Here is a 55,596-nt window from a genome sequence, read left to right as displayed (position 1 = left end):
ACCGCGCGCAACGCGATGATCTCCGAGCTCGACGACCGTACCAGTGAGGTCACCGAATACCTCCTGCAGCAGCAGGAAGCGTTCGGCGAGAATCTCGAGGACGTCCTCGTCGACATCTCCGGAGACGTGCAGATCGACATCATCCGGTCGCTGCAGCTCGTGAGCATGACGATCCTGGCCGACGAGCACGGGGGGACCGACCCGTTCGCCGTCCTCGAGTACGCCCTCGATGCCGACGCGACCGACGACGTGCTGCTCGTGCACCTGACGAGCGACGGTCAGGTGCAGTCGGTCACGAGCGCCGACTGACCGGGCGCAGGACGCGGAAGACGTCTACACCGCCTGCGCGAACTCGGTCTCCTTCGCGAGGTGCGACAGGTGCGCGGGGATCGGGCGCCCCTTCGAGAGCATCGACTGCGCCCAGAGGCGACCAGCCCGGTATGACGAGCGCACGAGAGGACCCGCGAGCACGCCGAGGAATCCAATGCGCTCCGCTTCCTCCTTGAACTCGACGAACTCCTGCGGCTTGACCCAGCGTGCCACGGGCAGGTGCCGCGGCGAGGGCCGCAGATACTGCGTGATGGTGATGATGTCGGTGCCGGCATCGTGCAGGTCGTGGAGCGCCTGTACGACCTCCTCCGGCTCCTCACCCATGCCGAGGATGAGGTTCGACTTCGTGATGAGCCCCGCCGCGCGCGCCTGCGTCAAGACATCGAGCGAGCGCTCGTAGCGGAACGCCGGGCGAATGCGTTTGAAGATGCGCGGCACCGTCTCGACGTTGTGCGCGAAGACTTCGGGGCGCGCGTCGAAGACCTCGTTCAAGAGGTGCGGTTCGCCGTTGAAGTCCGTCGCGAGAAGTTCGACGCCCGTGCCCGGGTTGACGGCGTGGATCTGACGGATCGTCTCCGCGTTCAGCCACGCTCCGCCGTCCGGGAGGTCATCGCGGGCGACGCACGTCACCGTCGCGTAGCGCAACTGCATGCGCCGCACGCTGTCGGCCACGCGGCGCGGCTCGTCCGTGTCGTAGTCGGCGGGTTTGCCGGTGTCGATCTGGCAGAAGTCGCAGCGACGCGTGCACTGCGACCCGCCGATGAGGAACGTCGCCTCGCGGTCCTCCCAGCACTCGTAGATGTTCGGGCAGCCGGCCTCCTGGCACACGGTGTGCAGCTGCTCGCCCTTCACGAGCGACTGGAGGGCCTGGTACTCGGGGCCCATCTTCGCCTTCGTGCGGATCCATTCGGGCTTGCGCTCGATCGGCGTCTGCGCGTTGCGGATCTCGAGCCGTAGCAGCTTCCGGCCCCCCGTGTCGACGGACGGACCCGAGGGAGCGCCAGCTCCGCAGGCGCTCATGCGGCGACCTCCGACGAGGCGAAGGATGCCTGGAACGCCGCGATCACGGCATCCACGACGTCTGCGGGACGCACATCGCGACCGAGCACCTCGCTCATCGTCGTGACACCCGCATCGGAGATGCCGCACGGGATGATCTGCGAGAAGGGCAGCAGCGAGTTGTCGCAGTTGAGAGCGAAGCCGTGCATCGTCACGCCGCGTTGAACACGGACGCCGATCGCCGCGATCTTGTCCTCGGAGAGCGGTCGGCGCACCCAGACGCCGCTGCGGCCCTCGACGCGGTACCCCTCGATGCCGAAGCCGGCGAGGACGTCGATCAGAATGCTCTCGAGGCGCCGCACGTGCGCCACGACATCGACCGGTTCGCGCAGGCGCACGATGGGATATCCGACGAGCTGACCGGGACCGTGCCATGTGATCTTGCCGCCACGGTCGACGTCGATCACGGGGGTGCCGTCGGTCGGCCGCTCGTGCCGCGCCGTGCGCGCGCCCGCCGTGAAGACGGGCTCGTGCTCGAGCAGCAGCAGCGTGTCGGGGCGCGTGCCGCTGACCACATCGGCGTGGATCTCACGCTGTCGTGCCCACGCGTCGGGGTAGGGGATGAAGGCAGGGGCGAGTCCCACCGTCTGGACGTCGAGCATGACGCTCCTTCGCATCGGTTTGTGTACCGCGTCCAACAATACGCCTTCGCTACAGTGACGGTATGAGCTCCGGACGACCGCGTGCCACGTCGCACGACGTCATCGCCGAAGCGGCGTGCGAGCTGTTCCTGGAGCGCGGCTTCGCGCAGACGACCGTCGCGGACATCACGCGGCGCGCGGGCGTGAGCAGATCGAGCTTCTTCAACTACTTCGGCTCGAAGTCGGACGTCCTCTGGGGCGGCTTCGACGCGCGTCTGGACGCCGCGATCACCGCCCTTGCGCAGGGCGCGGCGCCGCGCGCGGTCCTTCGGGAGGCGGTGGACGCCCTCACGCCCGACAGCCTTGCGCTCGCGATCACGAACGCGGACGCGATGGGTATCGCCGACGACCTCGATGTCGAGCGGGCGGTGCGCCAGGCGCGGCTCGCACGCGGCATCGCGGCCCGGATGCGCGCCGACGGCGAGCCCTCGCTCGTCGCCGAGGTCCAGGCCGCCGCGCTTTCCGGCGCTCTTTTCGCCGCCGTCTGGCAGTGGGCCCGATCCGCGCCCGCCCGACAGACCCTTCCCGCGACGCTCGCCGACGCTCTCGCTGTGCTGCCCGGGCATGGACGCGTGCGCCAACTGCGGCTCGTCGTGCGTGCGGACGACTTCGACGAGGCGCTCGCGTTCTATCGCGACGTCGTGGGCATGCCGCAGTCTGCGGCGTACGAGGCCGACGGAGGAGCGCGCGTCGCGATCCTCGAGGCCGGGCGGGCGACCCTCGAGCTCGCGAACCCCGCGCAGGTCGCCTTCATCGACGGCGTGGAGACCGACGGCGACGCTCCGAGCGATCCGCTTCGGGCGGCCCTGGAGGTGGGGGACGCCGCCGCCGTCGTCGACGTACTCGCGGATGCCGGGGCTGGCGTCGAGGCATCCGCGCGCATCACGCCGTGGAACTCCCTGAACGCTCGGCTGCGCGGGCGTGCCGGGCTACAGCTGACGATCTTCCAGGAGCTCGAGCGCTGATCCGGCCCCGGTCCGTCCTCCCGTAGAATCGAGCCATCATGGCGACTTTCGGCACTCTCTCCGACCGGCTCACAGAGACCTTCCGCAACCTCCGCACGAAGGGCAAGCTGACGCCCGCGGATGTCGACGGGACGGTGCGCGAGATCCGCCGGGCACTGCTGGATGCCGACGTCGCGCTGGTCGTGGTCAAGGACTTCACGGCGAAGGTGCGCGAGCGTGCGCTCGGTGACGAGGTCAACCGCGCTCTGAATCCTGCGCAGCAGGTCGTCCAGATCGTCAATGAAGAGCTCATCGCGATCCTCGGCGGCGAACAGCGCCGCCTGCAGTTCGCCAAGACCGCCCCCACCGTCATCATGCTCGCGGGCCTCCAGGGTTCGGGCAAGACGACGTTCGCGGGCAAGCTCGCCCGCCAGCTCGAGAAGGACGGTCATACCCCGCTCCTCGTCGCCGCCGACCTCCAGCGTCCGAACGCCGTCAATCAGCTCCAGGTCGTCGCGCAGCAGGCGGGCGCCGCGATCTATGCTCCCGAACCGGGGAACGGTGTCGGGAACCCCGTCCAGGTCGCCCGCGACGGCGTCGAGACGGCGCGTCGCCAGCAGCACGACGTCGTCATCATCGACACCGCAGGACGCCTCGGGGTCGACGCGGAGCTCATGAAGCAGGCCGCCGACATCCGCAAGGCTACGGACCCCGACGAAGTTCTCTTCGTCATCGACGCCATGATCGGTCAGGACGCCGTGAACACGGCGAAGGCCTTCCAGGACGGCGTCGATTTCACCGGCGTCGTGCTCTCCAAGCTCGACGGCGACGCGCGCGGCGGCGCGGCGCTCTCCGTGGCATCCGTCACGGGCCGCCCCATCATTTTCGCTTCCACGGGCGAGGGCCTCGACGACCTCGAAGCCTTCCACCCCGACCGCATGGCGAGTCGTATCCTCGACCTCGGTGACATCCTCACTCTCATCGAACAGGCGCAGCAGGCGTTCGATGAGGAGGAGGCGCGGAAGGTCGCCGAGAAGCTCGCGACCGAGCAGTTCACGCTCGAAGACTTCCTCGACCAGCTGCAGCAGGTCAAGAAGATGGGCTCGATGAAGAAGATGCTCGGGATGCTCCCCGGCATGGGCCAGATGAAGCAGCAGCTCGATCAGTTCGACGACCGCGAGATCGACCGCACCGAGGCCATCATCCGATCGATGACACCGGGGGAGCGCCGCAATCCCAAGGTGCTCAACGGCTCGCGGCGCCTACGCATCGCGCGGGGCTCGGGCATGACGGTCACCGACGTCAATCAGCTCGTGCAGCGCTTCGAGCAGGCGGCGAAGATGATGAAGACCGTCGCGCGCGGCGGGGTGCCCTCCATTCCGGGCATGGGCTCGCTGGGCGGCAAGCCGGGAGCATCGAGCAAGCGGGGCAACAAGCAGAAGAGCAAGGCGGGTTCGCGATCGGGCAATCCCGCAAAGCGCGCTGCCGAGAACGCCGGCATCGCGGCTGCCCCCGCAGCGCCCACCGGCTCCGGATTCGGGCTCGGCGGCGCGAACGCGCAGCCGAGCGAAGCGGACCTCGCCGAGATCCAGAAGCTCTTCGGCAAGGGCTGAGCCTCAGCCGGACAAGCGGCGGTCAGAGAGTGACGCCGGCGTCGTCGAGCGCTCGCGCGACGGCGTCGCTGAGGACTCGTTGGCCCTGCTCGTTGGGGTGTTCGCCGTCCCACTGGAGGAGCTGGGGGTGATCGCGCAGCGGCTGGCCGATCGAGACGAAAACACCCCCGACGGCCTCGACCGCCTCTTGCAGAGCCGTGGACGACCAGGTGATCCCGTCCGGCTCATCGGCGTCGAGGTGCCAGAGAGTGCCGATTCCGATGATCTCCGCGTCCGGTAGCGCCTCGTGGAGGCGATCGATGGCGGATGACGTCGCGTCGGCGATCTCGTCCTCCGGGGCATCCAGGTCGTTGTCCGACGACTGCACGATGACGAGATCGGGGGAGAAGGTGACGGCCTCGTCAACGAGACCGTCGAAGTCGGTGCCGCAGTCGCCGACAGCGAGGAAGCCGGCTCCACTGCAGCCGAGGTTGACGATGTCGGCGCCGGTGGACGATGCCAGCAGCTCAGGCCAGGCGTCGTCGGGGTCGACGCCGAGCCCCGCCATGATCGAGTCTCCGATCGTGACGACGAGTCCCGATCGGGCTGCGCCCACCGTCGTGTTCGCGGCCGCAGCGACTCCGTCGCCGTCCGCGCGCAGACTCGGCGGTGCGGGTGGAGGTGGCGAGGAGCTGTCGGACGAGCCGGGGGAGGTGCACGCCGTGAGAGCGAGAGCGGCGGCGAGGAACGCGGTCGCGACGGGGGCTGCTCGCATCGACACGGATGCCACGCTAGAGGACGCATCCGTGCGATTCCTCTGAGCGGGATGTGCCCTCGTCAGAGTCCCGCCAGCTCGTCGTGGCGACGAGGTCCTGCTCGGAACTCGCGAATGAGGTGCGCGACGACCTCGCGCAGGTCGCCGTCCGCGGCATCCGCGACCAGAAGCTGGCGAGCCGAGCTCCCACCCTGGTCGAGGATGCGCTCGACGAAGGCGAACTCGCGGGCGCAGTGCAGCTCTTCCGCGACCGGCGCGAGCTGCGCGAGCGTCTCGCGCAGGTGCTCGGCGACCGGCCGCTGCGTGCCCTGCGCATCGACGATGACGCGGGCCTCGGTGCCGTAGCGGGCGGCGCGCCATTTGTTCTCACGCACGAACCACGGCTGCAGAACTGGCAGCTCACGCCCGGCATCCAGCTCGCGCGAGAAGTGCTCCACGAGCACCTGGACGAGAGCGGCGACGGCGGCGAGCTCCGGCAGGGTCGACATGCCGTCGCACGCACGCACTTCGATCGTGCCCCAGCGAGGCGCCGGGCGGATGTCCCAGCGCACCTCGGTGGCATCCTCCATAACGCCGGTGCGCGCCATGTCGTCGAGGTACGCCTCGTACTGCGACCACTCGGTCAGCGGCCACGGGAGGCCCGCCGTCGGCAGCTGCTGGAAGACCAGGGCGCGATTCGAGGCATAGCCGGTCCTCTCGCCCGCCCAGAACGGGCTGGAGGCCGAGAGCGCCTGCAGGTGCGGGAGGTAGGTCGCGAGCGCGCCGATGATCGGAAAGACCTTCGTCACGTCCTCGACGCCGACGTGGACGTGGATGCCCCAGATCATCATGTTGCGTCCCCACCACTGCGTGCGCTCGATGAGCTTGTGGTAGCGGGTCTTGTCGGTGACCTCTTGGTCGTACCACTGCGCGAACGGGTGGCTACCGGCGCAGAGGAGCTCGATGCCGAGCGGGTCGGTGACGGTGCGGATCTGCGCGATCGCGTCGGCGATATCGTCGATCACGGCGGCCACCGTGTCGCCGATCCCGCTCGTCACCTCGATCGTGTTCGTGAGCAGCTCGCCCGTGATCGTGTGCCGTTCGTGATCGGCTCCCGAGCCGATCGCAGCGAGTACGTCGGGCGCGCGGGGGACGAGATCACCCGTTCGGCCGTCGGCGAGCATGAGCTCCCATTCCACGCCCACGGACGAGCGGGCGGAGGTCGCGAAGGGCACCGTCATGGCGTCAGTCTGACACGCTGCGCGGCGCGCGGGCGCCGTGGTTCGCGGGTGGCGTCACAATCTGGCAAAATGGACGGTTGGACCGCCTGCTCGACCCTCTATCCAGCGGCGCCGGTCCACCGCAGAGCTTCCGCCGGGTGTGCACCCCACGCTCCAGGCGACGTTCATCACCTCACAACACCACTCAGGAGAATTGTGGCTGTCAAGATCCGTCTCAAGCGCCTCGGCAAGATCCGCGCGCCCTACTACCGCATCGTCGTCGCCGACTCGCGCACCAAGCGCGACGGTCGCGTCATCGAGGAGATCGGCCAGTACCACCCGACCGAGGAGCCCTCGATCATCAAGGTCGACTCCGAGCGTGCGCAGTACTGGCTCTCCGTCGGCGCTCAGCCGACCGAGCAGGTCGCCGCGCTGCTGAAGCTGACCGGCGACTGGGGCAAGTTCAAGGGCGACAAGAACGCCGTCTCGACCGTGAAGGTCGCGGGCGAGAAGGAGGAGTTCGTCGCCGACACGGCGAAGAAGTCCGTCATCAAGCCCAAGGCCGAGAAGAAGGTCGAGGAGCCCGCTGCTGAGGCTCCCGCGGCCGATGACGCCGAGGCCCCCGCGGCCGACGACGCCGAGTAACGCGTTGCTGTCCGCCGCGCTCGAGCACATCGTCAAGGGGATCGTCGATCACCCGGACGATGTCGTCATCCGTTCCTCCACGTCGCCCCGCGGCGACGTCCTCGAGGTGCGCGTGCACCCCGACGATCGAGGTCGGGTGATCGGGCGCGGCGGTCGCACCGCGAAGGCGCTGCGCACCCTCATCTCCGCCCTCGCCGACGGCGCCCGCGTGCGCGTCGACGTCGCGGACGACTGAGATGGCCGCCGCCGAACCCGCACGCACCCAGTTGCGCGTCGGGCGCCTCGTGAAAGCCCACGGGCTCAAGGGCGCCCTCAAGCTGGAGCTCTACACCGACGATCCGGACGGACGGTTCGTCCCGGGCGCCGTCTTCACGCTGCAGGTGCCGGAGGCATCGCCGTGGCACGGCACGTCGCTCACGGTGCGCGAGTTCCGCTGGATGAACTCCCACCCCGTCGTCTTCTTCGACGGTGTGGACGATCGCTCTGCCGCCGAGTCGCTCGTGCGTGCGATCCTCTGGATCGACCAGGACCAGAGCGCCGCCGTCGAAGACGACGCGTGGTACGACCACCAGCTCACCGGCCTCGACGTCGTCCGAGACGGCGACGTGGTCGGACGCGTCATCCGCGTCGATCACTTTCCCGCCCAGGACCTGCTCGTCGTGCGTCCCGTACACGGCGAGGAGGAGATCCTCGTCCCGTTCGTCTCCGCGATCGTGCCGGTGGTCGATATCGCCGGCGGCCGTGTCGAGGTCACGCCCCCCGCCGGGCTCTTCGAAGCGCTGCCGGATGAGGAGCAGGGCGATAAGCCGGTAGGCGACGAGACGCCATCCGGGTCCGACGCCACCGAGGACTGACGTGCGCATCGACGTCGTCACGATCTTCCCGACGTTCTTCGACGTGCTCGAAGTGTCGCTGCTCGGCAAAGCCCGCGAGAAGGGCCTGCTCGACGTGCGCGTCCACGACCTGCGCGATGCGACCACCGATCGGCACCGCACCGTGGACGACACGCCCTACGGCGGCGGCGCGGGGATGGTCATGAAGCCGGAGCCATGGGGTCACGTCCTCGACGGCATCGCGGACGCCTCGGATGCCGCCGAGACGGATCCCGTCTTCGTCTTCCCCTCGCCCGCGGGCGAGCGCTTCACGCAAGCGACGGCGCGGGAGATGGCGCAGGAGCAGCACGTGATCTTCGGGTGCGGGCGGTACGAGGGCATCGACGAACGCGTCTTCGCCTATGCCGCGACGCGCGGGCGGGTGCGCCTCGTGAGCCTCGGCGACTACGTCCTCAACGGGGGAGAGGTCGCCGCGATGGCGATGATCGAAGCGATCGGGCGCCTCGTGCCCGGCGTGGTGGGGAACCCCGCGAGCCTCGTCGAGGAGTCGCACGAGGACGGCCTGCTCGAGTACCCCTCGTACACGAAGCCGGCCTCGTGGCGTGGGTACGATGTGCCGGAAGTGCTCCTCAGCGGCAATCACGGACGAATCGCGCAGTGGCGGCACGATCAGCAGGTCGAGCGCACACGCGAGCGGCGCCCCGACCTCCTGGCCGACTGACCGATCCGCCGCGCGCCCCTCCCGTCCCCGAGACGGCATGCAGCGCGGCTCACGTGGGTGCGTGACACGCGCTGCATGCCTTCTCGCAGAGAACGGGCGGATGGTGCGGGCAGAGCCAGAGTCAGTTGACGCCCAGGAAGGACCGATCGGTGAGGACGATCGGCCCGTCGGCCGTGATCGCCACCGTGTGTTCCGCGTGCGCGCCACGAGAGCCGTCTGCGCTCCGGAGCGTCCACCCGTCGGGGTCGGTGACGAGCTCGTCCGTTGTCTGAAGGAACCATGGCTCGAGCGCGACGACGAGTCCGGGCCGGAGCGGGTAGCCGCGGTTCGGCTTGCCGTCGTTCGGCACGTGCGGGTCGCCGTGCATCACTCGACCGACGCCGTGCCCGCCGAAGTCGGTATTGATCGAGTATCCGTCGGCGTGGGCGATCTGGGCGATCGCGTGCGAGATGTCGCCGATGCGCGACCCCGCGACGGCCGCGCCGATCGCGGCATCCAGCGCGCGCTGCGTCGTGTCGATGAGCGCGAGGTCTTCATCGCGCGGGGTGCCGACGACGAACGAAACAGCAGAGTCGGCGACCCAGCCGTCGACCGACACTGCGAAATCCAGCGACACGAGGTCGCCGTCGCGCAGGGCGTAGTCGTGCGGCAGCCCGTGCAGCACGGCGTCGTTGATCGACGTGCAGATGACTTTGCCGAACGGACTCGCGCCGAAAGAGGGGTGATAGTCGATGTAGCAGGACTCGGCGCCGGCCTTGCGGATCATCTCGTGGGCACGTGCGTCGATGGCCAGCAGGTTCGTGCCGACCTTCGTGTCGGCGCGCAGCGTCGCGAGGACTTCTGCGACGAACCGACCCGCCGGTCGCATCGCCTCGATCTCCGATGGGGTCCGCAGCTCGATCATCGTCATCCTTTCCTCAGCATCCATTCTGCTGGACCGGCGTAGCATCGAGCACATGGCACTACGCAGTGGGTTCTACCGATGGCTGATCCCGGCGGCGTTCGTACTGCCCGCGTGGCTGTTCGTGGGGTGGATCATCTTCGGCGCCAACCCGTTGTCGCTGCTCTGGGTCCTGCTGTCGGCTCCCATCGTGCTCGTCGGGCAGCTGATCCTCACCCTCCTCGTCCGGGCCCGGGGCACCGCACGCGCGGAGCGCGCCGTCTCGTGGACGGACGTCGCGCTGATCGGCGGGTGGAACGTCCTCATCGTCGCTCTGGGGGTGTTCTCGAATCCCTGGTGGTGGGCGCTGTTCGCCCTCACGGTCGTCGTCGGCGTCGCCGCTCTCTGGGGTGGTCTCGCGCAGCTGTGGCGAGAGGCACGCCCCGCAGGCGCGATTCTGCGCACGCCGGACGGACTGGGCTATGTCCCGGCCCCCGCAGAACCGCGTGCTCCGCGCACGGATGCCGATGTGATCGTCATCCGAGAGAAGGGCGCCGGCCCGGCATCCTGACCGTTCGCGTTTTGGCGGGCGCCGCGCGGCATGGCAGAATGGTTGTTTGTGCCCGGCGAAGGCTCTGCCTCAGGGGAGCACGGTGACGCCTAGCGTCGCTGCGGGCGCACATCACCTTTCCCATTCATCTCGCGGTCGACCTGTGGCGGTCGCAGGAAGTGACGATCATGCAGATCCTCGACTCCGTCGACGCGGCATCCCTCCGCAGCGACATTCCCGTCTTCTCGCCCGGTGACACCGTCAAGGTGCACGTGAACATCACCGAAGGCTCGCGCTCGCGCGTGCAGGTGTTCCAGGGCGTCGTCATCGGTCGCTCCGGCGACGGTGTGCGCGAGACCTTCACCGTTCGCAAGATCAGCTTCCAGGTCGGCGTCGAGCGCACCTTCCCGGTGCACTCCCCGGTGATCGACCACATCGAGGTCGTCACCCGCGGTGACGTGCGTCGCGCCAAGCTGTACTACCTCCGCGAGCTCCGCGGCAAGAAGGCGAAGATCAAGGAGAAGCGCGACAACTGACGCGCTCCGTCGTAGACGAGCCCCGGGCCGGCACCTCGCCGCCCGGGGCTCGTCGTCTTCCGGCGCGGCGCGGTGCGGCACGGCACGAGAGGGCGTCCGAATGTGCGACGCTTGTGAGGGCGCGCGCCGACTCGCGGCGCGCCGGCGAGAAGGACGTGCATGACCAGCGACAACGTGGCCGCGCCCGGCTCCTCCGACACGGGTCTCCTGCGACCGCGTCGTCGGCGCGGATTCTGGGTGCTCGTGCGGGACGTCCTCGTGATCGTCGTGGTCGCCATACTCGTCTCGTTCGTGATCAAGACGTTCTTCGTCCGGTCCTTCTACATCCCGTCCGGCTCGATGGAGCAGACGCTCCTCGTGAAGGACCGCATTCTCGTCGACGAGCTCACACCGCGCTTCACCGGCTACGAACGAGGAGACGTCGTCGTCTTCCGTGACCCGGGCGGGTGGCTGCCGGTCACGGTCGCGCCGGACCAGCCCCCGCTCGTGGCGGCGTTCGACTGGCTGCTGTCGATCGTGGGCATCTCCGCTCCCGACAGCGAGGACCATCTCATCAAACGCATCATCGGCGTCGGCGGTGACCACGTCGTCTGCTGCAATGCGCTCGGACAGGTGACCGTCAACGGCACACCGATCGACGAGACCCCCTATCTCGACCTCGCCGACGGTCAGAGCGCACCGCAGCCCGTCCCCTACGACGTCACCGTGCCGCAGGGGTCCCTGTGGGTGCTCGGCGACAACCGCGACCATTCCAAGGACTCCCGCTACAACGTCGACCAGCCTTCACACGGCTTCGTCCCCATCGAGAACGTGGTCGGCCGGGCGTTCCTCATCACGTGGCCGTTCTCACGCTTCGGAACGATCGACTTCCATCACGACGTATTCGCGGGGGTGCCCGGGGCCCCCGCCGGGGCGGGCGGATGAGCGTCGCGACCCCGCGGCTCACCCTTGAGCGCGCTCTCCTGCGCGAGCACCCGCTCGTCATCGCGTGCGACGAAGTCGGGCGCGGCGCGCTCGCGGGGCCCGTCGCGGTCGGAGCCGTCGTCGTGGATGCCGCTCGCGCCCGCAAGCGCGTCCCCGAGGGCCTGCGCGACTCGAAGCTGGTCGCCGAGCACCGCCGCCCGGATGTCGCCGCCCGCGCTGCGGCGTGGGTGAGCGCTTCGGCGGTCGGCTGGTCGTCACCGGCCGAGATCGACGACGTGGGCATCATCCGCGCCCTCGGACTCGCCGCCCTCCGCGCGATCGCTGATCTCCGTGCGACGGGTGTCGTGCCCGAGGAGGCGATCGTCCTCCTCGACGGCAACCACGACTACATCACGCCCGCTGGCGGTGTCGAGCTTGCGGTCCGCCCCGTCGTGAAGGCCGACCGTGACTGCGCATCGGCGGCCGCGGCATCCGTCGTCGCCAAAGTCGCGCGCGACGATCTCATGGGGCGGCTCCACGAGGAGCATCCCGTCTATCAGTGGGCACGCAACAAGGGCTACGCGAGCGCCGACCACCGCGCCGCGATCCGTTCGCACGGGCTCAGCCCGCTGCACCGCGCGTCGTGGATGATCGCCGACGCACCGACGCTCTTCTGATGCCCGCCTAGACTGGAGGCACCATGGATGACGAAGTCTTCGAGGATTACGACCGCGAGCTCGAGCTGGCTCTGTACAAGGAGTACCGCGACGTCGTGTCGCAGTTCCAGTACGTCATCGAGACCGAGCGGCGCTTCTACCTCGCCAACGACGTGAACGTCGTGCGACGCGACACCGAGCACGACTTCTACTTCGAGATCTCCATGACCGACGTCTGGGTCTGGGACATCTATCGGGCCGACCGGTTCGTGAAGTCCGTGCGCGTGCTCACCTTCAAGGACGTCAACGTCGAGGAGTTGCAGCGCCGCGACTTCCAGCTGCCCGAAGAGCTGTCGCTCGACAGCTGACGAGGGTCATCGACTTCTCCACAGCGCACGGCTTTCCGGATCCGTCCACAGATCCGCAGCGGCGACACCCGCACGGCCCGTGCGCGCGCCACGATGCCGGGTATGGCATCGAAAGACATCCGTGGCAGACAGGGCGAGGATCGCGCGGCGCGGCACCTGAGTGCGCAGGGCTATGACATCCTCGACCGCAATTGGCGCTGTGCGGCCGGCGAGCTCGACATCGTGGCCGCGCACGGCGGCGACCTCGTCGTCGTCGAAGTGAAGACGCGGCGCACCGAGGGTTACGGTCATCCCTTCGAAGCCGTCGACGCTGCCAAGCGCGACCGTCTCTGGCGGCTCTCCTGCGCGTGGGTGGCGGCACATCCCGAGGCTGCGCGTCGACGTCGGCTGCGCGTCGATGTCATCGGCATCACGGGGGAGGACCCCGCGACCGGTATCGTCGAGCACCTCGTGGACCTGAGATGACCGTCGGGCGGACGTGGGGGGTCGTCCTCACGGGGCTGCAGGGCGACCTCGTCGAGGTAGAGGCCGATCTGTCGAACCAAACGCCGAACTTCACGATCATCGGTCTCGTCGACAAGGCGATCGGCGAGGCGCATCAGCGTGTGCACAACGCGTGCGCCAACGCCGGTCTGCCACTTCCCCGACGTAAGCTCACCGTCAATCTGTCGCCGGCGAATCTTCCCAAGCACGGGACCGGCCTCGACGTTGCGATCGCGATCGCCGCCCTCGCGACCGAGGCGGATATGGATGCCACCTCACTGCGCACGACCGCCCATATCGGCGAGCTCGGGCTCGACGGCCGCCTGCGACCCGTCCCGGGTGTGCTTCCGGCGGTCGCGGCCGCGGCACGCGCCGGCATCCGTCGTGTCGTCGTCCCGCACGCCAACCGCGCGGAAGCGGAGCTCGTCGCCGGAGTGGAGGTCGTCGGCGCTGTCTCGCTCCGTGATGTCGCGCGCCGGCACGGGCTCGAGCTCGAGTCGGTCGACGTCGACGCGGCGCCGGCGGTTGCTCTCGCGATCGCAACGGAGGCGGGGACCGACGCCGTCCCCGACCTCGATGAGGTGATCGGTCAGCGCGACGCCGTCGAGGCGCTCATCGTTGCGGCGGCGGGAGGTCACCATCTGCTCATGAGCGGCCCCCCGGGAGCGGGCAAGACGATGCTCGCACGTCGCCTGCCCGGCATCCTCCCCTTCCTGGACGACGACGCAGCGATACAAGCCGCGAGCCTCCGCTCGCTCGCGGGACTCCCCGTCGCGGGTCTCAGCCGCATCCCTCCGTTCGAAGCGCCGCACCACTCGGCGAGCGTGGGCGCCCTCGTCGGCGGCGGCTCGCGTACCGCCCGTCCCGGGGCGATCGCACGTGCGAGCGGCGGAGTGCTGTTCCTCGATGAGGCCGGTGAGTTCGGCGCCCACGCGCTCGATGCTCTCCGCCAGCCGCTCGAGACCGGCAGCATCGAGATCCATCGGGCGGGCTTCCGCGCGATCTTCCCGGCTCACTTCCAGCTCGTCCTCGCCACGAACCCGTGCCCGTGCGGCAACTACGGGGTGCCCCGAGCGGAATGCCGGTGCCCGTCGATCGCGATCCGGCGCTACCTGTCGAAGCTCTCGGGCCCTCTGCTGGACCGCATAGACATCGAGCTGTCGATGCAGCGCGTCGCCGTCGCTCGGCTTCGGGCGGGCGACGACACGCGGATCACGACGGCCCAGGCTCGTGACCAGGTCGCACGCGCACGCGCGTGCGCCGCGCGAAGGCTCGAGGGAACCCCCTGGCGCTCGAACGCACAGGTGCCCGGCACCTGGCTGCGGGACGGCCCGCTCGCGCCCGAGCCCGTGATCCGCAGGCCCCTGGATGCCGCACTGGAGCGCGGCGCACTGACGCTCCGCGGCTACGACCGCGTCCTCCGTGTCGCGTGGACGAACGCAGATCTCGCCGGGCGCGAGCGACTCGCCGTTGTCGACATCGGTCGCGCCCTGTATCTCAAGAAGGGTGCGCACGGATGAGCGCGATCGTTCCCGACGGCGCAACCCTGCGTCGAGAGCTCGCCGGACTGTGCGGGGCGTCCACAGATGACGAACGACGCGAGGCGTATGCGCGCGCGGCCTGGTCGACTCTCGTCGAGCCGGGTGATGGCACAGCGGGCTCACTCGTTGCCGCCCTCGGCGCGGAACGGGCGCTCGAGGTTGCGCTCTCTGTGCGCGCGCCGTGCCCGGTCGGCGAGATCACGGTGCAGCAGCTGACCGCGGGGCGCGACCGGTGGCTCCCGCGGCGCGATCGCGTCGCGGACGCTCTGGAACGAGCGAGGAAGGCCAGTGTACGACTGCTCACGCCGGCCGATGGCGATTGGCCCGCGCGCAGCGCCGACCTCGGCCCGCACGAACCGCTCTGCCTCTGGACACGAGGTGATACGGGACTGCTCAGCATTCCCGCGCCCGCACTTGCGCTCGTCGGAGCGCGAGCCTCGACGACGTACGGGGATTTCGTCGCAGCGGAACTCGCCGCCGAAAGCGCTGCGGCCGGAGTGACGGTCGTTTCCGGCGGTGCCTACGGGATCGACGGCGCCGCGCACCGCGCCGCTGTCGCGGCGGGCGGCGCGACCGTGGCGATCATGGCGGGCGGAGTCGATCGCGCGTATCCGGCGGGTCACCGCGACCTCATCGAACGCATCGTGCGCGAGGGGCTCGTCGTCGCCGAGGTCCCGTGCGGCACTACCCCCACGAAGTTCCGCTTTCTCGCGCGAAACCGACTGATCGCCGCCCTCAGCGACGCGACGGTGGTCGTCGAGGCGGGGTGGCGCAGCGGCGCCCACAACACGGCGCACCATGCACAGATGATCGGACGACCGGTCGGGGTCGTGCCCGGGCCGGTGACGAGTGCCGCTTCGATGGGATGCCACCGCCTCCTGCGCGAGAGCGACGCGACCTGCGTCACGACGTTCGCCGAGGTGCGCGAGCTCATCGGATATGCGGGGAGCTTCGAGGGGCCCGGTCGGGGCGACCCAGGTGCGCGCGATGACGAGTACACGGGTGATCGCACGCGCATCCTCGACGCCCTGAGCTCCCGCTCGCCCCGTACGGTCGCCGATGTGGCACGCAGGGCAGGTTTCGGATTCGGCGAGGCCGCCGCCCTTCTCGGCATGCTGGAACTCGACGGCGCGGCGCGGCGGCGCGGCGATGAATGGATCCAGGCCTCGCCCACGCCCCCGGCGACACTCTGGTGATGAGGGACGGATCGGCAGCGCGACGCGACATGCTGAATGGGTGAAGCTCTCCGAGGCATCCCAACGCTACGGCGCGCACCTCTTGCGCGTGCGGAGGCTGTCTCCAGCAACCGTACGCGCGTACCTGGCCGATCTGCGGTCGCTCCAGGGCGCGGCTGGTGACGTCGAGGTCGCAGAGATCGACGTGGAGGCACTACGGGACTGGCTGTGGCGCCTCACTGAAGCCGGGGCTTCACGTTCGACGATCGCTCGCCGCATCGCGTCGGTGCGCGGGTTCTTCGCGTGGGCGTGCGACGACGACATCGTGTCCGCAGACCCGACCCTCCGGCTCGTTGCACCCAAACGGGGTCGCTCGCTGCCGAAGGTCGCCACCGTCGGCGCTCTCGACGACGTGCTCGCGCGCGCACACGAGCGCGCGGCGAGCGGCGATGCCGTCGCGCTTCGGGATGCGGCGCTCCTCGAACTGCTGTACGCGTCTGCTCTGCGTGTGGCGGAGGCCTGCGCGGCGGACATCGACGACCTCGAGCTCGATCGTCACACCATCCGTGTGGTCGGCAAGGGCGCGAAGGAGCGCGTCGTGCCCTACGGTGGGCCGGCGGCGTCCGCGATCCAGGACTACCTCGTCCGCGGCCGCCGGACTCTCGTCGAGCGCGGCCGGGGGACCCGCTCGCTGTTCGTCGGCGCACGCGGTGGACGACTCGGCCCGCGTTCCGCTTATGACGTCGTCGCGCGGGCGCTCGCACCCGCCGTCGGTCTCGAGACTGTCGGCCCCCACGCGTTGCGGCACTCGGCCGCGACGCATCTGCTCGACGGCGGGGCAGATCTGCGCACCGTGCAGGAGATGCTCGGCCACGCGAGCCTCGGCACCACGCAGATCTACACGCACGTCTCCGCGGAGAAGCTCACCGCCGCCTACCGGAGCGCCCACCCGCGGGCATGACGAGGTGCCCGCCGGACGCTGCGCGAGGATATTTCTCGGGTGCGCAGGCCGACCCTCGCCTAGCCTGGACGGTATGACAAGACGTCCGCTCGCGTTCCTGCCCGCCGTCGGGGCCGTCGTCCTCGTCCTCGTGCTCGCAGCCTGCGCGGCCGAGCCGGGTGTGCGTCTCACCGTCGTGCCGACGCCCCCGCCGGGATCGATGTCCGCGCAGCCCTCGGCGTCGGCGACATCGGCGACGCCGATGCCCGCACCGACGTCGACGTCCGAAATCGGTGGTCCGGGCGCGGATGAGGTCGTCATCGGCTGCACCAGCGGAGTCGCCGCGGTCAACGCCGACGGCGGCTCCTTTCTCGTATCGGAGGACTGTGCCCGTGTCGTTCTCGGCGGCAACGATGTGACGCTGCGCGTGACGGGGGCGTCCGTGGACCAGCTCGTCGTGCAGGGGCAGAGCAACGTGGTCGTCGCCGGTGACGTGACGGAGCTCACGCTCGAGGGACAGGCCAACAGGGTGCAGAGCAGCGCCGCAGGCGCCGTCACCGTGCGCGGCGACGGCAACACCGTTGCGGTGGCAGGCGCCATCGGGTCGCTCGAGATCACCGGGGCGAACAACGTCGTTTCGGCTCCCGGCGTCGGGGCGAAGATCGTCCGCGGCGACGGCAATACCGCTCCTTGACTCACCCGTCGCAACAGGGCAGCAGCACGGCTCGCGGCACCGCGCCCAGCAGCAGCATCGGATTGATGTACTGCCCGTCGCGGCGGACCCCGAAGTGGACGGTGCCGGTCGCGGCATGACCCCCGGCATCCACCCTGCCCACGTTCCCTCCCGCGTCAACCGCATCGCCGATCGCGACCTGTGCGACGACGGGCTCGAGCGTTGTGACGAGCCCCCCGCCGTGGTCGACGGTGACGACTGCGCGTCCAGCGACGGAGCCCGCGAACGCGACGATGCCCGCGGCCGGGCTGCGGACCGCGGTGCCGACGGGGGCAGCGAGATCGATCCCACGATGGCCGGGTCCGTAGTCGTGGGCCGGCGCGACGAACGGCGCGACGACATGCGGCGGCATCACGGGCCAGAGCCACCCCGAGACGGCGTCGTCCGTCGCTGCCGCCGCTTCGGCGGCGATGGGCGGGCTCTCGGCGGCCGCCGACCCGGCCCCTCCCGTGGCCACGGGGGCGACGAGGGCACACAGGGCGACGAGGCGGGCGACGCGCACGAGAATCGCTGACATGCCCCCACTGTGGCGCCAACGCGCGCGGCCCGGAGCGTCGCCCGCGGATCTGTGGATGCCGCACACTATCGGGCCGCTGGGGAGAAGGCGATGACCGCTTGCGAGCGCACCGACTGATACACTGGACGAGCACCCCGCACGTCGGGGTGACTACGCGTGCCCAGAGCGCCGGTCGGATCCGTCCGATGGCGCGGCATCCACACCCAGAGGTCTCACCGCGCAAGCGGCGTGCGGGCGTGGGCCGGGCACCAGGTGCATCGGCCGATCGGTCGAGCGAACAACCCAGAACAAAGGAGAACGGCCATGGCCGTCGTCACCATTCGCCAGCTGCTCGACAGCGGCGTCCACTTCGGACACCAGACCCGTCGGTGGAACCCGAAAGTCAAGCGCTTCATCCTGACGGAGCGCTCCGGCATCCACATCATCGACCTGCAGCAGTCGCTGGGGTACATCGACAAGGCGTACGAGTACGTCCGTGAGACCGTCGCCCACGGCGGCACGGTCCTGTTCGTCGGTACCAAGAAGCAGGCGCAGGAAGTCATCGCCGAGCAGGCCACGCGCGTCGGGCAGCCTTACGTCAACCAGCGCTGGCTGGGTGGCCTCCTCACCAACTTCCAGACGGTGTCGAAGCGGCTTGCGCGCATGAAGGAGCTCGAGGAGCTCGACTTCGACAACCCCGCCGACTCGGGCTTCACCAAGAAGGAGCTCCTGCTCAAGAAGCGCGAGCTGGACAAGCTGCACAAGTCGCTCGGCGGCATCCGCAACCTCCAGAAGACGCCGTCGGCGATCTGGGTCGTCGACGCGAAGCGCGAGCACCTCGCGATCGACGAGGCCAAGAAGCTCGGCATCCCCGTGATCGGCATCCTCGACACGAACGCCGACCCCGACGAGTTCCAGTTCCCGATCCCGGGTAACGACGACGCGATCCGCTCGGTGGGCCTGCTCACGCGCATCATCGCCGACGCTGCGGCTGAGGGTCTCATCCAGCGCCACAACCCGACCGACGAGGCCCCCGAAGCCGAGCCGCTCGCCGACTGGGAGCGTGAGCTCCTCGAGGCTCCCGCCGTCGAGGTCGTCACCGACGTCGCCGAGGTCGAGACCATCGCGACCGAGTCGGCCGCCGACGAAGCGGGCGCTGAGGCCAAGGCCGAGGGCGACGCTGCGGCGACCGCCGAGTAAGACATCACCCCCGCGCGGGGCCGTCGCCGATCTGGTGACGGTCCCGCTGCGGCATCCACCGAACTCACCCCAGCTTCACCGATTTAGGAGCCACCACCCATGGCAAACTTCACGATCGCCGACATCAAGACGCTGCGCGAGCAGCTCGGCACCGGCATGGTCGACACCAAGAAGGCCCTCGAGGAGGCCGACGGCGACCTCGAGAAGGCCGTCGAGATCCTGCGCCTGAAGGGCGCGAAGGGCAATGCCAAGCGCGCTGACCGCTCCACGAGCGAGGGCCTGGTCACCGCCGTGCAGCACGGCGACAAGGTGACGATCCTGGAGCTCAATACCGAGACGGACTTCGTCGCGAAGAACGAGCGCTTCATCGCCCTCGCCGAGAAGGTTCTCGAGGCCGCCGCCGCCGCGGACGCCGACTCCGTCGAGGCCGCCCTCGCCGCTCCTGCCGGATCGCAGACGGTCGCCGAGCTCATCTCGGACGAGGCCGCGATCCTGGGCGAGAAGGTGGAGCTGCGTCGCGTGCGCACGCTCTCCGGCGACAAGTTCGAGATCTACCTGCACAAGACCAGCAAGGACCTGCCCCCGCAGGTCGGCGTGGTCCTCGCCTACACGGGCGACGACGCAGAGACGGCGCGCTCGATCGCGCAGCACATCTCGTTCGCAAACCCGACCTACCTCACGCGCGACGACGTGCCCGAGGACGAGGTCGAGAAGGAGCGTCAGATCGTCACGGAGATCTCGCGCAATGAGGGCAAGCCCGAGGCCGCCCTGCCGAAGATCGTGGAGGGTCGCGTCGGCGCGTTCTTCAAGCAGGTCGCACTGCTCGACCAGGACTACGCGAAGGACAACAAGCTGTCGGTCGCGAAGGTCGCCGGCGACGCGGGGCTCACCATCACCGACTTCGCCCGCTTCAAGGTCGGCGCGTAACGTCGGGACGGGGGTCCGCATTCTTCACGGATGCGGGCCCCTTTTCCATGCCCGCACGCGCACGGACGGCGCTGCGATACTCTGCAACGTGACGAGAGGAACCCCCCTGTGATCGATGAGAACACCGGACGCCGACGCGTCCTGCTGAAGCTGTCCGGCGAAGCGTTCGGCGGAGGGCAGCTGGGCGTCAATCCGGATGTCGTCAGCCAGATCGCGCGCGAGATCGCTGCTGCCGTCGAAGAGGTCGAGATCGCCATCGTCGTCGGAGGTGGCAATTTCTTCCGCGGCGCCGAGCTCAGCCAGCGCGGCATGGACCGCGGGCGCGCCGACTATATGGGCATGCTCGGAACGGTCATGAACGCCCTCGCGCTGCAGGACTTCCTCGAGCAGGCGGGCGCGGCCACTCGCGTGCAGTCGGCGATCTCCATGACCCAGGTCGCCGAGCCCTACATTCCGCGCCGCGCCGAGCGGCACATGGAGAAGGGCCGCGTCGTCATCTTCGGCGCCGGCGCCGGTCTGCCGTACTTCTCCACCGACACTGTCGCCGCCCAGCGCGCGCTCGAGATCGGCGCCCACGAGGTTCTCGTCGCCAAGAACGGCGTGGACGGGGTCTACACCGCCGATCCGAAGAAGGATGCCGCGGCCACCAAGATCGACGAGATCACCTACCAGGACGCGCTGCAGCGGGGCCTCAAGGTCGTGGACTCCACCGCCTTCAGCCTCTGCATGGACAACAGCATGGACATGCGGGTGTTCGGCATGGAGCCCGCCGGCAACGTGACCCGGGTCCTGCTGGGCGAACGGATCGGCACGCTCGTCACGGCGTGACCGAGCGCCCCCGCTAGACTCGACACCTGACGCAACAACGAATGGAGTGACCGTGATCGCCGACATCCTGGCCGACACGTCCGGGCGCATGGACCGCGCCGTCGACGCCGCGAAGGAGGACTTCTCGACCGTCCGCACGGGACGCGCGAACCCCGCGCTGTTCCAGAAGGTGATGGTCGATTACTACGGCTCGCCCACTCCGCTCGCTCAGCTGGCGTCGCTGAACACTCCCGAAGCCCGCACGCTCGTCGTCACGCCGTACGACAAGTCGGCGCTCAAGGCGATCGAGCAGGCGATCCGTGACATCCCGAACCTCGGGGTGAACCCCACCAATGATGGCAACCTCGTCCGCGTGACGATGCCCGAGCTCACCGCTGACCGGCGCAAGGAGTACGTGAAGCTCGTTCGCACGAAGGGCGAAGACGCGAAGGTTCACCTGCGCGGCATCCGCCGCAAGGCCAAGGATGAGCTGGACGCGCTCAAGAGCGAGGTCGGCGAAGACGACCTCGTGCGCGCGGAGAAGGAGCTCGACGCCGTGACCCGGGCGCATGTCGACGAGATCGATGAGGCGCTCAAGCGCAAAGAGGCCGAGCTTCTCGAGGTCTGACGAGATGACCGATCCTTCCGGTGAGCCCGCCGAAGGCTCGGATGCCCCGTCGACGCCGCTCACGCGTGCCGACGCGCGCCGCGGCGGCGCGGACAGCCAGACGGCGTTCCAAGACCACGTCCGGGCGGCGCGCAGCGAGTTCGAGCACCAGATCGATCGCGCTCGCGCGGACTTCGACAAGGCACGCGCCGATTTCGAGCAGGTGCAGGACCGCATCAACGCGCGCACAGGGCGGAATCTGCTCATGGCGATTCTCATCGGAGTCGTCGTCGGCGGTGCCGTCCTCGCGTCACTGCTGTTCATCAAGTGGCTGTTCCTGCTCTTCGCCATTCCCGTCTGCTTGCTCGGAGTGTTCGAGTTTTCGAGGGCGCTCCAGACCGCCGGGCGTCGAGTGGACGTCGTGCCCCAGGTGGTTGCGGGCGGTGTCATCATGCTCGCCGGCTTCTTCCTCGGATACTGGACGCATCTGGTGCTCACCTTCGCGTGCGTCGCCGCGCTCATCACGTGGCGCCTCATGGCACAGATGGTGGCGCGGGACGGACGGCGGTACAGCGACGTCCTCGACGACGTCCTCGCCGCGGGCTTCGTCCCGATCTACGTCGCGTTCCTCGCGTCGCTCACCCTCGTGCTGCTCCGTCAGGACCAGGGGGAGTACTGGCTGCTGGGCATGGTCATCGCGGTCGTAGCGGCGGACACCGGCGCGTATGCCAGCGGCCTGGCGTTCGGTTCGCACCCGATGGCGCCGCGTATCAGCCCGAAGAAGACCTGGGAGGGCTTCGCGGGCGGCGCCCTGGCGACCGTTGGGGTCGCGATCGTCTACGGCATGTTCGTGCTGCACGTCCCGTGGTGGGCGGGAGCGGTGTTCGGCATCGTGATGCTGGGCTGCGCGACGGTCGGCGATCTCGGTGAGTCGATGATCAAGCGCGACCTCGGCATCAAAGACATGAGCTCGTGGCTGCCCGGCCACGGCGGTGTCCTCGACCGTCTCGACTCCATCCTGCCGTCGGCCGCGGCTGCCCTCGCGATGTACTTCCTGTTCTTCCCCCTGGTGAGCGTATGACCGATGAGATGACGACCGAATCCGCCCTCTTCCCGCGCGCATCGGGACGCACGAAGGGCTACCGGCCACAGGACGTCGATGACTTCCTCGCGCGCGCTCGCGCCGCATTCGAAGACCCGTCGGCCGCGGACGTGGATGCTGGCACCGTCCGCACGGTCGCCTTCCCGCTCGTCAACCGCGGCTACCAAGTCGGGGCGGTGGATGCCGCACTCGGACGTATCGAGGACGCGTTCGCCGCGCGGGAACGCGAGAATGCGTTGGGCCGCGCGGGCGCGCGCGCCTGGGTGGGGCAGTCGCGTCGCCTCGCGCAAGAGATCCTCGATCGGCTGAGCCGGCCGCGCGGGCGACGGTTCCGCCGCGTCGGAGTGCTTCGCTACGGGTATCGCATCGACGAGGTCGACATCGTCGCCGACAAGATCGCCGCCTTCCTGGAGGCCGGCGAGCCCGTGACCGTCGATCAGGTGCGTACCGTCGCGTTCCGGATGCAGCGACGCGGCTACAGCGAAGCCCAGGTCGATGCGGTGCTCGACGCCGTCGTGGAGGTCATGCTCGCCGTCGTCTGAGGCTCGGCGCCGGCGCGTCAGCCATCGTGGACCGGGTTCCCGCGGCCCGGTAGGATCGGAGAACTGTGACGTCCGACGCCGAATCGACCCCCGTCTCGGCGCGCGAGCTCTCGCCGCGCGTGATCGCCGGCGTGCCCGTGACGTCGCGCGGCGCCGCACGATCTGCACAGGCGGTGCCGCCCCAGCGGTGGTCGCGGCGCCGCGGTGTCGTCGGCGTCTTCGCCGCACTGGCGGTGGCGGGGCTCGCTGCCGCCTACATCGGCCCGTTGAGCGCGTCGGTCACACGGGCGAATGCCACTGAGCTCGACCCGGTCTCGCTCTACGCCACGGCGATCTCCGACGCGCAGTCGTTGCTCGCGGCATCCCACGCGGGAGACGGACTCGGCCGCGACGACATCACCTACTCGGTCTACGTCACGCCGAAGCCCACGCCGACACCCTCGGTTTCGGCGGTGGCGACGGAGTCCTCGTCGAGCGGCTGGACCCCGCCGTTCGTCTCGCCCGACCCCGGCACCGCGCAGGCGATCGCCTACGCGATGGTGCAGGAGCGGGGGTGGGGCGACGGTGAATTCGCCTGCCTCGTGGCGCTGTGGAACAAGGAGTCCGGCTGGCGGGTGAACGCCTACAATGCGGGCAGCGGCGCCTACGGCATCCCGCAGTCATTGCCGGGAAACAAGATGGCGTCGGCGGGGTCGGATTGGGAGACCAATCCGGCGACGCAGATCGCATGGGGGCTCGGGTACATCGGCGGTCGGTACAGCTCGCCGTGCGGTGCGTGGGACCACTCGCAGTCCACCGGGTGGTATTGATCTCATGCCGCGCGCCAATCGTCGCCGGCCCGATCCGGGCGACGACTCCCTGGATCGGCTTCTGAGCGGATGGAAGCGCACCGAGGTGCGTCGCGGAGTCACCTGGACGGTGCAGCGGGTGAGCGCGGCATCCGCGCAGAAGTCCTACACGTGTCCCGGCTGCGGCCGCGAAGTGACCCCGGGGACGGCGCACGTCGTCGCGTGGCGGGCCGACGGCGTGCTGGGGGATGCTGCGGACCTCGCGGCGCGACGGCATTGGCACACGAACTGCTGGAGGATCGGCTGACATGGAGATCCGCGGACCGGTGCTGCTCCCGGCGCGCCGCACCGACATCGCACTGCGCACGCTCGACGAGCTCACGCTCGTGGGCGAGCTGGCCGAGCCTGCCGATCGGCCCGCGGTGGCGACGCTCGTGACGCTGCATCCGCTGCCGACAGCGGGCGGTTTCATGGACTCGCACATTCTGCGTAAGGCCGCGGCGCGCCTGCCGGCCCTCGCCGACCTCGCCGTACTGCGTTTCAACACGCGGGGCACGTCTTCGCCGCGTGGCACGAGCGAAGGCGCTTTCGACGGCGGGCGGGCCGAGGCTTTCGACGTCGCTGCCGCGATGGAATTCGTCCACGACCGGCAGCTGCCGCGGCCGTGGCTCGTCGGGTGGTCCTTCGGGACGGAACTCGCCCTGAAGTACGGCCGGGATCACGACATCGAGGGCGTGATCCTGCTCTCGCCGCCGCTCCACCGGGCGACGGATGCCGAGGTCGCCGCGTGGGCGGGCGACGAGCGTCGGATGGTGATCGTCGTCCCGGAGCTCGACGACTACCTGCGCCCAGCCGAGGCGCGGGAGAGGTTCGCGGTCGTGCCCGACGCACCCCTCGTCGCGGTCGAGGGCGGCAAGCACCTCTGGGTGGGCGAGTCGCAGACGCGCCGCGTGCTCACCGAAATCGTCGCCGCCGTCAACCCCGACGCGCTGCCGCTGCCGACCGAGTGGGACGGCGAGACGGCGTAGCGGATCGCGTCACTTCTCGTTCTGTCGCGGGATGATGACCTGGCGATAGATGATGAGGATGCTCGCCGCGACGGGGATCGCGATGAGGGCGCCCAGGAGGCCGAGCAGCGAGCCGCCGGCGAGCGCGGCGATCACGACGACGGCACCGGGTACCGAGACGGCGCGGTTCATGATGCGGGGCGACAGCACGTACGCCTCCACCTGCATGTAGACCGCGTACCAGATGAGGGCGACGAGTGCCGTCAACGGCGATCCGAGGCCGGGGATCAGACACGTGAGCACGATGATCGCCGACCCGGTCAGCGTGCCGACGAGCGGGATCAGCGAGAAGAAGAACGCGATCACGGCGAGCACGGCGGGGAACGGCGCCTGGATGATCGAGAGGAAGATCGCGCTGAGGACGCCGTTGATGACGCCGAGCGTGACCTGGCCCATCACGTAGTACCCCACGGATGCCGTGATCTGCTCGGACAGATCGATGAACCGCGCGCGCTTGGACGCCGGCACGAGCTGGTACACCGACGCCTTCAGGTTCGGCGTGGATGCCGTGAAGTAGATCGTCAGGATCAGCACGATGAGCGCGCCCGTGAAGCCGGCCAGGATGCCCGCACCGATGCCGAGGATCGTGTTGCCGGCGACGGTGCCGATCTGACCGAAATCGAGTGAGTTGTACCAGTCCGAGATGTACCCGAAGACTTTGTCGACGTCGAGCGCCGGGAACGTGCTGTGCAGCCATGCGCTCAGCTCGTCGACCGGGTTCCACGAGCCGTCCACGACGCGCGAGATGAGCGTCTGGATCTGAACGACGAGCTGCGAGATCTGCCCCACGAGCACTGGGATCACGATGAGGATGATCCCCGCGAAGACGGCGAGCAGGAGCGCGAAGGTGATGAGGAGCGCCGCCCAGCGCGGGAGTCCCCTCCGCTCGAGCCAGGACACGGCCGGATCGAGTCCGAGTGCGAGGAACAGGGCCGTGCCGACGTAGAGGAGGATCGTCGACAGTGACTGCACGCTGACGATCAGGAGGATGCCGACGCCGACGCCGAGAGTCGCGACGAGCGCCGTGCGGAACGGGTGGTGAAGCTTCACGAGATGCAGGCTACTGCGAGAACCACCTGACCGACGGGGGTTGACACGCCTCCCGGGCGACACCCAGGTCGTTTTCGCTACGCTGGAACGTCGTATGCGCGCCGGGGGAGAACCCCGGGCGGAGGAGGTCGTTTCGTGCGTTTCGTCTGGGCTGTGGCCGCTTTCGTGCTGGCTGCCCTCCTGATCGGCGCCGGCATCGCCCAGCGCACCGTCTTCGAGGGTCCGACGACCGTGAGCCAGTCGATCGACGTCGCGGGCACCGCTCCCTACGTTCTGATCGACGGAGATGTCCTCGGCATGCACCCCGGTGCGCAGACCGTGCACATCGAAGGCTCCGGGCCCGTATTCGCCTCGTACGGACGCACCACCGACGCCGTCGCGTGGCTCGCACGCAGCGAGTACGTGCAGGTCGGTCTCGCAGATGGCGCCGTGACCTCGAACGTCATCGCCGCCGCGACGGACGACACCACGACGAGTTCGGAGGCGTCCGTTGCGGCGCTGTCGCCACAGGGATCGGACCTCTGGCTCGACGAGTTCGACGGCACGGGAACGCTCGATGAGACGCTGCAGCTCCCGGCCGGCATGAGCCTGCTCGTCGCTTCCGACGGTACCGACGCCGCGCCCGGCACGGTCACGGTGACCTGGCCGATTCGGAACTCCACGCCGTGGGCCGGTCCGCTCATCCTCCTCGGCTGCATTCTGCTCGTCGCCGGTCTCGTCCTGTATCTGCTCGCCGTGCGTCACGCGCGCCGTTCGCGCGGTCCGCGCCGCAAGGGCACGCCGCTCCCCGTCACCGAACCGATCGACGTCGCCGGTGCGGATAAGGGCGTCATCAGCGCGACGCCGCCCCGGCGACGACTGACCGGTGGCAAGCGCACCCTCGTCGCGGTGCCGGCCGTCGCCGTCTCAGCCCTGCTGTTCACCGGATGCACAGCGGATGCCTGGCCCCAGCTCGCTCCGAGTGCCACACCGAGTCCCTCTGCGACGGTGGTGGCACCCAAGGATCAGGAAAGCCCGGTCGTCACGGAGGCGCAGGCCGAGCGCATCGTCGGCCGCATCGCCGAAGACGTCGCCAAAGCCGATGAGGCGCGGGACGCCACCGCCGCGGCGGAGCGCCTCGACGGTACGGCCCTGGCCGCCCGCGTCACGAACTACACGCTCCTCACTGCGATCCCCGAACAGCAGCCGCTTCCGGCGATCCCGAGCGGAAAGCTGCAGGTGATCCTCCCGGAGGCCAACGACGAGTGGCCTCGGACGTTCTTCGCCGTCGCGGCGCCTCTGGGCAGCGACGATGCGTCGACCGTCATGAGCATCACCCAGCAGGATCCGTGGTCGCCCTACAAGCTCACGTACCTCGCAGAGCTCACCTCTGACGCCGATCTGAACCTCGCGCCCGCGTACGTCGGTGCGATCGCGATCCCCAAGGATTCCCCGTTCCTCGCCATCGCACCGGACAACCTTGCGGGCGCCTACGCGGACGTGCTCACGAAGGGTGACGGCAGTGAGTTCGCCGCCCTCTTCGACAGTGCCGACGATGCGTTCCGCACGCAGGTCGACAAGAGCCGCGCGGACCGCCTTGCCGCGTTCAATGCGACCGGAGCGCAGACGGGCGCGATGACCTTCTCGGCTCAGGCGGGCACGACGGAGCCCGTGGCGCTCGCGACGCTCGACTCCGGTGCGATCGTCGCGGTGACGGTCGACGACCTCGATACCGTCGCCCCGACCAACGCGGACGCCGTCATCAAGGTCGACCAGAGCCCGATGCTCAAGACGCTCGCGGGCGTCGACCAGTCCTCGACCGGCTTCGTCACGACCTACGGCAACCAACTCTTCTTCTTCGTCCCCAGTCAGAGTTCCAAGGAACGCATCCAACTGCTGGGGTACTCCTCCAACATCCTGAGCGCGAAGGTGGCCGGCTGATGAGCGACCCCCGTCCCAGTGCCGTCTTGCGCGGTGCCGTCGATCTGTCTTCTCTGCGTTCGCGCCCCGCGGCGCCCGCCTCCGCAGACGCGCCCACCCCGGGTGCGGTGCCGCCGCTCGTCTTCGACGTCACTGACGACACGTTCCCGCAGGTGCTCGAACTCTCCCGCACGGTGCCGGTCGTCATCGACTTGTGGGCGGAGTGGTGCGGCCCGTGCACGCAGCTGAGTCCGATCCTCGAGAAGGTCGTACTCGAGGCGCGAGGGCGCCTCGTGCTCGCAAAAGTGGACGTCGACGCGAATCCGCAGCTCACGCAGGCCTTCCGTGCGCAGTCCATCCCCATGGTCGTCGCTCTCGTCGCCGGTCAGCCGGTGCCGCTGTTCACGGGAGCCGTGCCGGAGCAGCAGGTGCGGGAAGTCTTCGCTCAGCTCCTGCAGTTGGCGGCGCAGCAGGGGGTGACGGGTTCCGTGCCCGTGGAGGGCCAGGATGCCGAGGCATCCGACGACTCGGAGACGCCACTGCCTCCGCATCACCAGGACGCGTACGACGCGATCGAAGAGGGCGACTACGCCCGCGCGATCACGGCCTATGAGGCTGCGCTTGCCGAGAACCCCCGCGACGACGACGCCCGCGCGGGTCTCGGCCAGGTGCGTCTGCTCGACCGGGTGCAGGGTCTCGACCTGCAGGCGGCGCGGGATGCCGCGGCAGCCGCGCCGCTCGATCCAGATGCGCAGTTCGCCGTCGCCGACCTGGACCTCGCCGGGGGACACGTGGACGATGCGTTCGGGCGCCTGCTCGACCTGTTCGCCGCACTGCCCGAGGCCGAGCGGGCACCCGTGCGTGAGCGCCTGCTCGAGCTGTTCGGACTCGTGGGCGACACCGACGCCCGCGTCATCCGCGCTCGCGGACGGCTCTCCAGCCTGCTCTTCTGAGGTCCGACCGCCGCTACGCGCGGTGTCCGAGCCACAGCACGCCGAGCGGCGGCAGCACCATCGTGGCGCGTCCTTTGTCATCGGCGTGGACGGTGCCCAGGTTGCCCACCCCGGAGCCGCCGTAGGCGAGGGCGTCGGAGTTGAGCAGTTCCTCCCACGCGCCGGATTCCGGCAGATCGAGCGTGAAGTCCGAGATGGGAGCGCCCGAGAAGTTGCAGATCACCGCGACGGTGTTGCCGTGGTGATCGACGCGGGAGAACGCGATCACGTTCGGGTTCCAGTGCGGCTCACCGAGTCGACGGAATGCGGTGCCGTCGCTGTCGCGTGACCACAACGGCGACTGGTCGCGGTAGACGCGGTTGAGGGCGCCGACGAAGTCCTGCAGCTGCCGGTGCGGCGGCTGGTCGAGAATCCACCAATCGATCTCGCGGCTTTCGGACCACTCCGACATCTGACCGAAATCCTGGCCCATGAACAGCAGCTGCTTGCCGGGGTGCCCCCACATGAAGGCGAGGAAGGCGCGCATGTTCGCGAGCTTCTGCCAGTGGTCGCCGGGCATACGCGTGAAAAGCGTGCCCTTGCCGTGGACCACCTCGTCGTGGCTGATCGGGAGGATGAAGTTCTCGCTGAACGCGTAAACGAACGAGAACGACAGCTCGCCTTCATGGTGCGAGCGGTACATCGGGTCACGCTTGAAGTACTCGAGCGAGTCGTTCATCCACCCCATGTTCCATTTGAAGCCGAAACCCAGCCCGCCCGCGCTCGTGGGGGCGGTGACGCCGGGGAAGCTGGTCGACTCTTCGGCGATCATCGCGATGCCGGGGTAGCGCTTGTAGGCGGTGGCGTTGACCTCCTGGAGGAAGCGGATGGCCTCGAGATTCTCCCGTCCGCCGTAGATGTTCGGCTCCCACTCGCCCTCCTCGCGGGAGTAGTCGAGGTAGAGCATGGAGGCAACGGCATCCACGCGCAGCCCGTCGACGTGGAACTCCTCGAACCAGTACAGCGCGTTGGCGACGAGGAAATTCCGCACCTCGTTGCGGCCGTAGTCGAAGATCAGGGTGCCCCAGTCCTTGTGCTCGCCGCGCCGGGGGTCCGGGTGCTCGTAGAGTGCGGCGCCGTCGAATCGGGCCAGCGCGAAGGCATCCTTCGGGAAATGACCCGGCACCCAGTCCATGATGACGCCGAAGCCCGCCCGGTGGAGCCGGTCGATGAGGTAGCGCAGATCGTCGGGGCTGCCGAATCGGCTCGTCGGCGCATAGTAGCCCGAGACCTGATACCCCCACGAGCCGCCGAACGGGTGCTCGGCCAGAGGCAGGAACTCCACATGGGTGTACCCGACCTGCGTGAGGTAGTCGATCAGGGGCTCTGCGGCATCTCGGTAGCCGAGCCCGGGCCGCCACGAGCCGAAGTGCAGCTCGTAGGTCGACATCGGCTGATCGAGCGGCGTGTGGGCCGCGCGTGCGGCCATCCACGCCTCGTCCCCCCAGGTGTAGGAGGACTCGGTGACGACGGATGCCGTGGCCGGCGGCAGTTCGGCCGCCTGGGCCATGGGGTCGGCCTTCATGATCCAGCCGTCGTGCGCAGTGAGGATCTCGTACTTGTAGGTCGTACCGGCCGAGAGCCCTGGGACGAACAGCTCCCAGATCCCCGATGACCCGAGGCTGCGCATGGCGTGCGAACGCCCGTCCCAATCGTTGAAGGAACCCACGACGCGCACGGCGCGCGCATTGGGGGCCCAGACGGCGAAGGAGACCCCGTCGACCCCCGCGAAGTGGTGCACGTCTGCACCGAGCACGTTCCAGAGCTCCTCGTGACGCCCCTCACGGATGAGGTGCTGATCGACGTCCCCGAGCGTGGGGAGATGGCGGTACGGATCATCTGCGCGGAAGTCGGGCGCACCGTCATACGTCGCGACGAGTTCGTAGGCCTCCGGACGTGTCGGAGCGCTGCCTTCCCAGATCCCGGAGCGGACGTGCGCGAGCGGAATCCGATCGCCATGCGGTGTGACGGCGGTGACGCTGGATGCCATCGGCCGCCGAGCGCGCACGACCCACCCGTCGGTGCTCTCATGCACGCCGAGGACGTCGTGCGGCGCGTAGTAGGAACCGTCGGCGACGGCGTCGAGGGTGCTCTCGGGGACGGTGCTCATGAGCGCTCCTTCACGTGCAGGATGTGGACGGGCTCGGCGAACGCATCGAGGCGTACGAAGGCATCCTGGTTCCAAGTCCAGACGGCTCCGGTGATGAGGTCCTCGACCTCGAACTCCTCGCCGCGCGGCACACCCCACACGGTCGAATCGAGGTGGATGGTCGTCTGGCGCACCGACCGGGGATCGACATTGACCACGACGATGATCGTGTCCGAGACGCCCGTGTCGGTGAGCGCGCCATCGATGTGCTTGCTGTAGACGAGGATCGCGTCGTCGTCGCTCCAGTGGATCGTGAGCCCCCGGAGCTGTCGGAGCGCCGGGTGGGCCCGGCGAATCTCGTTGAGCCGCCGCAGGAACGGCGCGAGGGAGTCGCCGTCGGCTTCGGCCTGATCCCAGTCGCGGAACTTGAACTCGTACTTCTCGTTGTCGATGTTCTCTTCGGATCCCGGTCGCGCGACGTTCTCGTACAGCTCGTAGCCGGCATAGACGCCGTAGGTCGCTCCGGCCGTCGCTGCGATCGCGGCGCGGATCTTGTAGGCGGGGCGCCCGCCGTACTGCAGGTACTCGGTGAGGATGTCGTGCGTGTTGACGAACAGGTTCGGACGCATGAAGTCTGCGGTCTCGTCGGAGATCGACTGAAGGAACTCCTCGAGCTCCGCCTTCGTGTTCCGCCAGGTGAAGTACGAATAGCTCTGCTGGAAGCCGGCCATCGCGAGGCTTTGCATGATCGCGGGGCGCGTGAAGGCCTCGGAGAGGAAGATCACGTCGGGGTCGTCGGCGTTCACCGTCGCGATGAGCCACTCCCAGAACTGTAGGGGCTTCGTATGCGGATTGTCGACGCGGAAGATCTTCACGCCTTGTGCTACCCAATGACGCACGACGCGCAGCATCTCGGCGTAGATGCCGGCGGGGTCGGTATCGAAGTTGAGGGGATAGATGTCCTGATACTTCTTCGGCGGGTTCTCGGCGTAGGCGATCGTGCCGTCGGGGAGCACCGTGAACCATTCGGGGTGCTCCGTCACCCAGGGGTGATCGGGCGCCGCCTGCAAGGCGAGATCGAGGGCGACCTCGAGACCCTGCGCCTGTGCCTGGCGCACGAACCACCGGAAGTCGGCAGGTGTTCCCAGTTCGGGGAGGATCGCATCATGGCCCCCCTCGGCGGCGCCGATGGCGTAGGGGGATCCCGGGTCGCCCGGGAGGGCCTCGAGCGTGTTGTTGCGCCCCTTGCGGTTGATCCGCCCGATGGGATGGATGGGCGGCAGGTACACGACATCGAAGCCCATGCCGGCAACGCCGGGGAGGCGTCGCGCAGCCGTGCGGAACGTGCCGCTCTTGACGCTGCCGTCCTTCTGCCGCTTGGCGCCCTCGGACCGAGGGAAGAACTCGTACCAGGCGCCGACACCGGCGCGCTCGCGCTCGACGAGGAGCTCCAGATCAGGGCCGGAGGTGTGCAACGCGGCGAGCGGACGCTCGCGGAAGAATGCCGCGATCTCGTCGTCGCGCACGATCCGGAGCGCCTCCTCATCGCTAACGGCGGCGTCCCGCAGCACGCCGGCGGCGTGCTTCAGGGTGCGTGCCTGGGCAGCTCCACGGTCCTTCTCGCGAGCAGCGCGGTCGAACAGGAGCGCGCCCATCTCGCGCATGAGCGCGGCGTCCACTCCCGCCGCGATCTTGAGGTCGGCGGCGTGCTGCCACGTCGCGGACTCGTCTGCGAAGGCCTCGAAGCGGAACGTCCACACGCCTACCTCGCGCGGCGCGATGAGCGTGCGCCAGCGGTCGAACCCGTCATGCAGGGGCTCGAGGCGATGCAGCGACTCGGCGCCGGAAGGCGATACGAGACGCACGTGGACGCCGATGCGGTCGTGGCCCTCGCGAAAAGCCGTGATCTGGAAGGGCACCGCCTCGCCGGAGAACGCGGACGGGCGGAACCTCGGATCGGGCGTCGATGGCCGCGGACGCGAGAGTGGAATGCGGCCGAGCCGCGTCGCCGGGACCGGCGTCGAGGAAGGGACCGCGGGTCGCAGCGGGATCGGCGAGGTGCTGCGCAGCACCCCGGCGGACGGGTCGGGTCGAGTCGTGGTGGCCACGTCTCGAACCTACCGCCCCGGTGCCGTCGATGAACAGGAGTCCACGCGGAACAGGTGCAGGGACGTCCCCGGCATCTCGATCGCATCGCCGGGGCGGAAGACCCGCTCGTCGAGGTCGGGGCGGTCGGGCGCGCTCGACCACAGGGACGTGAAGCGATCAGCCCCCGGAACCGTCGGCAGGGTGACGGACGTCGGACGCTCGTTGCCGTGGATCACGAGGAGGATCCGGTTGGGTCCCTCAGCATCGGGCGTCGACTGAGCGTCGTACTGCAGCGTGCGGTGCGCCGGGTCGCTCCAGCGCTCGTGCGACATCGTCTCGCCGTTCTCGTCGTACCAGTCGATCACCGATGCGTTCGGAACCGTGTGCACGGCGTGCGCGAAGCGCCGCGGACGCAGCGCCGGGTTCTCGTGGCGGAGCCGGATCAGTCGGCGCGCATGCGCGAGGAGATCCTCCTGCCACGGCGCGAGGTCCCAGTTCACCCACGTGAGCGGGGAATCGTGGCAGTAGGCGTTGTTGTTGCCGCGCTGCGTGCGTCCCATCTCGTCGCCCGCGGTGATCATCGGGACGCCGGCTGAGAGCAGCAGGGTACCGAGGAGATTGCGCATCGCCTTACGCCTGGTCGCGAGGATTGCGGGGTTCTGCGTCGAGCCCTCGGCGCCGTGGTTGAACGAGCGGTTGGTGTCGGCGCCGTCGCGGTTCTGTTCGCCGTTTCCCATGTTGTGCTTGACGTCGTAAGAGACGAGATCCCGGAGCGTGAATCCGTCGTGCGCCGTGACGAAGTTGACGCCCGCGAGAGGGCCGCGGGCCTCGTCGAATGTGTTCGACGAACCGGCGAGGCGCGTCGCGAAGCCGCCGACTCCCGCGGGTGGAGTCGACGCGCGCCGTGCGTAATCGACGTCACTCAACCAGAAGTTCCGCACCCGGTCGCGGTAGCGATCGTTCCACTCGCTCCAACCCGCTCCGAAGTTGCCCGTCTGCCATCCGCCCATCCCGACGTCCCACGGCTCCGCGATCATCTTCCGCTCGCGCAGCAGCGGATCGTCGATGATCTGCCGGAGCAGCGGATGATCTGGTCGGAACTCGTGGTGGGCGTCACGACCGAGCGTAGGCGCGAGATCGAATCGGAAGCCGTCGATCTGCACGTCGTCCGCCCAGTAGCGCAGGGAATCCAGGACCAGGCGCGCCGCGGCATCCGTCGAGGTGTTGACGGAGTTGCCGCATCCCGTCACGTCGATGTATGCACCGTCGTCATGCTGGCGGTAGTAGCCCGCATTGTCGATTCCGCGCAGGCTGGATCGGGGGCCGCCGAGCTCGAGTTCGGAGGTGTGGTTGTAGACGACGTCGAGCAGCACCTCGATGCCCGCGGCGTGCAGAGCCCGCACCATGTCCTTGACTTCGCGGAGCACCGCGTCGGGGCCCGCCGCGAGAGCCTCGGCAGTCGCATACGCGCCGTGCGGCGTGAAGAAGTTGAGGGTGTTGTAACCCCAGTAGTTCGTGAGGCCGTGCTGAAGCAGGCGCGGCTCCGTCTCGAACGCCTGGATCGGTAGCAGCTCGACCGCCGTAACCCCGAGCGAGAGCAGATGATCGATCGCGGCGGGATGGGCGAGACCTGCGTAGGTGCCGTGGAGGGCGGGCGGTACTCCGGGGTGCCGCTTCGTGAGGCCTTTGAGGTGGGCTTCGTAGATGACCGTGCGGTCCATCGGCGTGCCGGGGCGGCCGACGCCCTGCCAGTCGTAGGAGTCGTCGACGACGACCGAGCGCCACTCCCCGAGGCGCACGGGGGCGAGGCCGCGCGCGTACGGGTCGAGGAGCAGCGTCTCTTTGTTGAACGTGTTGCGGGGGGCCGCCGGTCCGTCGACCCGGAGAGCGTAGTGCGCGCCGGGACGGAGCTCGGGTGTCGTCACCTCCCACACATCGCCACCGACCGGAGTCAGGGGGAGGGTGCCGGTGATCCAGTCGAGATCGGTCGCATCCACGAGGACGAGCTCGACAGCCGATGCCGCCTCCGACCACACGCGCAGCGTGCCGCCGCCGGGGCCCAGCGTCACGCCGAGATCGTCGAGCGCGGAGGAGAGCAGCGCAGGGCGCGGGGGCTTCGGGCTGGCCATGCGAACTACAGTAGTAAGGCCGCGGGGCCCGGACCGCATCCCGCACCGCGCCGGCCGGGGACATCCCGCAGACACCGCGGAGGGACCATGATCTACCTGGATCACGCCGCCTCGACACCCCTGCGCGAGAGCGCGCGTGTCGCATGGCTCGAGGCGTCGGCGTCGACCGCGAACGCGTCGTCGGTGCACGGCGCAGGCCAGGAGGCGCGGCGTCTCCTGGAGGATGCGCGCGACCTCGTCGCCCAGCTCATCGGATGCGAGAGCATCGAGGTGGTCTTCACGAGCGGCGGCACCGAGTCGGTGAACCTCGCGTTGCAGGGCCTGTGGCAGGCCCGAGCGGACGGTCGCGACGCCCTCGTCCTCCCCGACGGCGAACACCACGCGACGCTCGACACCGCTGCGTGGCTCCAGACCCAGGGGGCGGTCGTCCGCGCCGTGCCAGTCGACGGTCTCGGGCGCATCGACGGCGCCGCATTCATGGCCGCTCTGCCGCGCGCGGCCCTCGCGACGGCCCTCGTCGTGAACAACGAAGTGGGCACGGTTCAGGATGCCGCGGAAATCGCCGCGGCGGCATCCGAAGCGGACGTGCCGCTGCACCTCGACGCCGTCGGCGCCGTCGGGCACCTTCCGGTCTCGTTCCGCGCGTGGCGCGGCGAAGCGGCGGGTGCGGCGGGGCTCGTGGCGCTGAGCGCCTCCGGTCACAAGTTCGGGGCACCGGTCGGGACGGGGTTCCTCGTCGTGTCGCGGTACGCGCGCCTCGCCCCCGTCCTGCACGGCGGTGGCCAACAGCGCGGGCTGCGCTCTGGCAGTCCGGATGTCGCCGGCGCGGCCGCACTTGCGGCTGCGCTCGACGAGGCGACGGCGGAACTGGAGGCAGAGGCGGCGCGGCTGACCGAGCTCGCGGAACGGCTGACGGTCGGCATCCTGCAGCGCATGCCGGGCGCCGAACTGCTCGGCGACCCGATCGGCCGTGTGCCGGGCAACGTGCACGTCCTCTTTCCTGGCGCGGTGGGGGAGTCGATGCTTTTCCTCCTCGACCAGGCCGGCATCTCGGTATCGACCGGATCGGCCTGTCAGGCGGGGGTCGCAGAGCCATCGCACGTTGTCCTCGCGCTCGGACGCGACGAGCGTGCCGCGCGATCGGTGCTGCGCTTGACGCTCGGGCGCACCTCCACCGAGGCGGACGTCGATGCGGCGCTCGCCGCTCTGCCGGATGCCTACGCGCGGGCTTCCGGGGCGCGCTCAGCCGGGCGCTCGTAGACTGGACGCATGCGGATCCTTGCGGCCATGAGCGGTGGTGTCGACTCGGCCGTCGCGGCTGCGCGGGCCGTCGAGGCGGGCCACGACGTCGTCGGTGTGCACCTCGCGCTCTCGCGCGCGGGGGGCACGCTTCGCACCGGCAGCCGCGGCTGCTGCACGATCGAAGACGCGATGGATGCCCGTCGCGCGGCCGACCTCCTCGGCATCCCGTTCTACGTCTGGGACTTCTCCGAGCGATTCCGCGAGGACGTCATCGCCGACTTCGTGTCCGAGTACCAGGCCGGACGCACGCCCAATCCCTGCATGCGGTGCAACGAGAAGATCAAGTTCGCCGCGCTCCTCGAGCGGGCTCTGGAACTCGGTTTCGACGCCGTGTGCACGGGACACTACGCGACGCTCGTCGAGACTCCGGACGGGCGCGAACTGCACCGCGCGAGCGACGAGGCCAAGGATCAGTCCTACGTACTCGGCGTGCTCACCGCCGACCAGCTCGCACACACCTACTTCCCGCTGGGATCGACCCCTTCGAAGGCTGTCGTTCGGGCCGAGGCCGCGGCGCGCGGGCTCACCGTTGCTCAGAAACCCGACAGCCACGACATCTGCTTCATCCCCGATGGCGACACCCGTGGCTGGCTCGCAGAGAAGGTCGGCGCGCAGTCGGGCGAGATCGTCGACCGGTCGGGAGCTGTTGTCGGCCGTCATGACGGGGCGCACGCCTATACGGTCGGCCAGCGTCGCGGGCTGTCTCTCGGCATTCCCGCGCCCGACGGCAAGCCGCGCTTCGTGCTCGAGGTGCGTCCCGTCTCGAACACGGTCGTCGTCGGTCCCAAAGAGGCGCTCGCAACCGCCCGGATCGCGGGAGAGCGATTCACATGGGCGGGGCGGACCCCGGCATCCTCGTCGTTCGACTGCCACGTGCAGATCCGCGCTCACGCCGAGCCCGTGCCCGCGCGCGCCGAGATCGATGCGGATGGGGTCACGGTGGTGCCCTCTGTGCCGTTCGAGGGCGTCGCACCCGGCCAGACAGCCGTCCTCTACGACGGCACGCGCGTCATCGGACAGTTCACGATCGACCGGACGGTCTCCGCGGTTCCGCTGCCCGCCTGAAGTCACCCCATCGCCTTCTCCCCATCCCGTGGATCTCGCGATGTCTCCACAGATCGCCGACGCGCACCGGCGTCAGTCCTCTCTCGCACCTACCGTGACGGGAACGACGCGGAGGTGCGGGATGGAGACGAGAGGCGGGCGCGGCCGAGCGCGCCGAGGGTGGTGGGCCGTGGCCGGCGGCGCGGTGATCGTCGTCGGCGCTCTGGCCGGAGTGAGTCTCGTCGGCGCGGGTGATCAGTCGTCGTCCGCGATCGCGGAGCGTGCGAGCCGTTTGGCCGCGGTGAACGGCGACGAACAGGTCGGCTACGACGACGGCGTGGTGTCGACACCGTGCTTCTCGTTCACACAGCCCGATATCGGCACTCCGTGGATGCTCGTGGCCGGCACACGCGGGTGCGCGGTCGCGCTCATGCCGCGGGGAGGCGACATGCTCACCGAGTTCCACGTGCGCGGACGGACCGGCAGCGGGACGGTCGAGGACGTGCTGAACGACGCGGTGGTTCGGGCACGGGACGCGGGTGAGCCGGTCGAGCGCGCCGAGGTCGTGGTGATCGCGGGGCGCGACGTCGGGGTGATGTTCCAGACGACCAGGGACGGCCTTCGCGTCGCCACCTACCTCGTTCCGATCCCGGCTGTGGCTTCGCGCGACGGGGCGCCGGTCGCCGTCGTCGATATCGGCGCGCTCATCAGTCCGTGGCACGATGACGTCGTCACCCGCATCATCGGATCGCTGCCGGGTGCCCGCGAGGCCCCGGATGTCGGAGGCGGTTCGTAGACTGAGGCGGTGGCACCGACACCGGAATCCGAGCTGACACTCGCGCAGGCGCACGACGAGGCCGAGCGCCTCACGGACAAGATCGTCGGAGCCCGCGACGCGTACTACGGCCGCGATGCCGAGATCGTCGACGACGCGACCTACGACGGGTGGATGCGGCGGCTCGAGCACCTCGAGGCCCTGTATCCCGAGCTGCAGGGGCAGGACTCGCCGACACTGAGCGTCGGCGCGGCCGAGTCGACGATGTTCGCCCCCGTCGAGCACGCCGAACGCATGCTGAGCCTCGATAACGTGTTCTCTCCCGACGAGCTGCGAGACTGGTGTGTCAAGACGCAGGGCTCGGCGGGCCGTCCGGTGCGGTGGCTGCTCGAACTCAAGATCGACGGACTCGCGATCAGTCTGCGGTACGAGCGCGGCGTGCTCGTCTCCGCCGCGACGCGCGGCGACGGACGGGTGGGCGAGGATGTCACGGTGAACGCGGTGCGGGTGGCGGGTATCCCCACCCGACTGCTCGGCGACGGGCATCCCGACGTCGTCGAAGTGCGCGGCGAGGTATATATTCCGGTTGCGGCATTCGATGACCTCAATCGTCTCCAGGCTCGGATGCGCGAACGAGTCGTCGACGACATGCGCGCCCGCGGCGTCGACGAGGAGCGGGCGGAGCGCAGCGCCGCCCGGAGGTTCCCGGCGTTCGCCAATCCGCGCAACGCGGCCAGTGGAGGTCTTCGACAGCAGCTCGACAAGAAGGGCGGACTCGAACTCCAGGCGGGGCAGGCCCGGCTCGATTCGCTGCGACTGCTCGTTCACGGCATCGGCGCGTGGCCGGATCCGCCCGTGGACTCGCAGAGCGAGGTCTACGAATTGCTTGCGGCGTGGGGTCTCCCCACGAGTCCCTACTTCCGGACGTCGGAGACCGTGGACGGCGCCGACGGAGTGCTCGATTACGTTGCGCACTACGGCGAGCATCGTCACGACGTCGAGCACGAGATCGACGGGGTCGTCGTGAAGGTCGACGAATTGGCTCTGCACGACGAACTCGGCGCCACGAGCCGCGCCCCGCGCTGGGCGATCGCCTACAAGTACCCTCCGGAGCAGGTGAACACGAAGCTGCTCGACATCGTCGTCTCGGTGGGTCGGACGGGGAGGGTGACGCCCTTCGCCGTGATGGAACCTGCGCTCGTCGCCGGTTCCGTCGTCCGGCAGGCGACCCTCCACAATCAGGACGTTGTGAAGGCGAAAGGAGTCCTGATCGGCGATACGGTCGTGCTCCGCAAGGCCGGGGATGTGATCCCCGAGGTGCTGGGCCCCGTCGTCGAGCTGCGCGACGGGACGGAGCGAGCCTTCGTCATGCCCGCGCACTGCCCGTCCTGCGGGACGCCGCTCGCGCCGTCGAAGGAAGGCGACATCGATCTGCGCTGCCCGAACACCCGTTCGTGTCCGGCGCAGGTTCGGGGGCGCGTCGAGCACATCGGCTCGCGGGGCGCTCTCGACATCGAGGCACTCGGCGAGGTGACGGCGGCCGCGCTGACGCAACCGACCGTGCCGACTGAGCCGCCGCTCGAGACCGAGGCCGGGCTGTTCGACCTCACGCTCGAAGAACTCGTGCCGATCGAGGTCATCGTCCGCGACGCGGAGACCGGCGAGGAGAAGATCGACGAGAAGACCGGGATGCCGGTGCGTCGTGCTCCGTTCCGGCGCAACCCGTCACCCGCCGAGAAGAAAGACGGCATGACGGGGCCGCAGCCGTCGGCACAGGCGTTGACGCTGCTGGCGGAGCTCGAGAAGGCGAAGACGAAGGATCTCTGGCGCTTCTTGGTGGCGCTGAACGTCCGGCATGTGGGGCCGGTCGCCGCCCGCGCGCTCGCGCAGTGGTTCGGTTCCGTCGCGGCGATTCGCGCCGCGAGCCGTGACGAGCTCGCGGCGGTCGAGGGCGTCGGCGGCATCATCGCCGACTCTGTCCTCGAGTGGTTCGAGATCGAGTGGCATCGCGACATCGTCGCACGCTGGTCCGCCGCCGGCGCTCGGCTCGAGATTCCGGGGCACCCCGGACCGGGAGCGGCCGTCGCTGCCGGGGGAGTGCTCGAGGGGCTGACCGTCGTGGCGACCGGATCGCTCGAGGGCTACACACGCGAAGGGGCACAGGAGGCGATACTTGCGGCGGGCGGCAAGGCCGCGTCGAGCGTCTCGAAGAAGACCGATTTCGTCGCCGCCGGTCCGGGAGCGGGTTCGAAGCTCTCGAAAGCCGAGGACCTCGGCATCCGTATCATCGACGCCGCGCAGTTCCGCATCCTCGTCGAACAAGGCCCCGCCGCGCTCGACGCGCTCGACCCGGACGCGGGCTGACCGCTCTCAGCGGTCGGGCTGGGTGAGCGCGAGGAGCGACTCGCGCACTTGGCGACGCAGAACCTTGCCGATGAGCGACGTCGGGAGCTCGTCCACGACGAAGATCCGGCGCGGCACCTTGTAGGGCGTCAGGATGCCGCGCGCGAACTCGCGAATCGCCTCGACGTCGACGTCCCTCGTCCCGTCGAGCACGCCAGCGGCGACGACCTCTTCTCCGGAGTGCTCGCTCGGAAGGCCCACGACAGCGGCGTCCACGACATGGGGGTACTGGCGAAGAGCGCTCTCGACCTCGGTGGGGGCCACGTTGAATCCGCCGGTGATGATGAGTTCCTTGATGCGGTCGACGATGCGCACGAACCCCTCCTGGTCGATCTGCACGATGTCACCGGTGCGGAACCAGCCGTCGACGAGCACCTCCTCAGTCGCCTCGGGCTTGCCGTAGTACCCCTGGAAGACCTGCGGTCCGCGCACGACGAGTTCGCCGCGTTCGCCTTCGGGCACGTCGCGTGTCGGATCGTCCGGGTCGACGACGCGGCACTCCGTACCCGGAAGCGGCAGGCCCACCGTGCCGGGCTTGCGGTTCGGGGCGACCGGATTCGCCATGAGCACGGGGGAGCACTCGGACAGGCCGTAGCCCTCGACGAGGTAGCCGCCGGTTGCCGCTTCGAACGGGACGACCAGCTCGTGCGGCAGCGCCATCGCCCCCGAGATCGCGATCTCCGTGCCGGCGAGCGACACACCCTCCGCCTGCGCCGCCTTCAGAAGGCGGTCCGCGATCGGCGGGACGAGCGGCAGGAACGTCGCCGGATGCTTCTTGGTGACCTCGAGGACCATCGCCGGTTCGAACCGGGGAAAGAGCACGAGACGTGCCCCCATCGACATCGCGAAGGTGAGGCACAGGGTGAGGCCGTACGCGTGGAACATCGGCAGCACGGCATACACCACGCAGCCCTCGCCGCGGCGGATCGACGGCACCCACGCCTGTGCCTGCCGGGCGTTGGCCAGGAGATTCCGGTGTGTCAGCACGGCGCCTTTGGGCGTGCCCGTCGTACCACTCGTGTACTGGATGATGGCGACGTCGTCGGTCGCGGGGCCGGGGAAGGATGCCGACAGCTTCGGCACCGCGAGGAGCTTCTCCCACGGGGTGGCTCCGCTCGTGCGCGTCGTGAGCGCGTCGCGCGATTCGCGCGCCTTCGCGATCGGCAGGCGCAGCGCGAGGCGCAGGGAGAGCGGCATGGCACGGGTCACGTCGACGCTGACGAGGTTCTCCACGGCCAGGTCTGCGGGGAACTCCTGCACGGTGTGGACGACCTTGCTCCACACGATCGCCGTCTTGGCGCCGTGATCCTCGAACTGCTTGCGCAGTTCCCGCGGGGTGTAGAGCGGATTGTGCTCGACGGCGATCGCGCCGAGCCGCAGGATCGCGTAGAACGCGACGATGTGCTGCGGACAGTTGGGCAGAACGATCGCGACGGTGTCGCCCTTTCCGACTCCGAGCGCCTTCAACGCCGCCGCTGCGTGTTCGACGGCATCCATCAGCTCCCGATAGGTCATTTCGCGGCCGAAGAACTGCAGCGCGGGCGCATCGGGGTAGTCGCGCGCGGACGACGCGACGATGTCGAGGAGCGAGCCCGTAACCGCGGGGAGATCGGCGGGGACCCCCTCGGCGTAGCTGCGGATCCAGGGGCGCGGAGGGTCGTACGTGCTCACGCGTGCCAGCCTAGCCGTGGGCGCACGAGGGCATGAGAGGGCGCTGAGCGCCCAACTAGACTGTCGTGGTGTCTGAAATCACCCCCGATCTCGTGCGCCATCTCGGCGTGCTGGCCCGCATTCAGCTGGATGACCGCGAAGTGGAGCGCCTGACCGGCCAGCTCTCCGCGATCGTCGACAACATCGCGAAGGTGTCGGAGGTCGCGACTCCCGACGTGCCCGCGACGAGCCACCCGATCCCGCTCGAGAACGTCTTCCGACCTGACGTCGTGGGCGGCATGCTGAGCGTCGAGCAGGTGCTCCAGAATGCTCCGGATGCCACGGACGACCGTTTCAAGGTCACGGCGATCCTCGGGGAGGAGCAGTGAGCGACATCATCCGACTGACTGCCGCGGAGCTCTCCGCGAAGCTGAGCGCTGGCGAGGTCTCGTCCGTCGAGGCGACGCAGGCGCACCTCGACCGCATCGCCGCCGTGGATGGCGACGTCCACGCCTTCCTGCACGTGAGTGACCACGCACTCGAAGTCGCCGCGGAGATCGACCGCCGCCGCGCCGCGGGGGAGCAGCTCGACGCACTCGCCGGTGTGCCCCTCGCGATCAAGGATGTGCTCGTCACGACCGACATGCCGTCCACGAGTGGATCGAAGATCCTCGAGGGTTTCCTCTCTCCGTACGACGCGACGGTCGTCGCGCGCTCGCGCGCGGCGGGCCTCGTGCCCCTCGGCAAGACCAACATGGACGAATTCGCGATGGGCTCCTCCACTGAGCACTCCGCGTACGGGCCGACGCGCAACCCGTGGGACCTGGATCGTATCCCTGGCGGCTCCGGTGGTGGCTCGGCCGCGGCCGTTGCGGCCTTCGAGGCCCCGATCGCGCTCGGCTCCGACACGGGCGGTTCGATCCGGCAGCCCGCGCACGTGACGGGCACCGTCGGCATGAAGCCGACCTACGGGGGCGTCAGCCGCTTCGGCGCGATCGCGCTGGCATCGTCGCTCGACCAGGTCGGTCCCGTCTCGCGGACGGTCCTCGATTCCGCACTCCTGCACGACGTCATCGGCGGATATGACCCGAGTGACGCGACGTCGCTCGAGGACGCCTGGCCGTCGTTCGCCGCTGCCGCGCGCGAGGGCGCGACCGGCGATGTGCTCAAGGGGCTCAAGATCGGCATCATCCGGGAGTTGCCCGACTCCGGATTCCAGGCGGGCGTCTCCGCCTCGTTCCGCGCCTCGCTGGCTCTTCTGGAGGCCCACGGCGCCGAGATCGTCGAGGTCAGCGCTCCGCACTTCGAGTACGGCGTCGCCGCGTACTACCTCATCCTCCCTGCCGAGGCGTCGAGCAACCTGGCGAAGTTCGACTCGGTCCGCTTCGGGCTGCGTGTGGATGTCCCCGGCGGCACCGTCGAGGACGTCATGGCGCGCTCGCGCGAGATCGGCTTCGGCGACGAGGTGAAGCGTCGCATCATCCTCGGCACGTACGCGCTCTCCGCGGGCTACTACGACGCCTACTACGGGAGCGCGCAGAAGGTGCGCACGCTGATCCAGCGCGATTTCGACGCGGCGTTCGCCGGTGTCGATGTCATCGCCACGCCCTCCGCGCCGACGACAGCGTTCCGGTTGGGGGAGAAGATCGACGACCCGCTGCAGATGTATCTCAACGACGTCACGACGATCCCGGTGAACCTCGCGGGCGTTCCCGGCATCTCGATCCCCTCGGGTCTCGCGGAGGAGGACGGCCTGCCGGTCGGCATCCAGTTCATCGCGCCCGCGCGCGAGGATGCGCGCCTGTACCGAGTGGGGGCGGCGCTCGAAGCGCTGCTGGTGGATTCATGGGGTGGTCCGCTGCTGGACCGCGCGCCCCGACTGGGAGGGAACCTCTGATGGCGAAGGTCGCACTCATGGACTTCGACGAGGCGCTCGAGCGCTTCGAGCCCGTGCTCGGCTTCGAAGTGCATGTCGAGCTCAACACAGAGACGAAGATGTTCTCGGCGGCCGCCAACCCCGCGCACGAGCGCAACCACGGCGCGGCGCCGAACACGCTCGTCGCCCCGGTCGACATGGGACTGCCCGGCTCCCTGCCGGTCGTCAACGAGCAGGCCGTGCGCTATTCGATCTCTCTCGGCCTCGCGCTCGGCTGCTCGATCGCGCCGTCGAGCCGGTTCGCGCGCAAGAACTACTTCTACCCCGATCTCGGTAAGAACTACCAGATCAGTCAATACGACGAGCCGATCGCGTTCGAAGGCCAGGTCGAGGTCGAACTCGCCGACGGCACGACGTTCGACATCCCGATCGAGCGCGCGCACATGGAGGAGGATGCCGGAAAGCTCACTCACATGGGCGGGGCGACCGGCCGGATCCAGGGCGCCGAGTACTCGTTGGTCGACTACAACCGCGCCGGCGTCCCGCTCGTCGAAATCGTCACGAAGCCCATCTTCGGCGCGGAGCACCGCGCGCCCGAGCTCGCCGCCGCCTACGTGCGGGCGATCCGCGACATCGTGATCGGCCTTGGGATCTCCGAGGCGCGCATGGAGCGGGGGAACCTGCGCTGCGATGCGAACGTGTCATTGCGCCCCCGTGGGCAGGAGAAGCTCGGCACGCGTACGGAGACCAAGAACGTCAACTCCATGCGATCGGTCGAGCGCGCGGTCCGCTACGAGATCCAGCGGCAGGCGGCGATCCTCGCAGCGGGCGGATCGATCACGCAGGAGACGCGGCACTGGCACGAGGACACCGGGACCACATCACCCGGGCGACCGAAGTCGGATGCCGATGACTACCGCTACTTCCCCGAACCCGACCTGCTGCCGGTCGCTCCGTCGGCCGAGCTCGTCGAAAGTCTGCGGGCCGCGCTCCCCGAGCCTCCCGCGGCCCGGCGTCGGCGACTCAAGGCCGAATGGGGCTTCACGGACCTGGAGTTCCAGGACGTCGTCAATGGGGGGCTGCTGAACGAAGTCGAGGCGACCGTCGCGGCGGGGGCCGCACCTGCCGCCGCCCGCAAGTGGTGGACGGGTGAGATCACGCGCCTCGCGAACGCCGAGGGCGTCGAAGCGGCCTCGCTCGTGTCGCCGGCATCCGTCGCCGACCTGCAGAAGCTCGTCGACGCCGGCACGCTCACCGACAAGCTGGCACGCCAAGTGCTCGAGGGTGTCATCGCGGGGGAGGGCACTCCGCAGGAGGTCGTCGATGCCCGCGGGCTCGCGGTCGTCTCCGACGATGGCGCGCTCATCGCCGCGATCGACGAGGCGTTGGCCGCACAGCCCGATGTGCTCGCGAAGATCCGCGACGGCAAGGTGCAGGCGGCGGGCGCCGTCATCGGTGCGGTCATGAAGGCGATGCGCGGTCAGGCGGATGCCGCACGCGTGCGGGAGCTCGTGCTGGAGCGTGCGGCGCAGTAGTCCTCCCGTTCCTCCCTCGCGTCCGTGTCGGTGGTGTGGGGGAGGATGGACGCATGGGGCGGGGTGACGGCAGTGGACGGCGGGTGTCGCCGGCCGACGCCGACGACACCGGCACGAGGATCCTTCACGTCGACATGGACGCGTTCTACGCGTCGGTGGAGGTGCTCGACGACCCGACGCTCGCGGGAAAAGCGGTGATCGTCGGCGGGATGGAGGGGCGCGGCGTCGTGTCCAGCGCGACGTACGAAGCACGCCGCTACGGGGTGCGGTCGGCGATGAACGTCGCCCAGGCGCTTCGCCTGTGCCCGCACGCGATCGTGGTGCCGCCCCATTTCGAACGGTACAGCGCGCTCTCGCGTCAGGTCATGGGCATGTTCCACGACATCACCCCTCTCGTCGAGCCCCTGTCGATCGACGAGGCCTTCCTCGACGTGTCCGGCGCACGGCGCCTGTGGGGTTCGCCCGGCCGGATCGCGAGGGTCCTGCGTGAGCGTGTCCACGCGGAGACGGGCCTCATCTGCAGCGTCGGCGTCGCCGCGACCAAGCACGTCGCGAAGATCGCCTCGACGCTGTCGAAACCGGACGGACTGCTGATCGTGAACGAAGCCGAGACGCGCGCATTTCTCGCCGCGCTCCCCGTCCGCGCGCTCTGGGGGATCGGTCCGAAGGCCGCCGAGGCCCTCGAAAGCCGCGGCATCCGCCTCGTCGCCGACATCCTCACGGCCCCCCGCCCGGTGATCGAGCGTGCGCTCGGACGCGCGGGCGGCGCCCGCATCTGGCAGCTCGCGCAGGGGATCGACCCCCGCGACGTCGAGACGGAACGGACCGAGAAGAGCGTCGGGCATGAAGAGACGTTCCTTCAGGACATCTCGGACCGCGGTGCGCTCCGCAGCGAACTGCGTCGCCTCGCCGACCGCGTCGCCGCGCGTCTGCGCTCCGGCGGCTGGGAGGCCGCGGGCATCGCCATGAAGCTCCGCTACGCCGACTTCACGACGCTGTCACGGTCGACGACCCTCGCAGAGCCCACGGATGTCGGTCAGCGCATCGGCGAGACGGCGATCGCGCTCTTCGACGATCTCGACCTCGCGCAGCCGGTGCGCCTCATCGGTGTGCGTGCCGAGCGCCTGAAGCCGAGTGGGGCCGGGGCGCTCGCGCTGTGGGACGACGACGCGGAGTGGCGGCGGGTCGATGCCGCACTGGACGACGCCCGCGAGCGATTCGGCGGTGGTGCGGTCACCCGCGCGAGCGTGCTCGGGCCGCGCCGCGACACGGGTGCGCTTCCGACGAACCCGCGCCTTCCGCGGCTTCCGAACGACGGCGCACCGTCGCGGTAGCTCGGCGCAGCGGCTACGGTGGAGCCATGCCCAATCTCGCACTCGAACTCGGCAAGCAGACCGCATCGCTCGGCGTCACGAGCGTGTACGGAGAGCAGCAGGATATCGACGGCGTGCGGCTCGTTCCCGTCGCGCTGACATGGTCGGGGTTCGGCGCGGGCGAAGACCCCACCGGCGGCAGCGGCGGAGGAGGCGGTGGCGTGGCGATTCCCGTCGGTGCATACATCCGCGCGGGCGACGGAGTGCGTTTCGAGCCGAACCTGGTGTCGCTTCTGGCGGTCGGAATCCCGTTCGTGTGGGTGGCCGGTCGCGCGCTGAGTCGCGTCATCCGTGCCCTCAAGCGCTGACGGTTTCGACGCGGCACTCGAGCGCGCCGCGGTGGCCGTGCTGGATGCCGCGGGCCGACTCGGCTCCGCGTCCCCTCCGATCGTCCTGATCGATGGACGGTCCGGCGCTGGGAAGTCGACACTCGCCTCGCTGCTGCACGACCGTTGGCGGGGGGAGGTCCAGCTCGTCGCTCTCGACGACATCTACCCCGGGTGGGACGGACTTGCCGCGGGCGCGGAGACACTCACGAGTGCCATCCTCGACCCACTTGCCAAGGGCCGCGTAGCGCAGTGGCAACGGTGGGACTGGGCGGCGGACGCGCCGGGTGCGCCGATGACGGCACGGCCCGACCTCCCCCTGATCGTCGAAGGGTGCGGCGCGATCACCGCGGCATCCGCAGCGCGTGCGCAGATCCGGGTGTGGCTGGAGTCCCCGCACGATGCGCGACAGGCGCGGGCGCTCGCCCGCGATGGCGAGACCTACCGTCCCCACTGGCAGCGCTGGGCGGCGCAGGAGGCGCGGCACCTCGCCGATGACGACCCCACGGCACACGCGACGATCGTCGTCGACGTTCCCTGAGTGCCGATCCGTCAGCTTCCGATCGCCTCGACAAGTCCGTCAAGGCGGAAGCCCAGCCAGTTGTAGACGCCGAAGCGCGGATGGTGAAGGTCGGTGGCGTCGTCCACGATGCCGAGGCGGGTCGCCAGCACCAGCCGGAGGGCCGTCAGCGTGCGGAGCCACGCCGACACCTCGTCGTCATCGAGTCGCAACGGCCGCATCTCGGTGTTCTCCGCATCGGTGAGCATCGCGACGTCGACGGCGACGCCCGCGCGCGCGAGAGAGGCGGAGACGAGGTCGGCGTCGGTGCGGCGCCGCTGGAGCAGATCGGCCTCGGTGTAGCGGCGGAACTCCGCCGCGGCCTCGGCGTCGCCGCGGTAGGCGTCGGGTACCAGGCGCGCAACTGCGGGGTCGTCCCTGACTCCCGTGTCGGCGGCGTCCCCCAGGACGTCCAGGAACTGCGAAACGAGATCCGCCAGGTGCGCGCCCTCGAGTACAGAGAGCTCCATCGTGAGCATGCTCACCCTCCGCCCTCGCGGACGGTGGCCCACAAACCGTAATCGTGCATGGCCTGCACATGCAGCTCCATCTGTTCGCGCGCCCCCTCGGCCACAACGGCGTGGCCGTCGTGGTGGACGGCGAGCATCAACCGCTCTGCGCGCTCGCGCGAGAAACCGAAGTAGGTGCGGAACACGTGACTCACGTAGCTCATGAGATTCACGGGATCGTTCCAGACCACGGTCTGCCAGGGCCCGGACGTCGCCGCCACCTCACCCACGGCTGCGTCTTCGAGGGGAAGCACGGATTCCACGGCATCCATCACGCCCACCCGAGTTCGTGCAGTCGTGCGTCGTCGATCCCGTAGAAGTGGGCGATCTCGTGGACGAGCGTGGTGTGCACCTCGTCGCGCAGTTGGCTCTCGTCGTCGCACGTGTGCAAGTGCGGTTCACGATAGACGATGATGCGGTCCGGCAACTCACCGACGCCGTAGCGGTCGCGTTCGGTCAGTGCCAGGCCGTCGTAGAGCCCCAGAAGGTCGAGGGAACCGTCCTCCGGACGGTCCTCGACGACGAAGATGACGTTGTCGAGGCCGTCGATCATCTCGTCCGGCAAGAGATCGAGCTCCTCGGTGACGAGCTCATCGAAGGCGTCGGCGTCCATCTCGAACATCGGGATCTCCCATCGGGGGAGGACTTGGGGTGGCTAACGGGGCTTGAACCCGCGACCCCCGCGACCACAACGCGGTGCTCTACCAACTGAGCTATAGCCACCATGTGCCTGTTTCCAGGCAACCAGTCGATTGTATTACACGCTCGGGGCGTACGTTGACACGGCGCTGGCTGCGGCGGTGCGTGCCGCGTCGCTGGAAGGTCCCGGCGCCGGGACGAAGACCGCTTCGCGATAGTAGGCGAGCTCACGGATCGACTCGCGGATGTCCGCGAGCGCGCGGTGCCCGCCGTCCTTCGCGGGGGCGTTGAAGTAGGCACGCGGGTACCAGCGTCGGGAAAGCTCTTTGATGCTCGAGACGTCGACGTTGCGGTAGTGGAGCCAGCGGTCGACGCGCGGCATGAAGCGGGCGAGGAACATGCGGTCGGTGCCGATCGTGTTGCCGGCGAGGGGCGCCTTGCCTTCGGGGACGAAGCGTTGAATGTACTCGAGCGCCTCGAACTCGGCCTCGGCGAGGCTCACCCCGCCGGGGATCTCGTCGAGCAGGCCCGAGCTCTCGTGCATCTTCGTCACGAAGTCGTTCATGTGCGCGAGTGCGGAGTCATCCGGCTTGATCACGATCTGGAAGCCCGGATCGAGAACGTTGAGCTCGAAATCCGTGATCACGATCGCGATCTCGACGAGCTCGTCGACCTCGAGGTCGAGCCCGGTCATCTCGCAGTCGATCCAGACGAGGCGGTCGTTCTCCGCGGCATTCACCATGGCACTCATCCTAACGAGCGGTCCCGACGTGACCCGTGGCGCCCGCTACGCTGGGAGGGCGCCTCCGTAGCTCAGTGGAAGAGCGACGGCCTTCTAATCCGTGGGTCGCAGGTTCGAATCCTGCCGGGGGCACTTTTTCAGACGTACTAGAACCTGAGACATCGGAGGATGTCTTCGGTGCGGTGATTGCGGCGAGCTGTTGGGTGAGGCGGATCGTTGCCTCGCCGTCTTCTCCGAGGTCGATGCCTCTCGTGAGTGCCTGGTTCGCGAGGCGCTTGCCTTGGTCGTCGGTTCGTGCGTACATGGTGGCGCAGTCGATCAGGAGGCGCAGCGCGGCGGTGAGGTGACGCCGGGTGCCCTCGCTACCCTCGCGCTCGCGGGTGAGGCGGCGGTCAATGTCGGCGAGTCCTGCGCGGATGCGGTCCTGGTGCCGTTTGAGGGTATCCAGGTCGATGGCGTCGGCGAAGTACGCTGCGAGCAGCTTCTCGCTCTCGTCCTGGAGGCGCTTGCGGTTGGCCATGAGTTCCGCGATCTCGGACGACTTCGAGGCGAGCCGTTCGTCGAACGCCGCCTCAACCTGCGCGGCCAGGGCGGCGTCCTGCGCAGACGAAGTACGCGTATCGGATGCCCTGGCTGTTGGTCGGGAAGTCAAGTTGCATCCGTGATCCGCAGGATCCGCAGAACAGTGACCCTTTGAGGTGGTGGTCGTGGATGCGGCGGCGCTCGGAGGTGAGCTTCCGAGAGTCCAGGAGCCGTTGCACTCGATGAGATCATCCTCAGCCAGCAGCAGCCCGACGGTTTCCCCGATGAGCAGCCGCATCAAGACCCCGCGGCCTGCGTTCGTGGCGGCGTACATCGGTTCGGGTTCACCGAGCATCGCCTTCAGCAGCACCATCCACGACGTGACCGGGATGTCGAGCAGCACGCGGACCTGCTTGTCCTTGCGGAGCGCATCGTACGCCGCGTGCCGGGTACCGGTGCGCATCAGGGCATCACAGATCTGCTCAACGCCGCTCTGGGCGACATCGGCAGCCCATTCGAGCAGGACGAGCAGTTCGATGGCTCGCGCGACGGCAATAAGCACCGGCGTCGAGGTGTCTGCGCTCTCCTCGACACGGTTGTATTGATCGTCGATCGTCTTCAACAGCGGATGGTCATCCACGATCGGATGCACGCGGGTGCTGAACCGATCCGGGTCACGGAATGACGAGACGTTCGCACGGCGTGCCTGATGCACCGAGCAGAGGAGGCCTTGAGCGCGTTCTTCGTAGATGCAGGTGATCCGTACCGCGTGAGTGATGACGCCCCAGGGATCGCGCGCCTCCCGCGTCGATTTCGCCCGCATCACGTCGAACGCGGCAGAGACTGCCTCCCACGGGTCGAGTTCGTGCCTACGGGCGAGGGCGGCGTACTTGTCGCAGACGAACTGCATGAGGTCCGCCGCGACAGGGTCGTGTGCCCAAGCTTGGTCGCCGTGTTCGTGGAGCTGGCACAGCAGGCAGCGCAGTCCTTCGCTGGTGCGGAACTGTCGCGTTCGTAGATCGGGTGGTTCTGGTTGTGGGGTGGTTTTGGTCATGGCTTTCACGCCTCCTCGTGTTGAGGTGCGTGTCAGCCATCCCGTCGGTGGCAGAATCCACCTCTTTCTCGACTCAACGCCTTGTCACTGTGTGAAGGTCAAGGCACAGGCGAAGGAATCTTTCGGCGCTCCGAACGTTTGACCTTGTCACGGTGACAAGGTGTGAAGTAGGTTGAGGAGGTATTGAGATGGTCGAAATGAGAACGGACACACCAGGAACCCGGCTGAGGGATGCCTTGTCGGTCACCAGCGCGTCGGCGCGTTTGCAGGCTGCTTTGACGGCCGGTACTCGGCCGGATGAGTCCTACATCGAGGTGCTTGTGGAGCGTTGCGAGGTGGAGCCGGACTTCTTCGTCCGGGACATGCTGACGTGGGCGTTGACCAGGCATGATCCTGCGTTGACGGTGGCGGCCGTGTTGCCTCAGCTTCGTTCCGCATCGGCTCAAGCGCGCAGCCAGGCGTTGCATACGCTCTCGAAGATCGGTGACCCTGCAACGGGGGCTGCAATCACCGTGGATCTCCTCCACGACGAGAACGTCGAGGTGGCTCGTGCAGCATGGCGTACCGCCGCCGGGCTCGTCCCTGCCGGTCACGAGGCTGAGCTGGCCGAGGAACTGGTCAGCGAGCTCGGGCGGGGAGATCGCGAGACGCAACGTAGCCTCAGTCGCGCGTTCGCCGTCCTTGGAGCCGCTGCTGAGACGGTCGTCGAAGACGCGGCGAGCAGCCAAGACCAGGCGGTGAGTGCGCACGCTGTGGCAACGTTGGCGATCATGGCTGACCCTGATGAGGGGTTCGATGCGGCGATCGCGGAAGCGAAGCGGGTTGTCGCTCTTCGTGGGGCACCAACGGTGAAGGAGCAGTAGTTGCTGATCGGTGAGGTGGCGCAGCGTTCGGGTATCAGTGCCCGGATGCTGCGTCACTATGACCGGATCGGTTTGGTGTCCCCGTCGGAGCGAACAACGGGTGGATACCGGGAGTACTCCGAGAGCGATATGCGTCGGCTGTTCCACGTCGAAGGGTTGCGCTCTCTGGGGTTGAGTCTTGCTCAGATCGCGGACGTGATCGATGATCGTGCGTTCGATCCCGCAGTGATGGTCGAGAACGTCATCGAACGCATGCGAGAGCAGATCACGCAGGGGCAGGAACTGGTGCAGCGACTGGAAGACGTGCAGGCCACCGCCCCGAAAACGTGGGCTGATGTCCTGCGCACCATCGGACTCATCCGAGGGTTGGAATCGCCAAGCCCTTCACGCCGACAGCAACTGGCCTTGAAAGCTGCCGAACCCGACCAGCGTGATGTTCCCGTACTCGTCGAGGCCATGCTGCGCGAGAACACTGAAGACGCTGCCGGTGCCCTGCAATGGGCTATCGCCCGAAGTGGGGACGCAGCGATCCCCGTTCTTACCCAGGCCTTGGACTCCCCGGACAGCGAGCGGAGGCGTCGCGCATTCGATGCCCTGGTGAAACTCGACACCCCTACCGCGGTGCGAGTCATCATGGGACTGACGAAACATGAGGATCTTCGTATCCGAAACCGAGCGATCATCACCCGCGCACAACACGGCAAGAAAGGCGCCGTCGCCGCGCTGATCGGACTCATCAGCACCGGTCAGGACGATGTCGAAGCCGCTGACGCGCTCACAGAACTCGCCCTCCGCGACGAGCAAGTCGATCACGTCATGGCGGCACTGGCAACGGCGCTGAAGACCGCAAAACCCGACGCCCGCCGGCGCTTGGTCGGCGCACTGAACGATCTCCCGCCGGACGCGACAAGAGACACGCTCACGTCGCTGCTCGATGATGAAGACCGCGCCACAGCGCTCACCGCCAGATTCATCCTCGACACGCAGACCAAGAACAACCGAGCGTAGCCGTCGGGCACTCAACGTGCTCCGCGCACGACCCGACCTCCTCGAACGACAGCACAGACGTTTGAGCTGCCACGCGTCTTGCAGATGCGGCAGAAAGGCCCCGAACCAACTCAGAGTTGACGCCCCCGCTGCCCCCGCTGGCAGGAACGATCCAGCCCGGGGTGGAATGCCGCCCGTGGAGCATCGAGACCTGTAACTTCTGGGGCGATAATGGGCTCATCGCGAATGAGAGTGTAGGAGCGTTCGTTCGGTTCAAGTCCGATGAGCTGCACCGCATCACCTCTTCGCCGTTCGGGTCTTCCGCCGGCGCGCGCACAGGCGTAGCGTCGGGCGCGACGGGAGAGGAGTCATCATGAGCACCACTTCGTCCACCCTGTGGGTCGCTTACGGCGCCGAAGGCAATGTCGTCGGCACGGTCCGACACGAGGGCGACGGCTACATCGCGACGATCGCTGGAGCCGACGCGAGCCTGGGCACATATCCGACCATGGAGATCGCCAAGAGCGCACTGCACGCTCACCTGCCTCTCGGTTCGGACTGGCCTCGCTTCCAGGAGCACTGACGCGCGTCGGTCGCCGCGGCGGTGATCAGGTCGCGGATGCTTCCGCATGAGCGGGGGCATGGGTCGACCGCCGCCGTCGATCGAACAGGGGCAGGGTGCGGTGCACCAGAGGGCCGATGCCCGCGGCGAAGAGGATCGTTCCGAGACCGACCGTGCCGCCGAGCAGCCACCCTGCCGCCAGCACGGATGCCTCGACGCACAACCGCGCCAGCCACACCGGCCACCCGAAACGCGCGTTCAGCCCGGTCATCAGGCCGTCGCGCGGACCGGGACCGAATCGCGCACCGATGTACAACCCGGACGCCAGGGCGAGGAGCAGCATCCCGCCGAGGAAGACGAGCACCTGCACGATGAATCCGTTCGCGGCGGGCAGTACCGCGAGTGTCGCCTGCATGCTCGTTCCCACGAGGAGGATATTCGCGACGGTGCCGATCCCCGGACGCTGGCGGAGCGGGATCCACAGCAGCAGGACGAGGAACCCGACGATGTTCGTGATCCAGCCGATCCCGATGCCGGTCTGGCGTGAGAGTCCCTGCGCGAACACCGTCCAAGGGTCGAGGCCGATTCCGGCGCGCACCATGATCGCGCAGCCGGCGCCGTAGAGCACGAGGCCGACGAGAAGTTGCGTGATGCGAAGCGCCATATACGCACCGTAACGCCAGATTGGACTGATACCACCAGTCCAATTGCACTATCGTGGCCATGTGGACTCCCGAATCAGCGCTCGCGCCCTTGCCGTTGCGCTCGGGGGGTGGCGCACGCGTGAACCTGCGTACGAAGCCCTCGCCGACGGCATCCGGCTGCTGTGTCTCGATGGCCGGATCGCGGCGCGGACTGCGCTGCCCGCCGAGCGCGAGCTGGCCGCCACGCTGAGCCTGAGCCGCAGCACCGTGGCGGCTGCGTACGGCAGCCTCCGCAGTACCGCGCACATCACGAGCGTGCGCGGTTCGGGCAGTGTGACCCTAGCCGTGCGGGGGCGCGAACCCGGTCGGGTGCTCGTGAGCGCAGAAGCGATCGACCTGCAGCAGGCGAGCCCGGCTGCGTGGCCCGGGTTGGCGGGGATCATGAGCGAGGTCGCAACGGATGCCGCGTCCCTCGTCGCGCGCGCGGGGTACGAGATGCGGGGATCGCTCGCCCTGCGCGAGGCTATCGCTGCTCGCTATTCTGCGTCCGGCCTGCCCACAGACGCGGATGAGGTGATCGTCACCACCGGCGCGCAGTCTGCCATCCATCTGCTGGCTCAGACGCTTCTTCGTCGAGGCGATCGAGCGCTCATCGAGACTCCGACCTATCCGCACGCCGCGGAGGCCCTCCGCGGCGCCGGAGCCCGGTTGGTGGGCGTGCCGGTGTCCACGTCGACGGGGTGGGACCTCGATCGCGCGCGGCAGGCGTTCGCCCGCACACGCCCGCGCATCGCCTACCTCATGCCGCGGTTCCAGAATCCGACGGGCCGCACGGGTCAAGTCCCGTGGCGTGGTGTCATTCCGTTGTTCCCTGTGGGTGGGTGGTGGTCAGGCGGTGAGGTAGAGCTCGGGGCGGGCGGGTTCTGTGTGTTCGTGCAGGGTGT

Annotated in this window: 60 protein-coding genes and 2 tRNA genes (1 of these 62 only partly in view); 44 read left to right on the top strand and 18 right to left on the bottom strand. The window is 68.8% G+C overall.

From position 1 onward, the window contains the following. Positions 1-309: the 3' portion of a DUF2004 domain-containing protein gene (locus WFI52_RS11905; protein WP_336627234.1), read on the top strand. Its footprint begins 192 nt before the window's first position; the window shows 309 of its 501 coding nt (coding positions 193-501); its start codon lies beyond the left edge, outside the window; the stop codon is at positions 307-309. Between the two features lie 24 nt (positions 310-333). Here the strand turns inward: WFI52_RS11905 and lipA are convergent, their stop codons facing one another. Both lipA and lipB read right to left on the bottom strand, forming a co-directional pair. Further along, entirely contained in the window at positions 334-1,350 is a 1,017-nt protein-coding gene (gene lipA / locus WFI52_RS11900; RefSeq protein WP_336627233.1) for a lipoyl synthase, read from the bottom strand. Next, positions 1,347-1,991, bottom strand: coding sequence for a lipoyl(octanoyl) transferase LipB (gene lipB / locus WFI52_RS11895; RefSeq protein ID WP_336627232.1), 645 nt, complete (start codon positions 1,989-1,991; stop codon positions 1,347-1,349). The genes lipA and lipB overlap by 4 nt, the downstream gene beginning before the upstream one ends. Positions 1,992-2,053: 62 nt before the next feature. Here lipB and WFI52_RS11890 point away from each other — a divergent pair, with 62 nt between their 5' ends. After that, positions 2,054-2,995 carry a TetR family transcriptional regulator gene (locus tag WFI52_RS11890; protein ID WP_336627231.1) on the top strand — a complete coding sequence of 314 codons (942 nt, stop codon included), beginning with the start codon at positions 2,054-2,056 and terminating at the stop codon, positions 2,993-2,995. Positions 2,996-3,033: 38 nt separating this feature from the next. Next, entirely contained in the window at positions 3,034-4,587 is a 1,554-nt protein-coding gene (ffh, locus tag WFI52_RS11885) for a signal recognition particle protein (protein WP_336627230.1), read from the top strand. Positions 4,588-4,609: 22 nt separating this feature from the next. On the opposite strand, the gene WFI52_RS11880 is transcribed toward ffh, so the two are convergent. After that, the gene (locus WFI52_RS11880; protein WP_336627297.1) at positions 4,610-5,341 is read right to left on the bottom strand and encodes an SGNH/GDSL hydrolase family protein; all 732 of its coding nucleotides are present in this window, start codon (positions 5,339-5,341) and stop codon (positions 4,610-4,612) included. A 62-nt stretch (positions 5,342-5,403) separates the two neighbouring features. After that, complete coding sequence (locus WFI52_RS11875) at positions 5,404-6,561, bottom strand: glutamate--cysteine ligase (RefSeq protein WP_336627229.1); 1,158 nt, start codon at positions 6,559-6,561, stop codon at positions 5,404-5,406. Between the two features lie 195 nt (positions 6,562-6,756). On the opposite strand from WFI52_RS11875, the gene rpsP reads away from it, so the two are divergent. Genes rpsP through trmD form a run of 4 tightly spaced genes read left to right on the top strand, consistent with a single transcriptional unit; the run spans position 6,757 to position 8,739 of the window. After that, on the top strand, positions 6,757-7,185 hold the full coding sequence (gene rpsP / locus WFI52_RS11870) for a 30S ribosomal protein S16 (protein ID WP_336627228.1): 429 nt from the start codon (positions 6,757-6,759) through the stop codon (positions 7,183-7,185). 4 nt (positions 7,186-7,189) lie between these two features. Continuing rightward, positions 7,190-7,420, top strand: coding sequence for an RNA-binding protein (locus WFI52_RS11865; protein ID WP_336627227.1), 231 nt, complete (start codon positions 7,190-7,192; stop codon positions 7,418-7,420). A gap of 1 nt (position 7,421) precedes the next feature. Then, positions 7,422-8,039 carry a ribosome maturation factor RimM gene (gene rimM / locus WFI52_RS11860; protein ID WP_336627226.1) on the top strand — a complete coding sequence of 206 codons (618 nt, stop codon included), beginning with the start codon at positions 7,422-7,424 and terminating at the stop codon, positions 8,037-8,039. 1 nt (position 8,040) lies between these two features. Further along, on the top strand, positions 8,041-8,739 hold the full coding sequence (gene trmD, locus WFI52_RS11855; protein ID WP_336627225.1) for a tRNA (guanosine(37)-N1)-methyltransferase TrmD: 699 nt from the start codon (positions 8,041-8,043) through the stop codon (positions 8,737-8,739). A 121-nt stretch (positions 8,740-8,860) separates the two neighbouring features. Here the strand turns inward: trmD and map are convergent, their stop codons facing one another. After that, positions 8,861-9,643 carry a type I methionyl aminopeptidase gene (map, locus tag WFI52_RS11850; RefSeq protein ID WP_336627224.1) on the bottom strand — a complete coding sequence of 261 codons (783 nt, stop codon included), beginning with the start codon at positions 9,641-9,643 and terminating at the stop codon, positions 8,861-8,863. 52 nt (positions 9,644-9,695) lie between these two features. Here map and WFI52_RS11845 point away from each other — a divergent pair, with 52 nt between their 5' ends. From WFI52_RS11845 to WFI52_RS11800, 10 genes are all read left to right on the top strand, one after another. Further along, entirely contained in the window at positions 9,696-10,190 is a 495-nt protein-coding gene (locus tag WFI52_RS11845) for an MFS transporter permease (protein WP_336627223.1), read from the top strand. A gap of 167 nt (positions 10,191-10,357) precedes the next feature. Then, on the top strand, positions 10,358-10,705 hold the full coding sequence (rplS, locus tag WFI52_RS11840) for a 50S ribosomal protein L19 (RefSeq protein WP_292858483.1): 348 nt from the start codon (positions 10,358-10,360) through the stop codon (positions 10,703-10,705). A gap of 159 nt (positions 10,706-10,864) precedes the next feature. Further along, entirely contained in the window at positions 10,865-11,629 is a 765-nt protein-coding gene (gene lepB, locus WFI52_RS11835; RefSeq protein WP_336627222.1) for a signal peptidase I, read from the top strand. Beyond that, complete coding sequence (locus WFI52_RS11830) at positions 11,626-12,285, top strand: ribonuclease HII (RefSeq protein ID WP_336627221.1); 660 nt, start codon at positions 11,626-11,628, stop codon at positions 12,283-12,285. Before lepB ends, WFI52_RS11830 begins: the two co-directional genes overlap by 4 nt. A gap of 23 nt (positions 12,286-12,308) precedes the next feature. Then, positions 12,309-12,632: a DUF2469 family protein gene (locus WFI52_RS11825; RefSeq protein WP_215488051.1), complete on the top strand. Its 324-nt coding sequence runs from the start codon at positions 12,309-12,311 to the stop codon at positions 12,630-12,632. A 102-nt stretch (positions 12,633-12,734) separates the two neighbouring features. After that, positions 12,735-13,097 carry a YraN family protein gene (locus tag WFI52_RS11820; RefSeq protein WP_336627220.1) on the top strand — a complete coding sequence of 121 codons (363 nt, stop codon included), beginning with the start codon at positions 12,735-12,737 and terminating at the stop codon, positions 13,095-13,097. Next, a complete protein-coding gene (locus tag WFI52_RS11815; protein ID WP_336627219.1) occupies positions 13,094-14,635 on the top strand; it encodes a YifB family Mg chelatase-like AAA ATPase in 1,542 nt (513 codons plus the stop codon). Before WFI52_RS11820 ends, WFI52_RS11815 begins: the two co-directional genes overlap by 4 nt. Next, a complete protein-coding gene (gene dprA, locus WFI52_RS11810) occupies positions 14,632-15,852 on the top strand; it encodes a DNA-processing protein DprA (protein ID WP_336627218.1) in 1,221 nt (406 codons plus the stop codon). The genes WFI52_RS11815 and dprA overlap by 4 nt, the downstream gene beginning before the upstream one ends. A 40-nt stretch (positions 15,853-15,892) precedes the next feature. Continuing rightward, the gene (locus tag WFI52_RS11805; RefSeq protein WP_336627217.1) at positions 15,893-16,792 is read left to right on the top strand and encodes a tyrosine recombinase XerC; all 900 of its coding nucleotides are present in this window, start codon (positions 15,893-15,895) and stop codon (positions 16,790-16,792) included. A gap of 73 nt (positions 16,793-16,865) precedes the next feature. Beyond that, on the top strand, positions 16,866-17,465 hold the full coding sequence (locus tag WFI52_RS11800) for a hypothetical protein (RefSeq protein ID WP_336627216.1): 600 nt from the start codon (positions 16,866-16,868) through the stop codon (positions 17,463-17,465). A gap of 1 nt (position 17,466) precedes the next feature. On the opposite strand, the gene WFI52_RS11795 is transcribed toward WFI52_RS11800, so the two are convergent. After that, positions 17,467-18,021 carry a murein hydrolase activator EnvC family protein gene (locus WFI52_RS11795; RefSeq protein ID WP_336627215.1) on the bottom strand — a complete coding sequence of 185 codons (555 nt, stop codon included), beginning with the start codon at positions 18,019-18,021 and terminating at the stop codon, positions 17,467-17,469. Positions 18,022-18,324: 303 nt separating this feature from the next. Here WFI52_RS11795 and rpsB point away from each other — a divergent pair, with 303 nt between their 5' ends. From rpsB to WFI52_RS11750, 9 genes are all read left to right on the top strand, one after another. Further along, a complete protein-coding gene (gene rpsB / locus WFI52_RS11790) occupies positions 18,325-19,200 on the top strand; it encodes a 30S ribosomal protein S2 (RefSeq protein WP_336627214.1) in 876 nt (291 codons plus the stop codon). A gap of 99 nt (positions 19,201-19,299) precedes the next feature. Further along, on the top strand, positions 19,300-20,127 hold the full coding sequence (gene tsf / locus WFI52_RS11785) for a translation elongation factor Ts (protein ID WP_336627213.1): 828 nt from the start codon (positions 19,300-19,302) through the stop codon (positions 20,125-20,127). A gap of 108 nt (positions 20,128-20,235) precedes the next feature. Then, positions 20,236-20,955 carry a UMP kinase gene (gene pyrH / locus WFI52_RS11780; RefSeq protein ID WP_336627212.1) on the top strand — a complete coding sequence of 240 codons (720 nt, stop codon included), beginning with the start codon at positions 20,236-20,238 and terminating at the stop codon, positions 20,953-20,955. 52 nt (positions 20,956-21,007) lie between these two features. After that, positions 21,008-21,562, top strand: coding sequence for a ribosome recycling factor (gene frr / locus WFI52_RS11775; protein WP_336627296.1), 555 nt, complete (start codon positions 21,008-21,010; stop codon positions 21,560-21,562). A 4-nt stretch (positions 21,563-21,566) separates the two neighbouring features. Further along, positions 21,567-22,622 carry a phosphatidate cytidylyltransferase gene (locus WFI52_RS11770; RefSeq protein ID WP_336627211.1) on the top strand — a complete coding sequence of 352 codons (1,056 nt, stop codon included), beginning with the start codon at positions 21,567-21,569 and terminating at the stop codon, positions 22,620-22,622. Between the two features lie 8 nt (positions 22,623-22,630). Further along, a complete protein-coding gene (locus tag WFI52_RS11765; RefSeq protein WP_336627210.1) occupies positions 22,631-23,185 on the top strand; it encodes a DivIVA domain-containing protein in 555 nt (184 codons plus the stop codon). A gap of 65 nt (positions 23,186-23,250) precedes the next feature. Then, complete coding sequence (locus WFI52_RS11760) at positions 23,251-23,994, top strand: lytic transglycosylase domain-containing protein (protein ID WP_336627209.1); 744 nt, start codon at positions 23,251-23,253, stop codon at positions 23,992-23,994. Positions 23,995-23,998: 4 nt separating this feature from the next. Further along, positions 23,999-24,280, top strand: coding sequence for a hypothetical protein (locus WFI52_RS11755; protein WP_336627208.1), 282 nt, complete (start codon positions 23,999-24,001; stop codon positions 24,278-24,280). Position 24,281: 1 nt separating this feature from the next. Further along, positions 24,282-25,001 carry an alpha/beta hydrolase gene (locus WFI52_RS11750; protein WP_336627207.1) on the top strand — a complete coding sequence of 240 codons (720 nt, stop codon included), beginning with the start codon at positions 24,282-24,284 and terminating at the stop codon, positions 24,999-25,001. Between the two features lie 9 nt (positions 25,002-25,010). Here the strand turns inward: WFI52_RS11750 and WFI52_RS11745 are convergent, their stop codons facing one another. Then, entirely contained in the window at positions 25,011-26,090 is a 1,080-nt protein-coding gene (locus WFI52_RS11745) for an AI-2E family transporter (protein WP_336627206.1), read from the bottom strand. A gap of 135 nt (positions 26,091-26,225) precedes the next feature. On the opposite strand from WFI52_RS11745, the gene WFI52_RS11740 reads away from it, so the two are divergent. Together WFI52_RS11740 and WFI52_RS11735 are read left to right on the top strand one after the other, a co-directional pair. Continuing rightward, positions 26,226-28,010 (top strand): glycosyl transferase, encoded by a 1,785-nt coding sequence (locus WFI52_RS11740; RefSeq protein WP_336627205.1) that lies wholly within the window; start codon positions 26,226-26,228, stop codon positions 28,008-28,010. After that, positions 28,010-28,942: a tetratricopeptide repeat protein gene (locus tag WFI52_RS11735; RefSeq protein ID WP_336627204.1), complete on the top strand. Its 933-nt coding sequence runs from the start codon at positions 28,010-28,012 to the stop codon at positions 28,940-28,942. Before WFI52_RS11740 ends, WFI52_RS11735 begins: the two co-directional genes overlap by 1 nt. Positions 28,943-28,955: 13 nt before the next feature. On the opposite strand, the gene glgB is transcribed toward WFI52_RS11735, so the two are convergent. Genes glgB through glgX form a run of 3 tightly spaced genes read right to left on the bottom strand, consistent with a single transcriptional unit; the run spans position 28,956 to position 35,287 of the window. Next, positions 28,956-31,091, bottom strand: coding sequence for a 1,4-alpha-glucan branching protein GlgB (gene glgB / locus WFI52_RS11730; protein ID WP_336627203.1), 2,136 nt, complete (start codon positions 31,089-31,091; stop codon positions 28,956-28,958). Further along, entirely contained in the window at positions 31,088-33,178 is a 2,091-nt protein-coding gene (locus WFI52_RS11725; RefSeq protein WP_442927760.1) for a maltotransferase domain-containing protein, read from the bottom strand. The genes glgB and WFI52_RS11725 overlap by 4 nt, the downstream gene beginning before the upstream one ends. A gap of 9 nt (positions 33,179-33,187) precedes the next feature. Next, positions 33,188-35,287, bottom strand: a complete 2,100-nt coding sequence (gene glgX / locus WFI52_RS11720) for a glycogen debranching protein GlgX (protein WP_336627202.1) — start codon at positions 35,285-35,287, stop codon at positions 33,188-33,190. 87 nt (positions 35,288-35,374) lie between these two features. On the opposite strand from glgX, the gene WFI52_RS11715 reads away from it, so the two are divergent. The 4 genes from WFI52_RS11715 to ligA all read left to right on the top strand — a co-directional run bounded on the left by WFI52_RS11715 (position 35,375) and on the right by ligA (position 40,772). Next, positions 35,375-36,547: a cysteine desulfurase family protein gene (locus tag WFI52_RS11715; protein WP_336627201.1), complete on the top strand. Its 1,173-nt coding sequence runs from the start codon at positions 35,375-35,377 to the stop codon at positions 36,545-36,547. 9 nt (positions 36,548-36,556) lie between these two features. Next, on the top strand, positions 36,557-37,654 hold the full coding sequence (mnmA, locus tag WFI52_RS11710) for a tRNA 2-thiouridine(34) synthase MnmA (protein WP_336627200.1): 1,098 nt from the start codon (positions 36,557-36,559) through the stop codon (positions 37,652-37,654). 169 nt (positions 37,655-37,823) lie between these two features. Then, on the top strand, positions 37,824-38,429 hold the full coding sequence (locus WFI52_RS11705; protein WP_336627199.1) for a hypothetical protein: 606 nt from the start codon (positions 37,824-37,826) through the stop codon (positions 38,427-38,429). A gap of 153 nt (positions 38,430-38,582) precedes the next feature. Next, complete coding sequence (gene ligA / locus WFI52_RS11700; protein WP_442927765.1) at positions 38,583-40,772, top strand: NAD-dependent DNA ligase LigA; 2,190 nt, start codon at positions 38,583-38,585, stop codon at positions 40,770-40,772. A 6-nt stretch (positions 40,773-40,778) separates the two neighbouring features. Here ligA and WFI52_RS11695 read toward each other — a convergent pair whose 3' ends face one another. Next, complete coding sequence (locus tag WFI52_RS11695) at positions 40,779-42,482, bottom strand: long-chain-fatty-acid--CoA ligase (RefSeq protein ID WP_336627197.1); 1,704 nt, start codon at positions 42,480-42,482, stop codon at positions 40,779-40,781. A 68-nt stretch (positions 42,483-42,550) separates the two neighbouring features. Between WFI52_RS11695 and gatC the strand changes: the two genes are divergently transcribed. The 6 genes from gatC to WFI52_RS11665 are packed head-to-tail and all read left to right on the top strand — an operon-like array spanning position 42,551 to position 48,112. Continuing rightward, positions 42,551-42,850, top strand: coding sequence for an Asp-tRNA(Asn)/Glu-tRNA(Gln) amidotransferase subunit GatC (gene gatC, locus WFI52_RS11690; RefSeq protein ID WP_336627196.1), 300 nt, complete (start codon positions 42,551-42,553; stop codon positions 42,848-42,850). Next, positions 42,847-44,358, top strand: coding sequence for an Asp-tRNA(Asn)/Glu-tRNA(Gln) amidotransferase subunit GatA (gatA, locus tag WFI52_RS11685; RefSeq protein ID WP_336627195.1), 1,512 nt, complete (start codon positions 42,847-42,849; stop codon positions 44,356-44,358). The genes gatC and gatA overlap by 4 nt, the downstream gene beginning before the upstream one ends. Beyond that, positions 44,358-45,872 carry an Asp-tRNA(Asn)/Glu-tRNA(Gln) amidotransferase subunit GatB gene (gene gatB / locus WFI52_RS11680; protein ID WP_336627194.1) on the top strand — a complete coding sequence of 505 codons (1,515 nt, stop codon included), beginning with the start codon at positions 44,358-44,360 and terminating at the stop codon, positions 45,870-45,872. Before gatA ends, gatB begins: the two co-directional genes overlap by 1 nt. 53 nt (positions 45,873-45,925) lie before the next feature. Beyond that, positions 45,926-47,206, top strand: a complete 1,281-nt coding sequence (locus WFI52_RS11675) for a DNA polymerase IV (protein WP_336627193.1) — start codon at positions 45,926-45,928, stop codon at positions 47,204-47,206. Positions 47,207-47,232: 26 nt separating this feature from the next. Continuing rightward, complete coding sequence (locus WFI52_RS11670; RefSeq protein ID WP_336627192.1) at positions 47,233-47,553, top strand: hypothetical protein; 321 nt, start codon at positions 47,233-47,235, stop codon at positions 47,551-47,553. Continuing rightward, a complete protein-coding gene (locus WFI52_RS11665; protein WP_336627191.1) occupies positions 47,537-48,112 on the top strand; it encodes a hypothetical protein in 576 nt (191 codons plus the stop codon). Before WFI52_RS11670 ends, WFI52_RS11665 begins: the two co-directional genes overlap by 17 nt. An 11-nt stretch (positions 48,113-48,123) precedes the next feature. Here the strand turns inward: WFI52_RS11665 and WFI52_RS11660 are convergent, their stop codons facing one another. The 5 genes from WFI52_RS11660 to orn all read right to left on the bottom strand — a co-directional run bounded on the left by WFI52_RS11660 (position 48,124) and on the right by orn (position 50,020). Continuing rightward, entirely contained in the window at positions 48,124-48,609 is a 486-nt protein-coding gene (locus tag WFI52_RS11660; RefSeq protein ID WP_336627190.1) for a DUF2017 family protein, read from the bottom strand. Between the two features lie 2 nt (positions 48,610-48,611). Further along, the gene (gene clpS, locus WFI52_RS11655; protein WP_336627189.1) at positions 48,612-48,911 is read right to left on the bottom strand and encodes an ATP-dependent Clp protease adapter ClpS; all 300 of its coding nucleotides are present in this window, start codon (positions 48,909-48,911) and stop codon (positions 48,612-48,614) included. Beyond that, on the bottom strand, positions 48,911-49,261 hold the full coding sequence (locus tag WFI52_RS11650; RefSeq protein ID WP_336627188.1) for a metallopeptidase family protein: 351 nt from the start codon (positions 49,259-49,261) through the stop codon (positions 48,911-48,913). The genes clpS and WFI52_RS11650 overlap by 1 nt, the downstream gene beginning before the upstream one ends. 25 nt (positions 49,262-49,286) lie before the next feature. Further along, positions 49,287-49,362 (bottom strand) — tRNA-His (locus WFI52_RS11645). A gap of 34 nt (positions 49,363-49,396) precedes the next feature. After that, positions 49,397-50,020: an oligoribonuclease gene (orn, locus tag WFI52_RS11640; RefSeq protein ID WP_336627187.1), complete on the bottom strand. Its 624-nt coding sequence runs from the start codon at positions 50,018-50,020 to the stop codon at positions 49,397-49,399. A 60-nt stretch (positions 50,021-50,080) separates the two neighbouring features. On the opposite strand from orn, the gene WFI52_RS11635 reads away from it, so the two are divergent. Next, a tRNA-Arg gene (locus WFI52_RS11635) sits at positions 50,081-50,152 on the top strand. Between the two features lie 440 nt (positions 50,153-50,592). On the opposite strand, the gene WFI52_RS14215 is transcribed toward WFI52_RS11635, so the two are convergent. Next, positions 50,593-50,679, bottom strand: coding sequence for a hypothetical protein (locus WFI52_RS14215; protein ID WP_442927764.1), 87 nt, complete (start codon positions 50,677-50,679; stop codon positions 50,593-50,595). 305 nt (positions 50,680-50,984) lie between these two features. Here WFI52_RS14215 and WFI52_RS11625 point away from each other — a divergent pair, with 305 nt between their 5' ends. From WFI52_RS11625 to WFI52_RS11610, 4 genes are all read left to right on the top strand, one after another. Next, positions 50,985-51,227, top strand: coding sequence for a hypothetical protein (locus WFI52_RS11625; RefSeq protein ID WP_336627185.1), 243 nt, complete (start codon positions 50,985-50,987; stop codon positions 51,225-51,227). Positions 51,228-51,784: 557 nt separating this feature from the next. Continuing rightward, positions 51,785-52,459 carry a HEAT repeat domain-containing protein gene (locus WFI52_RS11620; RefSeq protein ID WP_336627184.1) on the top strand — a complete coding sequence of 225 codons (675 nt, stop codon included), beginning with the start codon at positions 51,785-51,787 and terminating at the stop codon, positions 52,457-52,459. After that, positions 52,460-53,467, top strand: coding sequence for a MerR family transcriptional regulator (locus tag WFI52_RS11615; RefSeq protein ID WP_336627183.1), 1,008 nt, complete (start codon positions 52,460-52,462; stop codon positions 53,465-53,467). It begins immediately after the preceding gene. A gap of 352 nt (positions 53,468-53,819) precedes the next feature. After that, a complete protein-coding gene (locus WFI52_RS11610) occupies positions 53,820-54,029 on the top strand; it encodes a methyltransferase (protein WP_336627182.1) in 210 nt (69 codons plus the stop codon). Positions 54,030-54,054: 25 nt separating this feature from the next. Here the strand turns inward: WFI52_RS11610 and yczE are convergent, their stop codons facing one another. After that, entirely contained in the window at positions 54,055-54,672 is a 618-nt protein-coding gene (gene yczE / locus WFI52_RS11605) for a membrane protein YczE (RefSeq protein WP_336627181.1), read from the bottom strand. Positions 54,673-54,733: 61 nt separating this feature from the next. Between yczE and WFI52_RS11600 the strand changes: the two genes are divergently transcribed. Further along, positions 54,734-55,596 (top strand): PLP-dependent aminotransferase family protein (locus WFI52_RS11600; RefSeq protein WP_336627180.1); only part of this gene is annotated, 863 nt, incomplete at its 3' end.

Source organism: Microbacterium sp. MMO-20, assembly GCF_037147735.1.
Classification (GTDB): domain Bacteria; phylum Actinomycetota; class Actinomycetes; order Actinomycetales; family Microbacteriaceae; genus Microbacterium.
This window is presented reverse-complemented; position numbering and strand designations above follow the sequence as displayed.

Excerpts from the sequence above, each read along its gene's own strand:
- lipA (WP_336627233.1), bottom strand. The coding sequence starts at position 1,350 with ATGAGCGCCTGCGGAGCTGGCGCTCCCTCGGGTCCGTCCGTCGACACG.
- lipB (WP_336627232.1), bottom strand. The coding sequence starts at position 1,991 with ATGCTCGACGTCCAGACGGTGGGACTCGCCCCTGCCTTCATCCCCTAC.
- WFI52_RS11890 (WP_336627231.1), top strand. The coding sequence starts at position 2,054 with ATGAGCTCCGGACGACCGCGTGCCACGTCGCACGACGTCATCGCCGAA.
- ffh (WP_336627230.1), top strand. The coding sequence starts at position 3,034 with ATGGCGACTTTCGGCACTCTCTCCGACCGGCTCACAGAGACCTTCCGC.
- WFI52_RS11880 (WP_336627297.1), bottom strand. The coding sequence starts at position 5,341 with ATGCGAGCAGCCCCCGTCGCGACCGCGTTCCTCGCCGCCGCTCTCGCT.
- WFI52_RS11875 (WP_336627229.1), bottom strand. The coding sequence starts at position 6,561 with ATGACGGTGCCCTTCGCGACCTCCGCCCGCTCGTCCGTGGGCGTGGAA.
- rimM (WP_336627226.1), top strand. The coding sequence starts at position 7,422 with ATGGCCGCCGCCGAACCCGCACGCACCCAGTTGCGCGTCGGGCGCCTC.
- map (WP_336627224.1), bottom strand. The coding sequence starts at position 9,643 with ATGATCGAGCTGCGGACCCCATCGGAGATCGAGGCGATGCGACCGGCG.
- WFI52_RS11845 (WP_336627223.1), top strand. The coding sequence starts at position 9,696 with ATGGCACTACGCAGTGGGTTCTACCGATGGCTGATCCCGGCGGCGTTC.
- rplS (WP_292858483.1), top strand. The coding sequence starts at position 10,358 with ATGCAGATCCTCGACTCCGTCGACGCGGCATCCCTCCGCAGCGACATT.
- lepB (WP_336627222.1), top strand. The coding sequence starts at position 10,865 with ATGACCAGCGACAACGTGGCCGCGCCCGGCTCCTCCGACACGGGTCTC.
- WFI52_RS11830 (WP_336627221.1), top strand. The coding sequence starts at position 11,626 with ATGAGCGTCGCGACCCCGCGGCTCACCCTTGAGCGCGCTCTCCTGCGC.
- WFI52_RS11825 (WP_215488051.1), top strand. The coding sequence starts at position 12,309 with ATGGATGACGAAGTCTTCGAGGATTACGACCGCGAGCTCGAGCTGGCT.
- WFI52_RS11820 (WP_336627220.1), top strand. The coding sequence starts at position 12,735 with ATGGCATCGAAAGACATCCGTGGCAGACAGGGCGAGGATCGCGCGGCG.
- WFI52_RS11815 (WP_336627219.1), top strand. The coding sequence starts at position 13,094 with ATGACCGTCGGGCGGACGTGGGGGGTCGTCCTCACGGGGCTGCAGGGC.
- dprA (WP_336627218.1), top strand. The coding sequence starts at position 14,632 with ATGAGCGCGATCGTTCCCGACGGCGCAACCCTGCGTCGAGAGCTCGCC.
- WFI52_RS11800 (WP_336627216.1), top strand. The coding sequence starts at position 16,866 with ATGACAAGACGTCCGCTCGCGTTCCTGCCCGCCGTCGGGGCCGTCGTC.
- WFI52_RS11795 (WP_336627215.1), bottom strand. The coding sequence starts at position 18,021 with ATGTCAGCGATTCTCGTGCGCGTCGCCCGCCTCGTCGCCCTGTGTGCC.
- rpsB (WP_336627214.1), top strand. The coding sequence starts at position 18,325 with ATGGCCGTCGTCACCATTCGCCAGCTGCTCGACAGCGGCGTCCACTTC.
- tsf (WP_336627213.1), top strand. The coding sequence starts at position 19,300 with ATGGCAAACTTCACGATCGCCGACATCAAGACGCTGCGCGAGCAGCTC.
- WFI52_RS11770 (WP_336627211.1), top strand. The coding sequence starts at position 21,567 with ATGACCGATCCTTCCGGTGAGCCCGCCGAAGGCTCGGATGCCCCGTCG.
- WFI52_RS11765 (WP_336627210.1), top strand. The coding sequence starts at position 22,631 with ATGACGACCGAATCCGCCCTCTTCCCGCGCGCATCGGGACGCACGAAG.
- WFI52_RS11755 (WP_336627208.1), top strand. The coding sequence starts at position 23,999 with ATGCCGCGCGCCAATCGTCGCCGGCCCGATCCGGGCGACGACTCCCTG.
- WFI52_RS11750 (WP_336627207.1), top strand. The coding sequence starts at position 24,282 with ATGGAGATCCGCGGACCGGTGCTGCTCCCGGCGCGCCGCACCGACATC.
- WFI52_RS11735 (WP_336627204.1), top strand. The coding sequence starts at position 28,010 with ATGAGCGACCCCCGTCCCAGTGCCGTCTTGCGCGGTGCCGTCGATCTG.
- glgB (WP_336627203.1), bottom strand. The coding sequence starts at position 31,091 with ATGAGCACCGTCCCCGAGAGCACCCTCGACGCCGTCGCCGACGGTTCC.
- glgX (WP_336627202.1), bottom strand. The coding sequence starts at position 35,287 with ATGGCCAGCCCGAAGCCCCCGCGCCCTGCGCTGCTCTCCTCCGCGCTC.
- WFI52_RS11715 (WP_336627201.1), top strand. The coding sequence starts at position 35,375 with ATGATCTACCTGGATCACGCCGCCTCGACACCCCTGCGCGAGAGCGCG.
- mnmA (WP_336627200.1), top strand. The coding sequence starts at position 36,557 with ATGCGGATCCTTGCGGCCATGAGCGGTGGTGTCGACTCGGCCGTCGCG.
- ligA (WP_442927765.1), top strand. The coding sequence starts at position 38,583 with ATGCGGCGGCTCGAGCACCTCGAGGCCCTGTATCCCGAGCTGCAGGGG.
- gatB (WP_336627194.1), top strand. The coding sequence starts at position 44,358 with ATGGCGAAGGTCGCACTCATGGACTTCGACGAGGCGCTCGAGCGCTTC.
- WFI52_RS11675 (WP_336627193.1), top strand. The coding sequence starts at position 45,926 with ATGGGGCGGGGTGACGGCAGTGGACGGCGGGTGTCGCCGGCCGACGCC.
- WFI52_RS11670 (WP_336627192.1), top strand. The coding sequence starts at position 47,233 with ATGCCCAATCTCGCACTCGAACTCGGCAAGCAGACCGCATCGCTCGGC.
- WFI52_RS11660 (WP_336627190.1), bottom strand. The coding sequence starts at position 48,609 with ATGCTCACGATGGAGCTCTCTGTACTCGAGGGCGCGCACCTGGCGGAT.
- clpS (WP_336627189.1), bottom strand. The coding sequence starts at position 48,911 with ATGGATGCCGTGGAATCCGTGCTTCCCCTCGAAGACGCAGCCGTGGGT.
- WFI52_RS11650 (WP_336627188.1), bottom strand. The coding sequence starts at position 49,261 with ATGTTCGAGATGGACGCCGACGCCTTCGATGAGCTCGTCACCGAGGAG.
- orn (WP_336627187.1), bottom strand. The coding sequence starts at position 50,020 with ATGGTGAATGCCGCGGAGAACGACCGCCTCGTCTGGATCGACTGCGAG.
- WFI52_RS14215 (WP_442927764.1), bottom strand. The coding sequence starts at position 50,679 with ATGCAACTTGACTTCCCGACCAACAGCCAGGGCATCCGATACGCGTAC.
- WFI52_RS11620 (WP_336627184.1), top strand. The coding sequence starts at position 51,785 with ATGGTCGAAATGAGAACGGACACACCAGGAACCCGGCTGAGGGATGCC.
- WFI52_RS11610 (WP_336627182.1), top strand. The coding sequence starts at position 53,820 with ATGAGCACCACTTCGTCCACCCTGTGGGTCGCTTACGGCGCCGAAGGC.
- yczE (WP_336627181.1), bottom strand. The coding sequence starts at position 54,672 with ATGGCGCTTCGCATCACGCAACTTCTCGTCGGCCTCGTGCTCTACGGC.